This is a genomic window from Vibrio sp. R10-SG-ISO4 (assembly GCF_059834135.1).
Genome location: NZ_JCBDHJ010000002.1, coordinates 1 through 57,671, shown reverse-complemented (window position 1 = coordinate 57,671; position 57,671 = coordinate 1). Strand labels below are relative to the sequence as shown.

At 49.6% G+C, this 57,671-nt stretch carries 49 protein-coding genes, 1 tRNA gene, 3 rRNA genes and 1 other RNA gene (1 of these 54 running past the window's edge); 19 read left to right on the top strand and 35 right to left on the bottom strand.

The window, feature by feature from the left end:
• On the bottom strand, positions 1–19 hold the 5' end (the start) of the coding sequence (locus AC6R03_RS01245) for a CYTH and CHAD domain-containing protein (RefSeq protein ID WP_500631804.1). Its footprint begins 1,499 nt before the window's first position; only the first 19 of its 1,518 coding nucleotides appear in the window; the start codon lies at positions 17–19; its stop codon lies beyond the left edge, outside the window.
• 207 nt (positions 20–226) lie between these two features.
• Here AC6R03_RS01245 and AC6R03_RS01240 point away from each other — a divergent pair, with 207 nt between their 5' ends.
• The 3 genes from AC6R03_RS01240 (at position 227) to AC6R03_RS01230 (ending at position 3,097) form a co-directional block, all read left to right on the top strand.
• Positions 227–907 carry a TIGR00153 family protein gene (locus AC6R03_RS01240; protein ID WP_334554222.1) on the top strand — a complete coding sequence of 227 codons (681 nt, stop codon included), beginning with the start codon at positions 227–229 and terminating at the stop codon, positions 905–907.
• A 127-nt stretch (positions 908–1,034) separates the two neighbouring features.
• Positions 1,035–2,294: an inorganic phosphate transporter gene (locus AC6R03_RS01235; RefSeq protein WP_500626469.1), complete on the top strand. Its 1,260-nt coding sequence runs from the start codon at positions 1,035–1,037 to the stop codon at positions 2,292–2,294.
• Between the two features lie 191 nt (positions 2,295–2,485).
• Entirely contained in the window at positions 2,486–3,097 is a 612-nt protein-coding gene (locus AC6R03_RS01230; protein ID WP_334554218.1) for a TIGR04211 family SH3 domain-containing protein, read from the top strand.
• An 84-nt stretch (positions 3,098–3,181) separates the two neighbouring features.
• Here AC6R03_RS01230 and AC6R03_RS01225 read toward each other — a convergent pair whose 3' ends face one another.
• Entirely contained in the window at positions 3,182–3,949 is a 768-nt protein-coding gene (locus AC6R03_RS01225; protein WP_500631805.1) for a general secretion pathway protein GspB, read from the bottom strand.
• Positions 3,949–5,604, bottom strand: a complete 1,656-nt coding sequence (locus tag AC6R03_RS01220; protein ID WP_500631806.1) for an ExeA family protein — start codon at positions 5,602–5,604, stop codon at positions 3,949–3,951. The genes AC6R03_RS01225 and AC6R03_RS01220 overlap by 1 nt, the downstream gene beginning before the upstream one ends.
• Positions 5,605–5,720: 116 nt before the next feature.
• Here AC6R03_RS01220 and AC6R03_RS01215 point away from each other — a divergent pair, with 116 nt between their 5' ends.
• The gene (locus tag AC6R03_RS01215) at positions 5,721–6,968 is read left to right on the top strand and encodes a multifunctional CCA addition/repair protein (protein WP_500631807.1); all 1,248 of its coding nucleotides are present in this window, start codon (positions 5,721–5,723) and stop codon (positions 6,966–6,968) included.
• Positions 6,969–7,050: 82 nt separating this feature from the next.
• Here the strand turns inward: AC6R03_RS01215 and AC6R03_RS01210 are convergent, their stop codons facing one another.
• The 6 genes from AC6R03_RS01210 to rlmD all read right to left on the bottom strand — a co-directional run bounded on the left by AC6R03_RS01210 (position 7,051) and on the right by rlmD (position 16,512).
• Complete coding sequence (locus AC6R03_RS01210; RefSeq protein ID WP_500631808.1) at positions 7,051–8,424, bottom strand: L-cystine transporter; 1,374 nt, start codon at positions 8,422–8,424, stop codon at positions 7,051–7,053.
• A gap of 390 nt (positions 8,425–8,814) precedes the next feature.
• Positions 8,815–10,116, bottom strand: a complete 1,302-nt coding sequence (eno, locus tag AC6R03_RS01205) for a phosphopyruvate hydratase (RefSeq protein ID WP_334554209.1) — start codon at positions 10,114–10,116, stop codon at positions 8,815–8,817.
• Positions 10,117–10,198: 82 nt separating this feature from the next.
• Positions 10,199–11,839 carry a CTP synthase gene (gene pyrG, locus AC6R03_RS01200; protein WP_334554207.1) on the bottom strand — a complete coding sequence of 547 codons (1,641 nt, stop codon included), beginning with the start codon at positions 11,837–11,839 and terminating at the stop codon, positions 10,199–10,201.
• A gap of 172 nt (positions 11,840–12,011) precedes the next feature.
• Positions 12,012–12,821: a nucleoside triphosphate pyrophosphohydrolase gene (gene mazG, locus AC6R03_RS01195; RefSeq protein ID WP_500631809.1), complete on the bottom strand. Its 810-nt coding sequence runs from the start codon at positions 12,819–12,821 to the stop codon at positions 12,012–12,014.
• Between the two features lie 101 nt (positions 12,822–12,922).
• A complete protein-coding gene (gene relA / locus AC6R03_RS01190) occupies positions 12,923–15,142 on the bottom strand; it encodes a GTP diphosphokinase (RefSeq protein WP_500628645.1) in 2,220 nt (739 codons plus the stop codon).
• Positions 15,143–15,192: 50 nt separating this feature from the next.
• Complete coding sequence (gene rlmD / locus AC6R03_RS01185) at positions 15,193–16,512, bottom strand: 23S rRNA (uracil(1939)-C(5))-methyltransferase RlmD (protein WP_500631810.1); 1,320 nt, start codon at positions 16,510–16,512, stop codon at positions 15,193–15,195.
• Positions 16,513–16,687: 175 nt separating this feature from the next.
• Here rlmD and barA point away from each other — a divergent pair, with 175 nt between their 5' ends.
• The gene (gene barA / locus AC6R03_RS01180; protein ID WP_500631811.1) at positions 16,688–19,480 is read left to right on the top strand and encodes a two-component sensor histidine kinase BarA; all 2,793 of its coding nucleotides are present in this window, start codon (positions 16,688–16,690) and stop codon (positions 19,478–19,480) included.
• Positions 19,481–19,494: 14 nt separating this feature from the next.
• On the opposite strand, the gene acpS is transcribed toward barA, so the two are convergent.
• From acpS to rpoE, 11 genes are all read right to left on the bottom strand, one after another.
• Positions 19,495–19,878 (bottom strand): holo-ACP synthase, encoded by a 384-nt coding sequence (gene acpS / locus AC6R03_RS01175; RefSeq protein WP_500626462.1) that lies wholly within the window; start codon positions 19,876–19,878, stop codon positions 19,495–19,497.
• Positions 19,879–19,883: 5 nt separating this feature from the next.
• The gene (pdxJ, locus tag AC6R03_RS01170; protein ID WP_334554195.1) at positions 19,884–20,615 is read right to left on the bottom strand and encodes a pyridoxine 5'-phosphate synthase; all 732 of its coding nucleotides are present in this window, start codon (positions 20,613–20,615) and stop codon (positions 19,884–19,886) included.
• The gene (gene recO / locus AC6R03_RS01165) at positions 20,615–21,337 is read right to left on the bottom strand and encodes a DNA repair protein RecO (protein WP_500631812.1); all 723 of its coding nucleotides are present in this window, start codon (positions 21,335–21,337) and stop codon (positions 20,615–20,617) included. Before recO ends, pdxJ begins: the two co-directional genes overlap by 1 nt.
• Positions 21,338–21,428: 91 nt before the next feature.
• Positions 21,429–22,403, bottom strand: a complete 975-nt coding sequence (gene era, locus AC6R03_RS01160; protein WP_500631813.1) for a GTPase Era — start codon at positions 22,401–22,403, stop codon at positions 21,429–21,431.
• The gene (gene rnc, locus AC6R03_RS01155) at positions 22,396–23,073 is read right to left on the bottom strand and encodes a ribonuclease III (RefSeq protein ID WP_334554189.1); all 678 of its coding nucleotides are present in this window, start codon (positions 23,071–23,073) and stop codon (positions 22,396–22,398) included. Before rnc ends, era begins: the two co-directional genes overlap by 8 nt.
• A 30-nt stretch (positions 23,074–23,103) precedes the next feature.
• Complete coding sequence (gene lepB, locus AC6R03_RS01150; RefSeq protein WP_500626461.1) at positions 23,104–24,000, bottom strand: signal peptidase I; 897 nt, start codon at positions 23,998–24,000, stop codon at positions 23,104–23,106.
• A 123-nt stretch (positions 24,001–24,123) separates the two neighbouring features.
• Positions 24,124–25,917, bottom strand: a complete 1,794-nt coding sequence (gene lepA, locus AC6R03_RS01145; RefSeq protein WP_487901378.1) for a translation elongation factor 4 — start codon at positions 25,915–25,917, stop codon at positions 24,124–24,126.
• Positions 25,918–26,084: 167 nt separating this feature from the next.
• Positions 26,085–26,555 carry a SoxR reducing system RseC family protein gene (locus tag AC6R03_RS01140; protein WP_487901379.1) on the bottom strand — a complete coding sequence of 157 codons (471 nt, stop codon included), beginning with the start codon at positions 26,553–26,555 and terminating at the stop codon, positions 26,085–26,087.
• Positions 26,552–27,514, bottom strand: a complete 963-nt coding sequence (gene rseB, locus AC6R03_RS01135; RefSeq protein WP_500631814.1) for a sigma-E factor regulatory protein RseB — start codon at positions 27,512–27,514, stop codon at positions 26,552–26,554. The genes AC6R03_RS01140 and rseB overlap by 4 nt, the downstream gene beginning before the upstream one ends.
• Entirely contained in the window at positions 27,511–28,140 is a 630-nt protein-coding gene (locus AC6R03_RS01130; RefSeq protein WP_487901381.1) for an RseA family anti-sigma factor, read from the bottom strand. The genes rseB and AC6R03_RS01130 overlap by 4 nt, the downstream gene beginning before the upstream one ends.
• Before the next feature lie 52 nt (positions 28,141–28,192).
• Positions 28,193–28,774: an RNA polymerase sigma factor RpoE gene (gene rpoE / locus AC6R03_RS01125; protein ID WP_334554176.1), complete on the bottom strand. Its 582-nt coding sequence runs from the start codon at positions 28,772–28,774 to the stop codon at positions 28,193–28,195.
• 361 nt (positions 28,775–29,135) lie between these two features.
• Between rpoE and nadB the strand changes: the two genes are divergently transcribed.
• Positions 29,136–30,764 (top strand): L-aspartate oxidase, encoded by a 1,629-nt coding sequence (nadB, locus tag AC6R03_RS01120; RefSeq protein WP_334554174.1) that lies wholly within the window; start codon positions 29,136–29,138, stop codon positions 30,762–30,764.
• A 2-nt stretch (positions 30,765–30,766) separates the two neighbouring features.
• Here nadB and AC6R03_RS01115 read toward each other — a convergent pair whose 3' ends face one another.
• Together AC6R03_RS01115 and AC6R03_RS01110 are read right to left on the bottom strand one after the other, a co-directional pair.
• Positions 30,767–31,171 carry a protein YgfX gene (locus AC6R03_RS01115; RefSeq protein ID WP_500633019.1) on the bottom strand — a complete coding sequence of 135 codons (405 nt, stop codon included), beginning with the start codon at positions 31,169–31,171 and terminating at the stop codon, positions 30,767–30,769.
• A gap of 13 nt (positions 31,172–31,184) precedes the next feature.
• Positions 31,185–31,445 carry an FAD assembly factor SdhE gene (locus AC6R03_RS01110; protein WP_334554172.1) on the bottom strand — a complete coding sequence of 87 codons (261 nt, stop codon included), beginning with the start codon at positions 31,443–31,445 and terminating at the stop codon, positions 31,185–31,187.
• Between the two features lie 180 nt (positions 31,446–31,625).
• Here AC6R03_RS01110 and ygfZ point away from each other — a divergent pair, with 180 nt between their 5' ends.
• The 3 genes from ygfZ (at position 31,626) to AC6R03_RS01095 (ending at position 33,865) form a co-directional block, all read left to right on the top strand.
• A complete protein-coding gene (gene ygfZ, locus AC6R03_RS01105) occupies positions 31,626–32,591 on the top strand; it encodes a tRNA-modifying protein YgfZ (RefSeq protein ID WP_500631816.1) in 966 nt (321 codons plus the stop codon).
• The gene (locus AC6R03_RS01100) at positions 32,578–33,060 is read left to right on the top strand and encodes an aminoacyl-tRNA deacylase (protein ID WP_500631817.1); all 483 of its coding nucleotides are present in this window, start codon (positions 32,578–32,580) and stop codon (positions 33,058–33,060) included. The genes ygfZ and AC6R03_RS01100 overlap by 14 nt, the downstream gene beginning before the upstream one ends.
• A gap of 598 nt (positions 33,061–33,658) precedes the next feature.
• Positions 33,659–33,865 carry a DUF1107 domain-containing protein gene (locus AC6R03_RS01095; RefSeq protein WP_334554167.1) on the top strand — a complete coding sequence of 69 codons (207 nt, stop codon included), beginning with the start codon at positions 33,659–33,661 and terminating at the stop codon, positions 33,863–33,865.
• A gap of 167 nt (positions 33,866–34,032) precedes the next feature.
• On the opposite strand, the gene AC6R03_RS01090 is transcribed toward AC6R03_RS01095, so the two are convergent.
• Genes AC6R03_RS01090 through AC6R03_RS01080 form a run of 3 tightly spaced genes read right to left on the bottom strand, consistent with a single transcriptional unit; the run spans position 34,033 to position 37,072 of the window.
• Positions 34,033–35,259, bottom strand: a complete 1,227-nt coding sequence (locus AC6R03_RS01090; protein WP_500631818.1) for an FAD-dependent 2-octaprenylphenol hydroxylase — start codon at positions 35,257–35,259, stop codon at positions 34,033–34,035.
• A 35-nt stretch (positions 35,260–35,294) separates the two neighbouring features.
• Positions 35,295–36,473: a 2-octaprenyl-6-methoxyphenyl hydroxylase gene (gene ubiH, locus AC6R03_RS01085; protein WP_500631819.1), complete on the bottom strand. Its 1,179-nt coding sequence runs from the start codon at positions 36,471–36,473 to the stop codon at positions 35,295–35,297.
• 20 nt (positions 36,474–36,493) lie between these two features.
• Positions 36,494–37,072, bottom strand: a complete 579-nt coding sequence (locus AC6R03_RS01080) for a YecA/YgfB family protein (RefSeq protein WP_487901387.1) — start codon at positions 37,070–37,072, stop codon at positions 36,494–36,496.
• Positions 37,073–37,309: 237 nt separating this feature from the next.
• Here AC6R03_RS01080 and AC6R03_RS01075 point away from each other — a divergent pair, with 237 nt between their 5' ends.
• The 5 genes from AC6R03_RS01075 to serA all read left to right on the top strand — a co-directional run bounded on the left by AC6R03_RS01075 (position 37,310) and on the right by serA (position 40,632).
• Complete coding sequence (locus AC6R03_RS01075) at positions 37,310–37,615, top strand: cell division protein ZapA (protein ID WP_334554159.1); 306 nt, start codon at positions 37,310–37,312, stop codon at positions 37,613–37,615.
• A 7-nt stretch (positions 37,616–37,622) separates the two neighbouring features.
• A non-coding RNA gene (ssrS, locus tag AC6R03_RS01070) (6S RNA) lies at positions 37,623–37,804 on the top strand.
• A 49-nt stretch (positions 37,805–37,853) separates the two neighbouring features.
• Positions 37,854–38,441, top strand: a complete 588-nt coding sequence (locus AC6R03_RS01065; RefSeq protein WP_500631820.1) for a 5-formyltetrahydrofolate cyclo-ligase — start codon at positions 37,854–37,856, stop codon at positions 38,439–38,441.
• A gap of 64 nt (positions 38,442–38,505) precedes the next feature.
• Positions 38,506–39,162 carry a ribose-5-phosphate isomerase RpiA gene (gene rpiA / locus AC6R03_RS01060; protein WP_500631821.1) on the top strand — a complete coding sequence of 219 codons (657 nt, stop codon included), beginning with the start codon at positions 38,506–38,508 and terminating at the stop codon, positions 39,160–39,162.
• Positions 39,163–39,402: 240 nt separating this feature from the next.
• Complete coding sequence (serA, locus tag AC6R03_RS01055; RefSeq protein WP_487901390.1) at positions 39,403–40,632, top strand: phosphoglycerate dehydrogenase; 1,230 nt, start codon at positions 39,403–39,405, stop codon at positions 40,630–40,632.
• Positions 40,633–40,705: 73 nt separating this feature from the next.
• On the opposite strand, the gene ilvN is transcribed toward serA, so the two are convergent.
• The 6 genes from ilvN to AC6R03_RS01025 all read right to left on the bottom strand — a co-directional run bounded on the left by ilvN (position 40,706) and on the right by AC6R03_RS01025 (position 48,283).
• A complete protein-coding gene (gene ilvN, locus AC6R03_RS01050) occupies positions 40,706–41,200 on the bottom strand; it encodes an acetolactate synthase small subunit (protein ID WP_334554152.1) in 495 nt (164 codons plus the stop codon).
• 2 nt (positions 41,201–41,202) lie between these two features.
• Positions 41,203–42,927, bottom strand: a complete 1,725-nt coding sequence (locus AC6R03_RS01045; RefSeq protein ID WP_500631822.1) for an acetolactate synthase 3 large subunit — start codon at positions 42,925–42,927, stop codon at positions 41,203–41,205.
• A gap of 436 nt (positions 42,928–43,363) precedes the next feature.
• Positions 43,364–45,172 (bottom strand): AMP-dependent synthetase/ligase, encoded by a 1,809-nt coding sequence (locus tag AC6R03_RS01040; RefSeq protein WP_500631823.1) that lies wholly within the window; start codon positions 45,170–45,172, stop codon positions 43,364–43,366.
• Positions 45,173–45,338: 166 nt separating this feature from the next.
• Positions 45,339–46,298, bottom strand: coding sequence for a transcriptional regulator LeuO (gene leuO / locus AC6R03_RS01035; protein ID WP_500626336.1), 960 nt, complete (start codon positions 46,296–46,298; stop codon positions 45,339–45,341).
• Positions 46,299–46,705: 407 nt separating this feature from the next.
• A complete protein-coding gene (locus tag AC6R03_RS01030; protein WP_500631824.1) occupies positions 46,706–47,752 on the bottom strand; it encodes an MJ1255/VC2487 family glycosyltransferase in 1,047 nt (348 codons plus the stop codon).
• A gap of 3 nt (positions 47,753–47,755) precedes the next feature.
• Complete coding sequence (locus AC6R03_RS01025; protein ID WP_487901394.1) at positions 47,756–48,283, bottom strand: phosphatase PAP2 family protein; 528 nt, start codon at positions 48,281–48,283, stop codon at positions 47,756–47,758.
• Positions 48,284–48,727: 444 nt separating this feature from the next.
• Here AC6R03_RS01025 and leuA point away from each other — a divergent pair, with 444 nt between their 5' ends.
• The 5 genes from leuA to AC6R03_RS01000 all read left to right on the top strand — a co-directional run bounded on the left by leuA (position 48,728) and on the right by AC6R03_RS01000 (position 54,452).
• Entirely contained in the window at positions 48,728–50,275 is a 1,548-nt protein-coding gene (gene leuA, locus AC6R03_RS01020; RefSeq protein WP_500626334.1) for a 2-isopropylmalate synthase, read from the top strand.
• Positions 50,276–50,330: 55 nt separating this feature from the next.
• Positions 50,331–51,422 (top strand): 3-isopropylmalate dehydrogenase, encoded by a 1,092-nt coding sequence (gene leuB, locus AC6R03_RS01015; protein ID WP_500631825.1) that lies wholly within the window; start codon positions 50,331–50,333, stop codon positions 51,420–51,422.
• Between the two features lie 97 nt (positions 51,423–51,519).
• Positions 51,520–52,920 (top strand): 3-isopropylmalate dehydratase large subunit, encoded by a 1,401-nt coding sequence (gene leuC, locus AC6R03_RS01010; RefSeq protein ID WP_487901397.1) that lies wholly within the window; start codon positions 51,520–51,522, stop codon positions 52,918–52,920.
• An 11-nt stretch (positions 52,921–52,931) separates the two neighbouring features.
• Complete coding sequence (gene leuD, locus AC6R03_RS01005; protein ID WP_500631826.1) at positions 52,932–53,534, top strand: 3-isopropylmalate dehydratase small subunit; 603 nt, start codon at positions 52,932–52,934, stop codon at positions 53,532–53,534.
• A gap of 132 nt (positions 53,535–53,666) precedes the next feature.
• A complete protein-coding gene (locus tag AC6R03_RS01000) occupies positions 53,667–54,452 on the top strand; it encodes a DUF547 domain-containing protein (protein ID WP_500631827.1) in 786 nt (261 codons plus the stop codon).
• A 184-nt stretch (positions 54,453–54,636) separates the two neighbouring features.
• Here AC6R03_RS01000 and rrf (AC6R03_RS00995) read toward each other — a convergent pair.
• The 4 genes from rrf (AC6R03_RS00995) to AC6R03_RS00980 form a co-directional block, all read right to left on the bottom strand.
• Positions 54,637–54,752, bottom strand: a 5S ribosomal RNA gene (gene rrf / locus AC6R03_RS00995).
• 43 nt (positions 54,753–54,795) lie between these two features.
• Positions 54,796–54,871: transfer RNA gene (locus AC6R03_RS00990), tRNA-Thr, on the bottom strand.
• A gap of 133 nt (positions 54,872–55,004) precedes the next feature.
• A 5S ribosomal RNA gene (rrf, locus tag AC6R03_RS00985) occupies positions 55,005–55,120 on the bottom strand.
• 162 nt (positions 55,121–55,282) lie between these two features.
• Positions 55,283–57,671 (bottom strand): 23S ribosomal RNA (locus AC6R03_RS00980); the annotation flags it as partial.

Genomic DNA, 57,671 nt, shown 5'->3' with positions numbered 1-57,671 from the left:
GTTCTATCTCGGTTTCCATAGTGTTACCTTTTAACGCAGATAGCCAAAGGATATTGCCTATTTTCTTACTCGGCAAGAGAGAAATATCGCCCCATTGATGATCTAAAACAGTTTAAATGCACACTTTAATGGGTTAACATGCGCGCCTTTATAGCCATCGCTCAACATTTCACCATTCTTATTGGTGTCTGTTTTTTCTAGGTTATATTAATTGGGTTGAATGACCATGCCAGTAAATACAATTATGGGGTTATTTGCAAAGTCCCCTATCAAACCTTTGCAGCGCCACGTTGTGTGTGTGAACGAATGTTGCTCGCACCTAGTGAACTTCTTTGAAGTCAGTTCAAAGGGTGACTGGGAGAAAGCCGCAGAAATCCGTGCACAAATTTCTCACCTAGAGAAAGAAGCCGACGTACTAAAGCGCGAGATCCGTCTCAAACTTCCTCGTGGTTTGTTTTTGCCAGTCGACCGCAGCGACATGCTAGAGCTGCTGACTCAACAAGACAAACTGGCCAACCTAGCCAAAGATATTGCTGGTCGTGTCTACGGCCGACAACTGACTATTCCTGAGCCTCTTCAAGAAAACTTCATTGCTTACGTGAAGCGTTGTCTCGACGCCGCAAACCAAGCGCAAGAAGTCATCAATGAGCTCGATGAGTTATTGGAAACTGGATTTAAAGGTCGCGAAGTGACTCTCGTGGCTGAAATGATCCATCAACTGGATGTGATTGAGGACGACACAGACGCGATGCAAATCCAACTTCGCCAACAACTGATGGCGATCGAAAGCGATTTGAATCCGATTGATGTGATGTTCCTTTACAAGATTCTTGAATGGGTCGGTGGTATTGCAGATCAAGCTCAGCGTGTTGGTGCGCGTCTTGAACTCATGCTGTCTCGCTCATAAACATAAGTTAACCAAATAACGAAGAGCATTTTATAAGCACACCCCAGTAAGCGAGCTACACTGAATTCGCTGTGGGGTTTTGTCGTGTCCAATTTGCTCCGCTTGTTATCAACAACTAGGTATTACGATGGATATCCTTGCGAATTACGGCACTGTCCTGATTATTATTGCAGCAGCCTTCGGCTTTTTAATGGCGATTGGTATCGGCGCGAATGACGTCGCAAACGCCATGGGTACCTCGGTAGGTTCAAAAGCACTCACCGTAAAACAAGCGATCATTATCGCGATGATCTTTGAATTTGCCGGTGCCTATTTAGCCGGCGGTGAAGTGACAGATACGATCCGCAAAGGCGTGATCGAAACTTCTCTGTTTGCCAATCAACCTGACGTTCTTGTCTACGGCATGATGTCTGCGTTATTAGCAGCGGGTACATGGTTGCTGCTAGCCTCTTATATGGGTTGGCCAGTATCGACAACTCACTCTATTATCGGCGCCATCATCGGTTTTGCTTGTGTCTCTGTTGGCACAGAAGCAGTGGACTGGGGCAGTGTGAAAGGCATTGTCGGCAGTTGGATCGTTACCCCTGTCATCTCTGGTTTCTTTGCTTACGTTATTTTCGTCAGTGCTCAGCGCCTGATTTTCGATACTGAAAAACCGCTGATCAACGCCAAACGTTTTGTGCCTGTCTACATGTTCATCACCACCATGGTGATTGCGCTTGTGACCATTAAGAAAGGCCTAAAGCACGTCGGTCTTCACCTATCGAACAGCGAAGCGTGGATGTGGTCAGCTGGCTTCTCAGGGCTGGTCATGATTGGTGGTTACCTCTATATCCAGAAGAAATTTGCGAGCCGCGAAGATGACCACGGATTTGCCGGCGTTGAAGGCATCTTCAGTGTCCTGATGGTCATTACTGCGTGTGCGATGGCGTTTGCGCACGGCTCGAACGACGTCGCCAACGCGATTGGTCCACTGTCGGCGGTCGTCTCTACCGTCGAGCACATGGGTGAAATCACTGGCAAGAGCACCATTGCTTGGTGGATTCTTCCGCTAGGTGGCTTTGGTATTGTGGTCGGTCTTGCGACATTGGGTCACAAAGTGATGGCAACGGTAGGTACCGGCATTACCGAATTGACGCCAAGCCGCGGCTTCGCTGCGCAGCTCGCAACGGCATGTACTGTGGTATTAGCATCGGGTACTGGTCTGCCTATTTCGACCACTCAAACACTGGTCGGCGCGGTACTGGGTGTCGGCTTTGCTCGCGGCATCGCAGCATTGAACCTAGGCGTGGTACGTAACATCGTTGCGTCTTGGATTGTGACACTCCCAGCCGGTGCACTGCTGGCCGTGGTGTTCTACTACGCGATTCAAGCAATGTTTGTCTAAGTCATCTGTCAGCTAAGTCATCTGTCAGTACTGTGTTAGTGGATTCTTACTTCTGTTAATACACTGTCATTATTGACTCAATACCGCAGAAAGGGAGGCTCAGCCTCCCTTCTTTGTTGCGAAGCCCCTAGAAAATTCTTACTATTTGCCCTAGTAAAAATTAGACACAAAAAACTGTTAAAGGATTTACCGTGAAAAAATGGGTTTACCTGCTTTTGGCATCGATTGTGGCGGCCCCTGCCGCGTTTGCTCAAGACCGCTACATCTCTGATCAATTGTTTACTTACATGCACTCAGGACCAAGTAATCAATTTCGTATTATTGGCAGTGTCGATGCGGGCGAAAAAGTGACGTTTATCGAGTCCAATAAAGATTCCGGTTACAGTCACATCCAAGACTCGAAAGGACGCCGAGGATGGGTCGAAAGCCGTTTCGTGACCTCACAAGAGAGCGTGACACTGCGCTTACCTCGCGTAGAAAAAGAGCTGGCAGAAGTGAAAGAGAAGCTTGCCAACGCGCGCGCAAACTCTGATCAAGAAAAAGCGGGCTTGGTCGATTCTCTTGAAACACGCAACCGCCAAATCGCCGACCTAGAAAGCGGATACAGTGAGATGAGTCAGCAACTGACGGCTTCTCAAGAAGAGGTACGCAAGCTAAGAGCACAGCTTGACACCCAAAAAGACGACTTGCTGCTCAAGTACTTTATGTACGGCGGTGGCGTGGCTGGCATTGGCTTGCTGTTGGGTTTGATTCTGCCGCACATTATCCCGCGCAGAAAGCGTTCACCATCGGGCTGGGCGTAATCCCCTACCCCCCTAACCAAGATAACGAAAAGGTCGCCAATGCGACCTTTTCTTTTCCCTCTGTTTTTTACACTAGCCCTAGGGCTACCCTTGCCAATCATACAAGGCTGGGATTTCAATCCTCTCACCCGAGAAACTCACCATACAGTGCTGCGGTTCAATTGAAACCAGTTGAACCCCGGTTGCGATCCAGTCTCCCTCTTGATACTCGACACCATTGACCTTAACCCAGCGTTTATCTTGCTTGCTTGAATAGACATGAGTTTGGAAATTGAGCGCGGGTAACTGCCCCGTCCACTTGAGACCTTGCTGCGCGAGTTGACTGACATTCGACGTCGGAGTGGGTGTTGACGACGGTTTGAGGGCACTTTGCACGCGAAGGGCTAACTCGGGCGATAACTGAGAGAGATCTAAGTCATCGATGAAAGGTTGAGGCGAAGCCTGTACTTTAGATTGGCGATATACCGGCTGTGTATACATCAGTTGGCTATCCTCGGCCTCATTGCTACGAGAGTAGCTCGGCACTGCTTGTTCATCATAAAGGGTGAGTTCATGCGTCATGGCTAACGCCTGCTCGTCTCGCCAAGGGGTAACGCTGAACTCGACAGGGCGCTCAATGACACTAGGCGACGCCGTTTGCTTGAGGAGCCAGTCGGCTTCCACTTGACGGTAGTGACGCTCAACACCCAACCCTACTCCTAGCGAGGCAGGCAGCAATATCAGCAAGCTGATGATCATCATACTTGGGCGCGTTGCAACGCTCTCTATCGGCGAGTTGTTGACATCATCAGGTGCAGATGCCGCTTGATAGCGATGCTGGGACGCCTTCAAAGCTCTCATCATTTGTGACATCAGCGGTTCTCCTGCGCATCCGCGCTGTGACTAGCCATGACCATCCGGGTATCCAACCTCGGGGACTCATGCAGACTCATCTGCTCAATTTTACGCAGCGTTTTCGAGCCAGCAATCCCATCAACCGTGAGCCCCTGCCAACGTTGGAACAATCTCACTTTTTGCTCTAGCGCCTCATCAAAGCGTGCACTTTGTGTTGAAGGCTGAGCAAGGATTGAGGAGAGATGAGCGTCGAGCGCGGCAATGGCCTTCCCTTCCATGCCAGGCTTGAGCGTGCCTCCCCAATAGCGCCGCCAAATATGTCGATACTCGCCATTCCAACGCCTCTCAAGTTCGGCGCTGGGCAAGGTGTACAACTGCCCGTCAAGCAACAGCGTTGCGTGATCTGAATCGAGTTGATACAACACCACATAACGTGGGGAGTCTGCCTCCCCCAACGTGAGCAGCACTGGGCGATTGGCTTGCACCAAAGTGGCTAAATCCCCTTGAGTCAGTTGGCATTGAAACACGCTTTGCTCATTCTCCAAACAGAGCTTATCCAACACGGACGCCTGGTAGCCCCAGACGCGATACAAGTTCGCCAAACCTTGCTCAAGATTGATAGCGGAGTCGAGTGCCGTTTTCAGCTTATCTGGCAGCACGTGGTTGATCGTCGGTTCACGGTGCTGGATAGGGTGACTGCGGGCGACTTGCTGCATAATCAGATCATCAGCCCAAAGCGCCGCACTTTGATAACCCACAACACTCAACGCGATACCTATTGCAGCCGCAAACCAATAAGGTGCACCTGATGCTCTTGTCGAATGACGAGGGCGAGTGACTTGAAACGAAGGCTGGAAGCTCATCACCTCATCACAGGCACGCTGCACACTGTCATGGCTAGGCTTTAGCTCACCGCTCGAGTAGGCATGACGCAGCGCCGCGTCACACACCAAGTTGATCAACCTTGGGATCCCTTGCGTTTGTGTGGCGATCCACTTGAGCGAGCGCGAAGAGAAAAGATCAGGATCGCCGCCGGCGAGTGTCAGCCGATGACGAACATAGTTCGCGGTTTCGGCACCGTCTAGAGGGAGCAAATGGTAGCGGCCCGTGATCCTTTGCGCCAACTGACGCAAGATCGGCATTTGCAATTTTTGCTGTAACTCAGGCTGACCAATTAATAACACTTTCAATAGCTTGTGCTGCTCGGTTTCAAGGTTGGTCAATAGGCGCAGCTGCTCAAGCACTTGCGCACTGAGGTGCTGAGCTTCATCAATCACCAACAAGGTTTGTCGACCTTGCGCGTAACTCTCAATTAAAAACTGGTGGATGGCCTGACTCAATTGCTTCAGTGAGGCGTCATGAGAATAGGCAATGGAGAACTCATCACAGATGGCTTCTAGCAACTCTGATTCGGAAAAGGTTGGGTTGAGTATAAAACCGGCTTGCAGGCGTCCTTGATCGACGATCGCATCCAAATCATCCAACATCGCCTTGGCTACTGTGGTTTTGCCCGTCCCCACTTCTCCGGTTAACATGGCAAAACCGCCCCCTTCCCCTAAACCAGAGGTAAGGCGAAAGATCGCTTCCTTGTGACGCTGGCTGAGATAGAGAAAACGAGAGCTAGGCACAATCGAGAAAGGGAGCTCATGAAAAGCAAAATGGTGTTTGTACATGCATCTCGTCTCTGGGTGGGTGGCGACTATTTGTTGCTGGGCATTTGTTGATAAGAAAAGTACCATTGCACACCCAATTAGCCAACGGCTATGTTTTAAAATGAGAAGGAGTGGCCATGAAACGATACCTTGTCGGTGGCGCGGTACGCGATCACCTGCTCAATATTGACGTTTACGATCAGGATTGGGTGATCGTTGGGGCCACACCCGATGATCTTATCGCGCAAGGCTACACCCCCGTGGGTAAAGAGTTCCCTGTCTTTCTGCACCCCAAGACGAAGCAAGAGTACGCGCTTGCGCGTACAGAGCGGAAAACCGGTGCGGGCTACACTGGCTTTGATTGCTACTTCGCACCGGATGTCACGCTCGAAGAGGATTTACGCCGCCGCGATTTGACCATTAACGCCATCGCGCAAGACAGTGAGGGACAGCTGATTGATCCCTACGGTGGTCTAAACGACATCGAACTGCGCCAACTTCGTCATGTCTCAGAGGCGTTTGTGGAAGATCCGCTGCGCGTGTTAAGAGTTGCTCGATTCGCAGCAAAACTCCATCATTTAGGCTTTGAGGTTGCTCAAGAGACGCTCGGTTTGATGCGCTCCATTGCCGAGTCGGGAGAACTGTCTCAACTTACCCCTGAGCGAATCTGGCTGGAGTGGCAAAAGTCGCTCACCACAGAGAACCCGCACATTTTTCTTTCCGTACTGCGCGAATGCGGTGCGCTCGCAGTCGTGCTGCCCGAACTAGACGCTCTATTTGGCGTACCGCAACCAGAGCAATGGCACCCAGAAATCGATACTGGTATCCACACGCTAATGGTCGCTGAGCGTGCGGCGCGCTTGTCGCCTTCTGCAAGCGTGCGTTTTGCCGCTCAAGTGCATGACCTCGGCAAAGGGGTCACGCCAAAAAATGAGTGGCCGAGTCATAAACTGCACTGTCATACCGGACTCAAGTTGATTAGAGATCTATGTGAGCGGGTAAAGATTCCCAATGAATACCGCGACTTGGCGTTGCTCGTCTGCCAATACCACTCCAATATTCATCGCGCCGCTGAGCTCAAGCCGGCAACGCTACTCAAAGTGCTCGATACCTTTGACGTCTGGCGAAAGCCTGAACGATTAGACGATATCCTGCTCTGCTGCATGGCAGATAGCCAGGGAAGAAAAGGCTTTGAGACCGCACCCTATCCACAAAAACTATGGTTCGAACAAGCCTACCAAGCGGCGCTGAGCGTTGAAGTCAAAGACATCATTGCCGCTGGTTATCAAGGTGCAGAGATTCGCCAAGCGCTCAATCAACGCCGCGTCGAAGCGATTGCCCAAAGCAAAGCGAAGCGTCTCTCTAGTGACCAAAACGAAGAGTAGATGCTTAAAAGAAAAATCGTCACCGAAACGAAAAAAGCCTAAGCAACAAGGCTTAGGCTTTCCACTCTACACAGAGTAACGGTTATGCGCTTTGCTCATTGAGTTCCCGCTCATCCGCTTTCTGTTTTAACAAGCGACTGGTAATCGTACCGGCTGTCATCGCGCCTGAGACATTGAGCGCTGTACGTGCCATATCAATCAACGGCTCAATCGAGATCAATAGTGCAGCAATTGTTACCGGCAGCCCCATCGCAGGCAACACAATCAGTGCAGCAAAGGTCGCGCCGCCACCTACACCAGCAATACCGAATGAGCTAATAGTAATGATCGCCACCAACGACAGGATAAAGTTGATGTCCATTGGGTTGATACCAACCGTCGGCGCGACCATCACAGCCAACATCGCCGGATAGATACCCGCACAACCATTTTGACCAATAGTGGCACCAAATGAGGCGGATAAGTTGGCAATCGCAGGCGGCACTTTTAATTTGCTGATTTGCGCTTCAACGTTCAATGGAATGGTCGCTGCCGAGCTGCGTGACGTGAAAGCAAAGGTCAATACTGGCCAGATCTTAGTGAAGTACTCTTTCGGGCTCACGCCAACAAAAGAGACCAACACACCATGCACAAGGAACATCAACGCAATCGCAAAGTAAGAGGCGATGATAAAGCCCAGCAGATTAAGAATATCACTCGCACTTGAGGTCGCGACCACTTTGGCCATCAAAGCGGCAATACCGTAAGGCGTCAGAGCCATGATCATTTTCACTAGGCGCATGACAATGGATTGCACAGCTTCAACAAAGGTACGAATCGGCGCCGCCAGTTCGGTTTTTTCCAACATCACCTTACGCGCGGCAACGCCAGAAAGGATACCGAAGATCACCACGGCGATAATCGAGGTCGAACGCGCACCCGTCAGATCAGCAAAGGGGTTGGTTGGAATAAAGCTGACTAACATCTGGGGAATCGTCAGGTCACTGACACGATCCATTCGACCTTCTAAGGCAGACAGACGCGCCGCTTCACGCGAACCTTCTGTTAAGCCTTCCGCAGAAAGACCAAAGCCTTGCGTCACTGCAATACCAATCAAAGCAGAAATCGCGGTGGTAAACAGCAGCACGCCAATGGTTAAGCCACTAATTTTGCCAAGGGAGGCCGAGTTCTCAAGCTTCACTACCGCCGCAAACATTGAGACCAGTACCAAAGGCATGATGACCATTTGCAGCAAACCAACATAACCGCGGCCAACCACATTGATCCAGTCTAGGCTCGCACCAATCGCTAGGCTACCTTCACCGTAAATCAGCTGTAACGCTAAACCAAATCCACTACCTAGCACCAATCCAATCAGCACTTGTCTTGATAGTGTTGCGCCTTTTCTTTGCTGAAGATTCAAGAAGAAAAGAAGCGCTGCAAATACCACTAAATTTGCAATCACTGCGACACTCATGATGTTTCCTTTTTAACCAACGTTGTTATTTGAATAATGTAAGACAAATACGGTAACGGTTTGTTGGCAAAATAGAAAATACTCAATTTCCATTATCTAGATACTTTAGTTATAGAACTGAGTGCATAATGAGCAATGATGTAAACAGGTCGTAAATATCATTGATATTGTGGATAGAAAAACAAAAACGCTCCACCGAAGGGAGCGTTTCCAAAAAGCGTTAAAGCTAAGCCTTAATCAATAAAGAATTAAGCTTGACCTTTTACTTCTTTAAGACCGCTTCCTTGAAATATGGAGGTGCACGCTCACCGAGCGTTTCCAAAAAAAAACGCTCCACCGAAGTGGAGCGTTTCTAAAGAGCTTTAAAGCTAGACCTTATTCAATAAAGAATTAAGCTTGGCCTTTTACTTCTTTAAGACCGTTGAAAGGTGCACGCTCACCTAGCGCTTCCTCGATACGGATTAGCTGGTTGTACTTAGCAACACGGTCAGAACGGCTCATAGAACCCGTCTTGATTTGACCTGCAGCAGTACCTACCGCTAGATCAGCGATAGTTGCATCTTCAGTTTCGCCGCTGCGGTGAGAGATTACAGCTGTGTAACCTGCGTCTTTAGCCATCTTGATTGCAGCTAGAGTCTCAGTTAGAGAACCGATTTGGTTGAACTTGATAAGGATAGAGTTAGCTACGCCTTTCTCGATACCTTCAGCAAGGATCTTAGTGTTAGTAACGAATAGATCGTCACCTACTAGTTGAAGCTTGTCACCTAGTAGTTCAGTTTGGTGCTTGAAGCCAGTCCAGTCAGACTCGTCTAGACCATCTTCGATAGAAACGATTGGGAACTTGCTTGCTAGCTCAGCTAGGTAGTGGTTGAACTCTTCAGAAGTGAAGGTTTTACCTTCGCCTTTCATGTTGTAGATGCCAGCTTCTTTGTCGAAGAACTCAGATGCAGCACAGTCCATAGCTAGAGTTACGTCTTTACCTAGTTCGTAACCTGCCGCTGCAACCGCTTCTGCGATCACTTCTAGCGCTTCAGCGTTAGACTTAAGGTTTGGAGCGAAACCACCTTCGTCACCCACTGCAGTGCTGTAGCCTTTAGACTTAAGAACTTTAGCTAGGTTGTGGAATACTTCAGCACCGATACGTAGACCTTCTTTTAGAGTCTTAGCGCCAACTGGTTGGATCATGAACTCTTGGATGTCAACGTTGTTGTCTGCGTGCTCACCACCGTTGATGATGTTCATCATTGGTAGAGGCATAGAGAACTGACCAGCAGTACCGTTTAGCTCAGCGATGTGCTCGTATAGAGGCATGCCTTTCGCTGCTGCAGCAGCTTTAGCGTTCGCTAGAGAAACCGCTAGGATTGCGTTTGCACCGAACTTAGATTTGTTCTCAGTGCCGTCTAGCTCGATCATGATTGCGTCGATAGCCGCTTGGTCTTTCGCGTCTTTACCTGTTAGAGCAGTTGCGATTTCGCCGTTTACTGCTTCAACAGCTTTAAGAACACCTTTACCTAGGAAACGTGCTTTGTCACCGTCACGTAGCTCAAGAGCTTCGCGAGAACCAGTAGATGCGCCAGATGGAGCAGCAGCCATACCTACGAAACCGCCTTCTAGGTGTACTTCAGCTTCTACAGTTGGGTTACCACGTGAGTCGATGATTTCACGACCTAGAACTTTAACGATCTTAGACATTAATGTTTCCTCTCGTTCAAATATAAATGTCAAATTTAAAAGGCAGCAGCACAACCTTCGCCGCCGCCCGTATCCTTTTTACTTACTTCTCAAACTCGCCGCGTGAGTGCTGACCAGCGGCTTTCACGAAACCTGCGAATAATGGGTGACCATCACGAGGCGTCGATGTGAATTCTGGGTGGAACTGAGCCGCAACGAACCATGGGTGCGCTGGGTTTTCAATCATTTCCACCAGCTTCTTGTCTGCAGAAAGACCAGAGACCTTCAAGCCCGCTTTTTCAATTTGTGGTCGAAGGACGTTGTTCACTTCGTAACGGTGACGGTGACGTTCATGAATCGTCGCGCTACCGTATAGCTCGCGAGCCTTAGTTCCTTTCTCTAAGTGACATAGCTGAGAGCCAAGACGCATAGTACCACCAAGATCCGACGTTTCGGTACGTTCTTCAACTTTACCTTCACCGTCGACCCACTCAGTGATCAAGCCTACCACAGGGTATTTCGTCTCTTTATTAAATTCTGTTGAATGCGCGCCTTCCATGCCCGCAACGTTACGAGCGTATTCAATCAACGCGACTTGCATACCAAGACAGATACCAAGGTAAGGGACATTGTTTTCACGCGCGTATTGCGCTGCGCGAATCTTACCTTCGATACCACGGTCACCAAAACCGCCCGGTACTAGAATAGCGTCAAGACCGGCAAGCACTTCAACTCCTTTAGTCTCAACATCTTGTGAATCTACGTATTTAATGGTGACGTTCAAGCGGTTTTTCAAGCCAGCATGCTTAAGCGCTTCGTTGACTGATTTGTACGCGTCCGGCAGTTCGATGTATTTACCGATCATACCGATGGTCACTTCGCCCGTTGGGTTCGCTTCTTCATAGATAACCTGCTCCCATTCAGACAGGTCTGCTTCTGGAGCGTCGATACCAAAACGTGCACACACAAGATCATCAAGACCTTGCGATTTGATCAGTTGAGGGATCTTGTAGATCGAATCCACATCCTTCATCGAAATCACCGCTTTCTCAGGAACGTTACAGAAAAGGGCAATTTTCTTACGCTCGTTCGCTGGGATCATGCGATCGCTACGACAAACCAGAATATCAGGTTGGATACCGATAGAGAGCAGCTCTTTCACTGAGTGCTGAGTCGGCTTGGTTTTCACTTCACCCGCCGCAGCAAGGTAAGGGACTAGCGTCAAGTGCATGAACATCGCACGTTCACGGCCGAGTTCAACAGCAAGCTGACGAATCGCTTCCATAAACGGCAATGACTCGATGTCACCGACCGTACCACCAACTTCAACGATAGCCACATCGTGCCCTTCAGAACCGGCAATAACACGGTCTTTGATGGCGTTAGTGATGTGAGGGATAACTTGAATGGTGGCACCTAGGTAGTCACCACGACGCTCTTTGCGAAGCACGTCTGCGTAAACACGACCGGCAGTAAAGTTATTGCGCTTAGTCATCTTGGTGCGAATGAAACGCTCATAGTGACCAAGATCTAGGTCGGTCTCTGCGCCATCTTCCGTGACGAACACTTCACCGTGCTGAGTTGGGCTCATGGTGCCCGGGTCAACGTTGATGTAAGGGTCAAGCTTCATCATGGTCACTTTAAGACCACGAGCTTCTAGAATAGCGGCTAGAGATGCAGCTGCAATACCTTTACCTAGAGAGGATACAACCCCGCCAGTAACAAAAATGTAATTTGTCGTCATGTTTAACCTGAAATTGGTTGAATGAGGGAAATGGAATTCTTCTGGACGGGACGAAAATATACCAGAAGACCCTAACCGCCACAACGTGAAATCTATCACACTGTGATTTTTTCTTTTTTGCTTCAAATCAAATTCACACGACGGCTGACTGTACTCAGACGAATTCGCGTGATTACTCTGAGCGAGTATTTTTTTCCGCCGCTTTTACTTCATCCCACAGAGCATCAAGCGCCTCTAAGGGTAACTGTTCTAGCGTCTTATTCTGCGCCGCAACGCGTGATTCTACGCCTTTAAAGCGACGCACAAACTTAAGATTCGCCTTACTCAATGCCGATTCTGGGTCATGACCGAGGTGACGAGCAAGATTCACCACCGCAAACAGCAAATCACCGAGCTCCATCTCGACCTTGTCATCTTGCACCGAGACTTGGACCGCTTCCGCGACGACTTCATCGACCTCCTCGCGTACTTTATCCACCACGGGTCCTAAAGTGTCCCAATCAAAACCCACTTTGGCGCACTTTTTCTGAATTTTTGTAGCACGAGAAAGCGCCGGTAGAGAAGCTGGTATTGAGTCTAGGATACTTTGTTCATTTTTGCCTAGTTGCGCTTTCTCTTTGGCTTTTTCCGCCTCCCAATTGGCGTTAATTTCCTCGTCGCTGGCAAACTCCGCTTGACCAAAGACATGCGGGTGACGGCGCGTGAGTTTTTCATTCACTGTGTCGACCACCTCAGAAAAATCAAACAATTGCTGCTCTTTAGCCAGTTGACTGTAGAAAATCACCTGGAACAACAGATCGCCAAGCTCTTCTTTTAGATTGGTCCAATCGCGGTTGTGAATCGCATCCACCACTTCATAGGTTTCTTCAATGGTGTGCGGCACTATGGTGTCGAAAGACTGCTTTAAATCCCATGGGCAGCCGTGTTCTGGATCACGCAGCTTGGCCATGATTTGCTCTAATTGTTCAATTGGATGACTCATGCCTCTCCCTCACAAAATGAAAAGGTGAGCAGCATAACCACTCACCTTCGAACTGTTGGTCGCGCTTAACGCGCATTGTCAATAATTGCTACGGATTCCGGTTAGCCCAAACGTTTAACGCTCATCACGTCTCGGATCTGTTCCACACGTTTGATCACCCGTGATAACACCTCGATGTTGTTCACTTCAAGATCAAAATCCATGATCGATAACTGTTTACGGTAGTCGACGCGATTCTTCATGCTGGTCACTTTGATTTTCTCATTAGCAAACAGCGTAGTGATGTCTTTTAACAGCCCACCGCGCTCCATCGCCTCAACACGGACGGTGAGAATGTAGGAGCCCACAAAACCGCTGCCCCAAACGGTATCAATAATACGTTCTGGTGCATGGTGCCTTAACTCATCAAGCTGCTCACAATCGGCGCGATGTACTGAAATGCCACGGCCCTGGGTGATATAACCGCAGATTTCATCGCCCGGGATTGGCTGACAGCATCGAGCGAGGTGAGTCATCAAGTTGTCGACCCCTTCGACCACAACCGCATCCTTCTTAGGGCGGCTCTGAGCCGGCGCTTTGTGCTCTGCTTCTTGGAGCTTTTCTAGTGCTTGCTTGTCTTCTTCTTCAGCGGTGGGCTTGTTCACCAACGCATTGATATGATTAATGATCTGGTTAATCCGCAAATCACCACTGCCCACCCCAACAAACAGTTCATCGGTCGAGTTAACGTTGAAGCGCTTCAGCGAGTAACGCTCGGCGTCTTTTAACGTCGCACCAATTTTCGCCAGTTCCACCTCGAGAATCTCGCGCCCCGCCTCGAGGTTTTTCTCACGAGACTGCTTGCGGAACCAAGCATTGATCTTCGCGCGTGCTCGCCCTGAGGTCACAAACCCCATCGACGGGTTTAACCAGTCGCGCGATGGGTTGGGCTCTTTAGCGGTAATGATCTCCACTTGATCGCCCATCGACAATTTATGGGTAAAAGGTACGATACGGCCCGCTACTTTGGCACCAATACAGCGATGCCCCACTTCTGAGTGAATGTGGTAAGCAAAATCGAGCGGAGTCGCGCCCATCGGTAAGTCGACGACATCGCCACGCGGAGTAAAGGCATAGACGCGGTCATCAAACACTTGGCTGCGCACTTCATCCAACATCTCACCCGAGTCGGACATCTCCTCTTGCCAATCAAGCAGTTTGCGTAGCCAGGTAATTTTCTCATCGTACCCACTGCGACCAGCGCCGCCCTCTTTGTATTTCCAGTGCGCGGCCACGCCAAGTTCAGAATCTTCGTGCATCTGCTTGGTGCGGATCTGAATCTCGATGGTCTTGCCTTCTGGGCCGAGAATTACGGTGTGAATGGATTGGTAGCCATTCGGTTTTGGGTTTGCGACATAGTCATCAAACTCACTGGGCAGGTGTTTGTATTTGGTGTGCACCATCCCCAGTGCGGCGTAACAGTCTTGCAGTTTATCGGCGATGATGCGCACTGCGCGCACGTCAAACAGCTCATCGAACGCCAAATTTTTCTTCTGCATTTTGCGCCAGATGCTATAGATGTGCTTGGGACGCCCGCTCACTTCCGCGTTGATGCCCGCCTCTTTCATTTCATCGGAGAGATCATCGACAAAATCTTTGATGTACTGCTCACGGACAATGCGTCGCTCAGAGAGCTGCTTCGCAATCTGTTTGTAGGTTTCCGGTTGCTGGTAACGAAAGGCGTAGTCTTCAATTTCCCACTTCAACTGACCGATACCCAAACGGTTGGCCAGTGGTGCGTAGATATTCGCACACTCTTTCGCTGCAGCGCGGCGCACTTCATCGGGCGCTTTCTTTACTTCAATGAGGTTGCAGATTCGCTCAGCTAACTTAATGATTACGCAGCGAAAGTCATCAACCATCGCCAGTAGCATTCGGCGGACATTGTCCACCTGCGCCGATGCAGCGCTGCCTTCCATGGTGATGTTGAGCTGGCCAAGTGCCGCCATCTCTTCTACGCCATCAATCAGTTTGATGGTTTCTTTGCCAAAGTCTTCTTCAAAGGCATCACGCGCGTAGGCACCAGCCGAGACGAGCGGAAACAGCAGCGCCGCCACTAAGGTGGCTTTGTCCATCGACAGCGTGATTAAAATTTCGATCATTTCACGGCCACGCCATAGCAGCAGTGGGCCTTGTTCATTACCCTCAAGTACCTTTTCACACTGGCGGTACACTTCTTTTAAGCGCTGGGCAATTTTTGCGTCCTGATTCAGGCTCGCAATCCATTTTTCTAGCTCAAACTGTTCGTCTTGATTTAAGTGTGCGCTTCTTACCGCAACCATCTCTATCGTCCTAGTTTTTTTATTTTTTTAACCTCGCCCAACGGGCGGGTCTAATCCTTAACAAATAACGCCATTGATTCTAAATGGCTGGTATGGGGGAACATATCCAACATCGCGAGTTTTTCTAATTGGTAGCCCTGCTCGAGAAGGCTTTGCGAATCCCTTGCTAGGGTAGCAGGATTGCAAGAAACATAAACGACACGAGTCGCACCCAAGGCAGAAAGTTGTTCTACGATACCACTCGCGCCCGCTCGTGCTGGGTCGAGCAACACTTTATCGAACTTTTCGCCCGCCCAGGCGTTATTTGCGATGGGCAGCTCCAAATTCGCTTGGAAAAACTCGACATTGGAGAGTTGATTAAGCGCCGCATTGTTCGCCGCTTTCTCAACCATCGCCTCCACACCTTCAACACCAACCACATGCGCAACCTGCTTAGCGATTGGCAAGCTAAAGTTGCCTAGACCGCAAAACAGATCCAACACACGATCGCTGTCGCTCAACGTTAGCCACGCCATTGCCTGTTGGACCATTTGCGCGTTGACCTTCTGATTGACCTGAATAAAGTTATTTGGTTCAAACGCAATAGTCACGCCTGCTTCTTGGTAGACCCCTGCCTCGCCCTTCACCAACTTCAACTGATGACTTTCCGGCATCAGGTAAAGCGTGATGTGGTGAGTGGTCGCAAAGGCGATCAACGCCGCCTCTTCACTCTCGGCCAGCGGCTTGAGATGTCTTACAACCAGAATATTGACGTTGTCTCCCTTCACCAACTCCACATGGCCAAGGTGCTCTGGCTGACTGAACTCCGACAACAAGGCATACAGCGGCGCCATTAACGCGCTCAGCTCTGGCGTCAATACTGGGCAATCGGTCAGTGTGATGATCTCTTGGCTCTGTTTTTTACGAAAACCAAACTGTAACTGACGCTGCTTTTTATCCCACTTGATACTGATGCGCGCGCGGCGGCGATAGCCTTGCTCATCCCCAGAAATCAGCGCTGAGAGCGCTGCATCCTGTCCGCTGAATTTGCGCATCAACTGCGCCAAGGTGCGCGATTTATGCGCTTGTTGATCGGCGTTAGAGAGGTGCTGCATGTTACAGCCGCCACACATGTCATAATGCGGGCAAAATGGCGCAATACGCTCTGGGCTAGGCGTGAGAACTTTGATCAATTTGGCACGCGCGTACTTGGCTTTGCTTTCCGTCAGTTGAATCAATACCTCTTCTTTAGGCAGAGCGCCTTCAATAAAAATCGGCTTTTTATTTTGGTATGCCATGCCCGCACCGTGGTGATCGAGTTTCTCGACCAGAACAGATTGATGCTTAGTATTGAGTTGAGTTTTCTTTTTAGGTTGGAAGAAACGCGCCATGTGCCGTGCCTATTTCGCAGTCAACAGACTGTATTTGCTCTAATTACAGTGTCGATTCCCGCTTTTACAGCAGAATCATTGTGTGAGCCGACCGAGTTGATTATGCTTAAACCTTCGGCGGCTTCTATTTATGGAAGTTATTTTCCCATATCCACACCACGATGTTTAGACAATAATGACCAGATATGGCTTACGCGCCCGCGTTATTTCTCTTACTCTCGCCCCCACATTGATCATCGGGCTTCTACTGACCGCCTTCTTTTCCTTTAATCGCTATCACGATTTGGAAACTCAGGTCATCAATTCAGGTTTAAATATCGTTGAGCCTTTGGCGATTGCCAGTGAAGATGGGCTTCGCAACAACAGCCGCGAAGCCGTCAGGCGTATCATCAGCTTTGCGCATCGTAAGAACTCGAAATTTGTCCGCAGTATTGCCGTGTTTGATTACAAGCACGATCTGTTCGTGACCTCGAACTTTCACCCAAACTTCGAGTCGCTGACCTTTCCAAAACAAGAGCCCATCCCGCTGCTACTCACCTCTGATTTGCGCGACAACACCTTAATTCTTCGCGCGCCCGTTATCTCTGAGGCGGGCTTAACCGCCACACTCGAAGGGCAAAGTACCACACCAGCACTCGGCTATGTCTCGATTGAGCTCGATCTCTCTTCGCTGCGCTTGCAGCAGTATCAAGAGATTTTTGCCGCTGCGTTAGTGTTGCTCGTCGGACTCGGCCTATCCGCCGTCTTCGCCTACCGCTTGATGTACGACGTGACCCGTCCGATCTCTCACATGAAAAACATGGTGGATCGCATTCGTCGTGGGCATTTGGATGTGCGTATCGAAGGCAAAATGCACGGCGAGCTCGACTCGTTGAAAAACGGCATCAACGCAATGGCGGTCTCGCTGTCGGAATACCATGTGGAAATGCAGCACAGCATCGACCAAGCCACTTCCGATCTGCGCGAAACCCTTGAGCAGCTTGAGATCCAAAACGTCGAGCTCGATATTGCGAAAAAACGCGCTCAAGAAGCGGCGCGAGTGAAATCCGAGTTTCTGGCAAACATGTCACACGAGTTAAGAACGCCGCTAAATGGTGTGATCGGTTTTACTCGCCAGATGTTGAAAACCAAACTCACCAACAGCCAAACCGATTACTTGCAGACCATCGAGCGTTCCGCCAACAACTTGCTCAACATCATCAATGACATCCTCGATTTCTCGAAACTTGAAGCGGGTAAGCTGGCGCTGGAGAATATTCCTTTTGAGTTCCAAGAGTCGCTGGAAGAGGTGGTCAGCCTACAAGCCACCAGCGCCCATGAGAAAGGGCTAGAGTTGACGCTCAAAGTGGATCCGAAAATTCCGGCGGGTCTCGCTGGCGATCCGCTGCGCATCCAACAAGTGTTGACCAACCTGGTGGGCAACTCCATCAAGTTTACTGAGCGTGGCAACATCGATATCAGCGTCGAACTTCGCTCACAGCGCGATGACGTGGTCGAGTTGCAATTTATGGTGCGTGATACGGGAATCGGTATCTCAGAGCGTCAACAAGCGCAGCTTTTCCAAGCCTTTAGTCAAGCAGACGCCAGCATCTCGCGCCGCTATGGTGGCACCGGGCTTGGGCTAGTCATCACGCAGAAACTCGTCAGTCAAATGGGCGGTGAAATCAGCCTAACCAGTCGCTTGCACCAAGGCTCTACCTTCTGGTTTACCCTGAGGTTGCATGTCACCGATATGCCGGTGAGCGATCTCATCGAAGCGCAAACCCTAGCGCAGCGCCAGTTGCTGCTAATCGAACCTAATATGCAAGCGGCCTCGATCGTACAAAACATGTTGACTCGCGAGGGCTTGTCGGTCACTTACCGCTCGTCGATGCCTGAAGAAGCCGCCAGCTATGATTACGTACTGCTCAATCTGGCTCCGAGCCAAGATAACACCGTTAGCGAAGTGGAAAGCTTGGTGGAACGCGCCATGGCCTACGCGCCGCACGTTGTCCTCGGCATGCCAAGTACCGCCCTTGCTTTGTCTGATCACTTGATTCAAAAGTATCAAGTTCACTGCATCACCAAACCATTGTCACGCCGTAAGCTTCTACAGACGTTAGCCGCGAACCAAGAGGCGCTACCTATACTGGAGCCCAATACGCCTGTCAGCACCGATAAATTGCCACTGACGGTGATGGCGGTGGATGATAATCCCGCGAACTTGAAACTCATCACCGCCCTACTCAAAGAGCGCGTTGAGCGAGTGATCACCTGTAGCAATGGCGAAGACGCCGTCGTGCAGGCGGAACATCAGCATTTTGATATGATCCTTATGGACATTCAAATGCCGAAAATGGATGGGGTTACCGCCTCCAAAGCGATTAAAAAACTGCCGCTCAATGAGCAGACTCCGGTGATCGCTGTCACCGCTCATGCCATGCTAGGCGAGCGCGACCGCCTACTCAAAGCCGGCATGGATGACTACCTCACCAAACCAATAGAAGAGCATGTATTGCAGCAGGTGTTGATGCACTGGAACCCCAATGCCACTGTGCAAGAGTTGGAAAAGCTCGATCTTTCAGTCCACACAACACCGGATGTGCAGAGCACACCGTCCACGAGTGATAGCCAAATCGTCATTGACTGGCCCGCCGCGCTGAAGCAATCCGCCAACAAAGCCTCGCTTGCCAAAGAGATGTTGCAAATGCTGGTCGACTACATTCCCGAGGTCAATTCGGTTGTCGAACAGGCGCTCACGGGGGATGGGGATGAAGAAGGTCGAGAGAATCTGATTCATCATGTCCACAAACTGCATGGCAGCAGTTCATATTGCGGTGTACCACGTCTTAAGTCGATTTGCGCGACACTAGAGAAAGCGCTGCGCTCAGACGCGAGTATTGAAGAGGTGGAGCCGGAGCTGTTTGAGTTGCAAGATGAGATGGAAAAAGTGACCGAGGCGTCGGCCCACTACCTAGCACTTAATTAGGTCTCGGCCTGACATCAGGCCGATTCGTAAATCACCGTCGCCATCGCATAGTGGCGCTCATCAGAGATCGACAGGTGGACATGCGCCACCTGCTTTTGATTCGCCAATGCTAAAGCTTTATTGGCCAGCGTTAGGACAGGCGCACCGAGTTCGTCATTGCTGATGGTAAAGTCTTGAAAGGTCACGCCGAGCGCGATTCCCGTTCCCAATGCTTTTGACGCGGCTTCTTTCGCAGCGAAGCGTTTGGCGAGAAAACGCGCCTTCTGTTTAATGGCATGAAACGTATCGAGCTCAGGCGGCGTTAAGATTCGCTGGGCAAACGCATCACCACTGCGAGCGAGGGCTTTTTCCACTCGCTCGATTTCCGCAATGTCTGTGCCTAATCCTACGATCGCCATAGTGACTACTTTCTAGCTTCGACCATAATGGCCTTCATGTCAGCCACGGCTTTTGCCAAACCGTCAAAGGCCGCGCGGCCGATAATAGAGTGACCGATGTTCAACTCGTACATTTCTGGAATGGCCGCAATCGGAGCCACGTTGTGATAGGTGAGACCATGCCCGGCATTCACGGTAATGCCGAGATCGGCGGCGTAGCTGGCGCCTGCGGCGATCTTTTTCAGTTCGTCTTGTTGGTCTGCATCATTGGTTGCATCGGCATAGTGGCCGGTGTGCAGTTCAATGTAGGGTGCACCACACGCTTTTGCGGCGTCGATTTGCTGGCGATCGGCATCAATGAACAGAGAGACTTTAATGCCGGCGTCGGTGAGTTTTTGGGTCGCCGCTTTGATTTTCTCAAGTTGCCCCACCACATCCAGACCACCTTCTGTGGTCAGCTCTTCGCGTTTCTCTGGCACCAAGCAGACATACTCTGGCTGGGTTTGCAGCGCAATCTCGACCATTTCATCGGTAACGGCCATTTCCAGATTCATTCGCGTTTGAATCGTTTCACGTAAGATACGAACATCACGATCGTTGATGTGACGGCGATCTTCGCGTAGGTGGATGGTGATCCCATCTGCACCGGCGCGCTCAGCCACTTCTGCGGCATGGACAGGGTCTGGGTATTTTGTCCCGCGTGCGTTACGTAGAGTTGCGATGTGATCGATGTTCACGCCAAGGTAGATTGAGCTCATTATTCCATACTCCGTGCTCTGGGAACCCTTGCGATGAAAAGTTCCCTGCTTTTTAAAGGTTTGCCGCCAAGATACGGCTTTAAGGCCAGTCGTGTAAAGCGTTTTGCCGCTTTGAGTTGTTCTTTTGTGGTGAAGCGACGCTCGCTGATCGCGATCAGTTCATTGCCTAAAAACGTCAGGTTGTCGTTTCTCACTGAGGCAATGAATCCTTTCTGCTCGCGATAGCGATAGGTCATCTCCGGTGAGACTGGCTCGCCACTGCCCGCACAGTGTAAAAAATCCACGCCATACCCCATCGCCGACAGCAGCGCCAACTCAAAGCGGCGCAAGGCAGGCTCTGGATTCTCGCTTTGCGCCAACTCCGTCAACGCCTGCAGGTAGTCATGAAACAGGGCGGGCATCGCCACTTCGGCCATTAACACTCGGCCAATCAACTCATTGACGTACATAGCAGAATAGAGATGAATACCAAAGAGAGGGAGACCTAAACTGACCGGCTCGGCTTGGCGCAGTGTTTTCATTGAACCTTTGCCTGACCATTTCAATAGCAGTGGTGTGAAGGGTTGCAGCGCCCCTTTGAGGTTAGAACGTTTGCTGCGCGCGCCTTTTGCCATCAAGGTGATGCGGCCATACTCTTCACTGAATACGTCAAGAATCAGGCTCGATTCACTGTAGGGTCGGCGATGAAGTACAAAGCAGCGTTGTAAACCTTCTGATGACATAGCCTTTGATCACAACAGACACGAGGTTGCGATCCTTCGTCAACCCTGTGAGGAGAGTGCTCTCTTAGCGAAGCGCTAAGAGAGCCAACGGTTAAAGATCGTCGATGTAACCGAGAGAGCGTAGGGCACGCTCGTCATCCGCCCAACCCGATTTCACTTTGACCCACGTTTCTAAGTAGACCTTACGGCCAAACAGTTCTTCCATATCAAGGCGCGCTTCGCGACCAATCGTCTTGATTTTCTCGCCGCCTTTGCCGATGACCATTTTTTTCTGGCCACTGCGCTCCACCAAGATCAGTGCGTTGATGTGGAAACCGTCGGTGTCTGGATTGTAATCGAAACGCTCGATTTCCACCGTCACCGAATAAGGCAACTCTTCGCCAGTAAAGCGCATCAACTTTTCACGCACAATTTCAGACGCCATAAAGCGCTGAGAGCGGTCAGTCACATACTCTTCAGGGAAGTGATGGGCCGCTTTAGGTAAGTGTTCACGGACATGCTTGCGCAGCACATCAATGTTTTTACCGTGTTTGGCCGAAATCGGTACCACATCGACGAATTCCATCTTCTTCGACAGATCCATCATGTGCAGCATCACTTCGTTGCGGTCTTGAACGTTGTCGACTTTGTTGACACAAAGCACAACAGGGAAGTTCGACTTCTGCAACTTGGTGAGCACCATCTCATCGTCTTTGGTCCAGTGGGTGCCATCAACGAGGAAAAACACCAGATTGACATCACTCAATGAAGAGTTGGCCGCGCGGTTCATCAAACGGTTGATGGCGCGTTTCTCTTCAATGTGTAGCCCTGGGGTATCGACATAAATCGCTTGGTAATCCCCTTCTGTGTCCACACCCATGATACGGTGGCGCGTGGTCTGAGGTTTACGTGAAGTTATCGAAATTTTTTGACCTAGAATGCGATTCAGCAGTGTCGATTTGCCAACATTCGGTCGGCCAACAATGGCAATAAAACCACAGTGTTGGCTCTCTGGCGACGCGGTTTCACCACTTGATGAAAAGAACGCATCGATATCAAATTCGTTGTTGTCGGTTGAGTCAGTCATTGTTAAGTTGCTCTAGCGCTAATTCCGCAGCCGCTTGTTCTGCCTTGCGGCGGCTGGTGCCTTTGCCAATGACAGGATCTCCGATGCCTGCCACTTCACACGAAACCGTAAATTGCTGGTTGTGTGCTTCACCTTTAATAGTAGTCACTGTATAGACAGGAAGCGGTTTTCTTCGCCCTTGCAGAAATTCTTGCAAACGCGTCTTGGGATCTTTTTGCGATACCCCCGGCTTAATGGCATCCAAACGACTCTGGTACCAGCTGAGTATAATTCTACGGACCACTTCAATATCGCTATCCAAGTATATCGCCCCAATGATCGCCTCTACGGCATCGGCAAGAATGGAATCACGACGGAAACCGCCACTTTTTAACTCACCTGGACCTAATTTTAAGTGATCTCCGAGTTCGAATTCTCGACCCAGTTCCGCTAGCGTATTGCCACGCACTAAGGTCGCACGCATACGGCTCATGTCCCCTTCGTTCACTTTAGGGAAGCGGTGATAAAGATCGTCAGCAATGACAAAACTTAAAATTGAATCGCCCAGAAACTCAAGACGCTCATTGTGTTTTCCATTTGCGCTGCGGTGTGTCAGCGCAAGTTGGAGTAACTCGGCATCGTTGAACGGATAGCCGAGTCTGTTTTCTAGATTAGTGATTGGAGAATTCATGCTCTCTCGATAGTTTGTGCTTTAAACAAGCTAGTTAATGCCACCAATGCGGTTAAAACGCACACCAGTTGGAATCCAAGTCGGCAAGACACTGTCTGCACCACGATCAAACTCAAAACTGATCCAAATTGCAACGGCCTTGCCAACGAGGTTGGCCTCTGGAACAAAGCCCCAGTAGCGGCTGTCAGCACTGTTGTCACGGTTATCACCCATGACAAAATAGTGCCCTTGCGGTACGACCCACTCGTTCACACCACTGCGTGGCTGATACGCCGACACGCGATCACGACGAAGAGGGTTAACCAAAATTTGATGCTCCACTTCACCCAACTCTTCATTCAGTTGGATAAGTGGTACGCCGTCTTGAATAAACGGACTCTCTACCACATTCGATAATCCCACTTGGCGGCAAGTGCTCTCACCTTGTGGCTGAATGCAGATCTCTTTTTTGCTGCTGTAACGCACGGTATCACCCGGAAGGCCGACCACGCGTTTGATGTAATCGATGCTCGGTTGTGGTGGATACTTAAAGACGACCGTATCACCGCGCTCCGGTTTGCCTGTTTCCACCAGTTGTGTACGCCAAACGGGATCTTTGAGTCCATAAGCGTATTTCTCAACCAGGATAAAGTCGCCGACTAATAGCGTTGGCATCATGGAGCCTGATGGAATCTGAAACGGCTCATAAATGAACGAGCGCAGCACCAACACAATCGCAATCACGGGGAAGATGGAGACACTGTTCTCGATCCACCAAGGCTGCTTTTTCACTTTGGCTAACGTCGCGTCATCCAAACCTGTGGTTTGTGCTTCGATATCCATCACTTGGCGTTGACGCTGCTTAGCAAAAACCAGCTTCTCCAGTAGCCAAACAATACCTGTCACCAAAGTGACGATGACTAGGATGAGTGAAAATGTGTTCGCCATTGACTTCCCTTATCTCAAAAATACGAAAGTGAAAGGGTAACCCCTTTCACTCAAAACGTTGGCGCCAAAGCAAGTCAACATCGCCGACCCACTAGCGCGCTCAATCTTTACCGGTGGGCAAACTTAATCTTTGCCTACGTGCAGAATAGCAAGGAACGCTTCTTGTGGCAGCTCGACGTTACCGATCTGCTTCATACGCTTCTTACCCTCTTTTTGCTTCTTCAGTAGTTTCTTCTTACGACTCACGTCACCACCGTAACACTTAGCGATAACGTTTTTACGCAACTGCTTCACCGTAGAACGAGCGATGATGTGGTTACCGATCGCCGCTTGAATCGCAATATCAAACATCTGACGTGGAATGAACTCTTTCATTTTTTCCACCAGCTGACGGCCGCGAGTTTGCGATTGATCTTTGTGCGTGATTAGCGCCAGCGCGTCGACTTTATCACCGTTGAGCAGTACATCCACACGTACCATGTTAGACGCTTCAAAGCGTTGGAAGTTGTAATCCAGAGAAGCGTAACCACGTGAGGTAGACTTCAAGCGGTCGAAGAAATCAAGCACCACCTCTGCCATCGGGATATCGTAAGTCACCGCCACTTGGTTGCCGTGGTACACCATATCCACTTGAACGCCGCGCTTTTCAACACACAAGGTAATCACGTTACCTAAGTAATCAGAAGGCACCAAAATATTACAACGTGCAATTGGCTCACGAATCTCTTCGATATCGTTGATCGCCGGCAGTTTTGCTGGGCTATCCACATAGATCAGCGTGTCGTCGGTCTTTTCCACTTCGTACACTACGGTTGGCGCAGTGGTGATAAGATCAAGATCGTATTCACGCTCTAGACGCTCTTGAATGATCTCCATGTGCAGCATGCCAAGGAAACCACAACGGAAGCCAAAGCCCAGTGCCGCCGAGTTTTCTGGCTCGTAGAACAAAGAGGCATCGTTCAAACTCAGTTTACCTAGCGCGTCACGGAAGTTTTCGTAATCGTCTGAGGAGACAGGGAAGAGACCCGCATACACCTGAGGTTTGACTTTCTTAAAGCCCGGTAGTGGTTTTTCACTGCCGTTTTTCGCCAACGTCAGCGTATCACCAACAGGCGCGCCCAAGATGTCTTTGATACCACACACAACCCAACCGACTTCGCCAGTGCGAAGAATGTCGGTATCGATTTGTTTTGGCGTGAAAATACCTAAACGATCCACCCCCCAAGTTTGACCTGTGCTCATCACTTTGATCTTGTCGTTCTTTTTCAATTGACCGTTCTTGATGCGCACCAAAGAGACGACACCTAAGTAGTTGTCAAACCAAGAGTCGATGATCAACGCTTGCAGAGGTGCATCGGGATCGCCTTCTGGCGCTGGAATCGCAGCAACGATGTTTTCCAGCACATCTTCGACACCTAGACCCGTCTTCGCTGAGCAGCGAGTAGCCTCCATAGCATCAATCCCGACGATCTCTTCGATCTCTTCGGCAACGCGCTCAGGATCAGCGGCAGGCAAGTCAATCTTGTTCAGAATAGGCACGACTTCCAGATCCATTTCGATCGCGGTGTAGCAGTTCGCTAGGGTTTGTGCTTCAACGCCTTGACCGGCATCCACCACCAACAGCGCACCTTCACAAGCCGCCAAAGAACGCGACACCTCGTAGGCAAAGTCAACGTGCCCTGGAGTGTCGATAAAGTTGAGCTGATAAGTTTCACCGTCTTTAGCGGTGTAGTTCAGTGTCACACTCTGCGATTTGATGGTGATACCACGCTCACGCTCCAGATCCATTGAGTCGAGAACCTGAGCGGCCATTTCACGGTCGCTTAAACCACCACAAACTTGGATTAAACGGTCTGATAGGGTCGACTTACCGTGGTCGATATGGGCAATGATCGAAAAGTTACGAATGTGCTTCATGATTTGGTGTGACTAAACTCTTTCAAATAGGGACGAAATACCAATCGAAATAACCCTCTGCTGAGCAGTTCAGTTCAGAGAGTTATCCAGATTGGTATGAGAAAGCCGTCATATGACGGCATTTCAAACAAGTTGGCAGATTCTACCCAATTTCTAAGCGCTACGCACTAGCTAATTGGCTCACCCAGAATCCGTATCAAAGTGACTTGTTGCGACGACTGTCGCTCAAGATGAGAGGCGAACGTCTTGGCAAAGAGGATACCCGCTGCCGTTGCCAGTGCGGAGCACAAAATGACGACGCCCTCGCCAAGGTCAAACCAAGGCGCGATGAGAGCGGAGCCAAGCCAAGCCCCCAGGATCAAACCAAACAATGGTAGCAGATAGACTAGCGCGGCCGACTGCAACACCCGTTTCTCAGGCAGGCCAATTTCCACCACCTGTCCTTCACGTACCGCTTGCTTGGTCTCTAAGTGCCAGTAGAGTGATTTATTGCCAACCGCTTTCGACACAATCCCTGTGCCGCAGCTTTTTTGCGACGAGCAACTGCTGCAACTGGTCTGCTGCTCACAGCTCAGCTCCACGTGAAATCCGCCATGGTGCGCCTTGACCGAGGAGACGGTCGCCAGTGCCGTCATCATTGGTTGTGCCTTGAAGCATCAATCGTGACGGACTGAGCGATGCGTTTTGCCGTCGCAGGAGGAATATCGCCAATCACAGAGATTTCCGCTGAACCACTAACAAAGCTGTGCAACGTTCTTCGACCTTGACGAACAAGTTGCCCTTTTAGTGACAAGTTGTCACTGTCGGAGACATAAATCGAGAAACTGAACAGACCGTCGCTGTACATTTGACTCTCCACCATGCGCTCAGTGTTCGCCATACGATAACGGTTGAGCTCTTTGGGCTCAAAGCCGTTTGGAATCCAGTCTGCATGCCAATTAGGATTGTCTAAACTGCCTTTGGGCAGTGAGAGGACCTCTGGCAATTTCACCTCATTCAAACCACTTAAAATCGTGCCGATATGGTCGTTGACGCTATAGGAAATGGTGCGATATTGCTCTAACACTTCGCCATCACGATCCACCAGATCCGCTCTTAGAGGCAAATGCGTTTTCTCATCGACCCACAGCACGTAGGAGTAACGCAATCCGTCTTTGGGTACCACACGCAGCACTTGGCACGCCGTACCAGCCTCGCGAGCTCGGCCCACTTGGACGAAGTCGTAGAATTGGCTTAATTCATCAACGTCGGCATTAAGCAAAGGGATGGTGGGGGCGACAATTTCACCCGACTCAATCGTAAACGGTTCGACACCAGGCTCAATGTAGCTGACTTCATTGCCACGGCGAATCACTTCACGGATAGGCCCACTGAGATAGACAAGGTGGGCAAGTTGTTGGTCGTCCGCTCGCGCGTGACGGTACAGCAAAGGCTCAATACTGTTTTTCTTGATCAGGATGTAAGAAAGCTCGTAATTGAGGTGCTGGCTGGCATCGTTCATTTGATCCAACAACGCCTTCGCAGCGTCATCGGCTGCAAAGGCGATTGGTGTATTCAAACTGAACAGTGCCAGCGCACTGATCAGGATTTTTCTCATTCAACTACCATTTCTGGGTGGTCATTCATCTGCTCTGTTTTACTGTTCAGACGCAACTGAAGTTCATAATCTTGCAACATAGCGTTTATGCGACGGCGTTGCTCTTGCACATCGACTTGACTCGCCGTACTGGATTGCGGCTCAACCGACGAACGCGTCAAGCTGACCGGCTCTGCACTGCCCGCAAACGGAATGGTTTGCAAAACAGGTAACTGGTCTGATTCTGGCGCAGCGGCGTCAGACCCACCGTATTGCTGAACGCCTAAAATAACGGCCAGCGATACGCAAGCCGCGACCGCGACTTGGCCAAACTGATTGAGCCATGCAGGCAACTGACGACGGGCTTGAGCAGGCGTCGGCTGCGACTCTACCGCAGTCTCGTTGATCTCTCGCACTGACGTATCTTGCAGAGTCGAATGCGCAGGCTCAGACTCCAAAGCCAAAGCGACGCTGTCTGCGATATTCCATTCAGGCTTTTGCGGCGCATCGCCACGCATGACATCACCAATGAGATGGTAATGCTTCCAAGCTTGTTGGCTGGACGCATCTTGCTCGAGCTCTGCAATCAGACCTTTGTCCACCAACTCTCCATCCATGAGCGCTGAAAGTTTCTCTTTGTCAGCCATTATCATTCACCATTAATCCTATCTATCAGGCATTAGGGTTGTCATTTACCTATCATTGACGTTGCATTAGCGGTTGGATTTTCTTCTCCACCGCCTCTCGAGCACGGAATATTCTCGAACGTACGGTTCCTACTGGGCAATCCATAACCGCAGCAATCTCTTCATAGCTCAAGCCATCTAGCTCACGCAACGTCATCGCGGTTTTTAAATCATCAGGCAGTGCTTCAATCGCACTGAAAACAACGTGTTTCAATTCATTGGACAACGTTAAATTCTCAGGGTTCGATATTTCTTTCAGCGCACTACCGTTTTCGTAATATTCAGCTTCTTCAGTATCCACATCTTGCGCGGGTGGTCTGCGACCTTGGGCAACAATATGGTTTTTCGCAGTATTAACGGCTATTCGATACAACCAAGTGTAAAACGCGCTCTCGCCTCGAAAACTTGGGATGGCTCGATACGCCTTAATAAATGCTTCTTGTGCTACATCCGGGACATCCCCTGGGTTATTGATGTAGCGGGAGATAAGGTTACAGACTTTGTTTTGATAGCGAATCACCAACAGGTTGAACGCTTGCTTATCTCCATTCTGAACTCGCTCAATTAATACTTGATCGGTCAGCTGCTCGTTCATTCGAGCGGGTACTCCTATTGTTATCGACTCTTATCCTCTCAGATATGAGCATTAATTATGCAAAATGTAGTATTGACACCACTGCTTACTTGAGCACTATTGTGACCTAGTAATAAAAATAAAGTTCAAAACAAATTTCACTATTTTTTGAGAAGTGATGCCCTTGCCACGAAGACGATTTGATTGTGCGCAGTGCCAAGGGGAAAAGCAATGTAATTTACGAAGAATTGCACCACTGGCGGTGCTATGATAGCAAGCCAGAGCAAGCTTTTATTGCAATTCATGGCTACCCGTACGCGACAGCTGACCGTGGAGGATGGATTTTGTCGGGTACAAATTAACTCGGGAACGTAACAGTTTTATGAACACAAACCGTGAACATCAATGTGATGTGTTAGTGGTGGGCAGCGGCGCTGCGGGTCTTTCATTGGCGCTTAGAGTGGCGGAGCATGGCAAGGTCATTGTATTGAGCAAAGGACCGCGTAGTGAAGGCGCGACTTACTATGCACAAGGAGGCATTGCCGCCGTTTTCGACGAATCAGACAGTATTGAATCCCATGTCCAAGACACCCTCATCGCTGGTGCAGGATTGTGCGAAGAGGAAAGCGTCAAATTTATCGCCGAAAATGCAAAAAAATGCGTACAGTGGTTGATTGATGGTGGTGTACCCTTCGACAAAGAAGATGACGACGGCAATGGCGAATCGCCTCGCTACCATCTCACGCGAGAAGGCGGCCACAGCCACCGACGTATTTTGCACGCTGCCGATGCGACGGGCATGGCAATGCAAACGTCGCTGCAAGACAACGCTCACAACCACCCAAACATCACGGTGCTCGAACGCCATAACGCGCTCGACCTCATTACAGAAGATAAAATAGGCGGTGATAAAGACAAAGTCATCGGCGCCTATATTTGGAACCGTAACCAAGAACACGTCGAAACCGTGCGCGCAAAGTTTGTGGTGTTAGCCACCGGCGGCGCCTCTAAAGTCTACCAATACACCTCAAACCCTGACGTCTCATCCGGTGACGGTATCGCAATGGCGTGGCGTGCAGGCTGCCGAGTGGCGAACTTAGAGTTCAACCAATTCCACCCAACCTGTCTCTATCATCCAGAGGCGCGAAACTTCTTGCTCACTGAAGCACTGCGTGGTGAAGGTGCGTACTTGCGCCGCCCCGATGGTTCCCGCTTTATGCCCGATTTCGATGAGCGAGAAGAGCTGGCCCCTCGAGATGTGGTGGCTCGCGCTATCGACTTCGAGATGAAACGCCTAGGTGCCGATTGCATGTATCTCGACATTAGCCACAAACCGGCAGACTTTATCGAAAAGCATTTCCCAACCATCAATATGCGTTTGCTCGATCTTGGCATTGATATGACCAAAGAGCCGATTCCTGTCGTTCCGGCTGCTCACTACACTTGTGGTGGCGTGATGGTCGACTTCAATGGTCAAACCGATTTGGCGCAGCTTTATGCGATCGGTGAAGTGAGTTACACCGGCTTGCATGGTGCCAACCGCATGGCCTCGAACTCTCTGCTCGAGTGTGTGGTGTATGCATGGTCTGCCTCACAAGACATCATTGAGAAACTGCCATCGGCGACACTGGCCTCGAACTTACCGGCTTGGGATGAAAGCCAAGTCAGCTGCTCAGACGAAGAGGTGGTGATCCAACATAACTGGCATGAACTGCGCCTGTTCATGTGGGATTACATGGGCATTGTCCGTACCGACAAACGCTTAGAGCGCGCCATGCGCCGTATCCAACTGCTTCAGCAAGAGACACATGAGTACTACAGCAACTTTAAAGTCTCGAATAACCTGTTGGAATTGCGAAATCTACTCCAAGTGGCTGAGTTAATGGTGCGCTGTGCCATGCAACGTAAAGAGAGTCGCGGCTTGCATTACACCCTCGACTACCCTGAACTGGCCAAAGACAGCGGCCCGACCATTCTCGTGCCAGATAGACGTCAGTCGATCAAAAATTAACACTAGGGAGCGCGCTGCTCCCTTTTTGTTTGCTGCAACTTGGTTTGACGCAACGCCACCAGCAAATGTCGATAGTGCTCATCGGGCAGGCTGTCTCGCCACAACAACACACGCTTACCGTCACTACGCGTCAAACACAGCGCCCACGCAGACAAAGCGGTGGAGACCGCTTTGATCCCAAACTGTCGACCTTGGTAGTGATAGCAAAAATAAGCATCAAATGTGATAGCCCCCTTTAGAGACTCCTGGAGCATCCCGTCTGAGTTGGCCCATCGAAACAGAGGCAACAACACAATAGGCGTCACAACTAAAGGTAAGGCGCTTGTGATGAGCAGACAGCAAGTCAACATCGATACAATGACGTTGACTTGAGCGGCCATAAAAGAAGGATGAGCGTAAACGCTCATGGATGAAGGGGAGTTAACGTACCTTACTGAGGTTATGGGCGACAATTTTGTCCACCATTGCTGCATGACCTAAGTTTTCACTGCGACCATGTCCCATTATCCAGGTAAACAAGTCTGGATCATCACACTCCAGCAGTGACACAAAATCACGCTGTTCGTTTTCTTGTAGGCTATCAAAGCACTCTTCGAAAAACGGCATGATGACCACATCCAGCTCCAACATTCCTCGGCGACATCCCCATTTGATACGCGCTTTCTCTTCCGCGGTGTACATTCTATTTATTCCTCACCTTGTCGGTTGTTTTCGCCGAGTGTAACAAGCAAAGCACTTTGCAACTACTAACTCAGTCACAGTCCGAACGCTTGCTGTTGAAGACAAAGGTTGTTTCAGGGCGCAGAGGGGCATTATGATAGCCCAATTAAGTCACCTTCATTACTCATTAGGTAGTCAACTATGGACTGGAACACGACATTTTCGCCACTCCCACTCTCTTCGCAAGACGCTCTTCCTTCGCTTGCCATAGCCCCACTGGAGTCTTGGGCGCTGATTCAGGCAACCGGCCAAGACAGTAAGTCTTACCTGCAAGGGCAGTTGACCTGTGACGTCGTGACTCTGGCGCAAGATGAAGTTCGCCTCGGCGCCCATTGCGATGCGAAAGGTAAGGTATGGAGTGCGTTTCATCTCTTTCATCACCAACAAGGTTATGGGATGTTTCAGCCTAAGGCTTTAGTTGAGAAAGAGATCGCCGAGCTAAAAAAATACGCCATTTTTTCCAAAGTGGAATTCAGTGAAAGTCCGCTAACACTCCTCGGCGTGATGGGCAGTGCAGCCGATGCATTTATTGATACTTTGACTCAAGAGCGCGGTGATGTGCGTTCGCTACGCGAAGGCAGCGCGGTACGTATCGGTCAGCAGCGCTGGGTTGTGATCACCAATGAAGAGACGGTATTTCAAATCGTCGATGCCTTTGAAGGGCAAAAGAGCGATGAGTCACTGTGGCGCCTGTACGACATTCAGTCAGCCAGCCCTAGCCTTACTCAAACACAGCAAAATGAGCACATTCCTCAAGCGCTGAACCTTCAAGCGCTCGGCGGGATTAGTTTCACAAAAGGCTGCTACACCGGACAAGAAACCGTAGCACGAGCGAAATACCGTGGCATCAACAAGCGAGCCCTGTTTATTTTAAAAGGCCAGTGCGATGCAGTGCTGGAAGAAAACGCGGAACTTGAGCGTGCGGTCGGTGACAACTGGCGCAGTGCGGGCCATGTATTGGCGAGCTACCAATACACCGATGGCGTGTGCCTCGCGTTAGCGGTGCTGCCAAATAATCTAGATGCAGATACGCCCTTTCGTTTCAAGCACCTTGAGCACTCTCGTCTGACGTTTGCACCGTTGCCATACTCACTTGACGAGGCGTAAGCGTATCCGTACTCAAGTCACGCAATTTCTAGAGCAGCAGCAGGTGCCCTATCGCTTGCTGCCTCACGAGAGCGAAGCGATCACAATTGAAGAGGCAGCACGGCAACGTGGCGTGCGCCCAGCCCAAATGGTTAAGTCTATTTTGCTGCGTGATATGAGCGATCGCTACGCCTTGGCGTGTGCCCCTGGGCACTGCCGCGTTGACCCGAAAAAAGTGAGAGCGCAGCTCAATTGGCGCCGCATGACTTGCGTTCCGATAGACGAAGTCCCCACTATCACCGGCTACCCTATCGGAGCTGTTGTGCCTTTACTACTCGCTCAAGAAATGCCGATCCTGTTCGATGCTCACATTCTTAATGAACCCATTGTCACCATTAGTAGTGGTTCTCCCTTTGCGGGTATCGCTCTTCAGTGCGACGACCTGCTTAAGCTTTGCCAACCCTTGGTATCAGATATCATTCATACATGATACACAGCTCTCACTTTCAGAAATTGTGTGATAAAGATCGCAATTAGCAATCACTAATTAAAAATTTTTATTCATTTTTAAAGCATATATAGTCACCAGAAATAAAATACAGTATCCTGCTCGCGTTGGTTTAAGAATCGAGCGAATTAAGATGTATTGCTTGGCACTGCGATTTTATTCACCTAGTGTAAAGCGCGTAGTGTAATCCTTCTCCAACAAAAAAGTGAATCCACTGATTGTTTCAGGACATCCACTTTTTGTGTAATGCATCTGTGACTATTCGCCCGCCTTGTGCGGGCATTTTTTCTGGCAATTAACAATTTTCTAACACCTTCCTATTAGTTTGGGCTATTCTTATTTCTGTCATATTGCTCTGGCTTAATTGCCGGCGTTGAGAAACCCCAAACCGAACAGTATCGATAGAACATAAATGAGGTAACAATCACACCAATTTGGATATTTATCCGTAAATTTGCCTACAGCAACACAAATATCCAAATAGAAAGACTTTAACTGCATATTCCCCCATAACAATCACACATTCTAATTGGGGAATTTAGTATGATTCGCAGTGCTTGCTAAAGAAAAGGAACAACGTATGAGACTGTTTAAGCGCTATACACCAAGTATGATTGCTAAACACGTGAGTCGGCTATTTAAGGGAAGAATCTACATCTACGGAGTCGGAGGTTTTGAGTTTGATAATGGCAAGCTCATCCTACCCGCAAAAGCAGAAAGCAAACACTTCAAAGCGGTGAAGGAAGTGAATCAAGAAATTATGAAGCTCCGTTGCGCGTACGCTTGAGCGTTACCATACCGCCAATGAGCGCGGGTGGAACACTCAAAGAGATAAAGTAAAAGGGTTGGTCAGTGACCAACCCTTTATTCTTTTCGCGGCTATGGTTTACGACTAAGGTTTTTGTGGATAAGAGTATCCCGCCTATAGGCGCTTGATAAACGCGCGGAGTGAGCTTAATCGGGTTGGAGTGTTCGAGCCCGTTTGGCCAACTCAGGGAGATTGCCTTTAAGCCCAAGGGCGCGCTTCATCACTTCATCTTTTGCGCCCGGTAGTTGCCCCAACAAAGACATACCAATCCCTCGCACCAGTTTCTTCGCAGGGTTATCGCCGGCAAACAGATCTTTAAATCCTTGCATGGCGGCAATCATTTTCGCCGCTTCCGCTTTACGCCAGCGTTCATAAGCACGCAAATTGCGCTTGCGGCCAATATCTTCACCGCATTGCCAAATCTCGACGATCTCTTGCGCTAGGCTAGCCGCATCCAGCAAGCCCAAGTTCACGCCTTGACCGGCTAATGGGTGAATGGTGTGCGCGGCATCGCCCACTAAGGCGATACGCTCAGCAACAAAGTCTCGTGCGTAACGCATTTTAAGAGGAAAGGCGAAGCGTTCACCTTGCACTTCACATAGCCCTAGCCGCCCGTCAAACTCAACCATCAACTGCTTGTTGAATTCGGTGTCACTCATCTCGACTAAGCGCTGAGCTCGGTTCGGATCGGTGGACCAGACAATCGAGCTCATCTTACTATCATTAAGCGGAAGAAACGCAAGCGGCCCTTGCGCAGTAAAAATCTGCCGAGCGACTCTTTGATGCTCATCTTCTGTGACGACATTCGCCACCACCGCACTATGGCCATAGTCCCAATGGGTCAATGGAATATCTTGCTGCTGTCGAACCCAAGAGTTCGCGCCATCTGCGCCAACCACCAACTTGGCCGTCAATGCTTGACCATCATCCAGCGTCAGCCACGCTTCGCTTTCACCGACCGCAAGGGTTTGACACTTGGCCGGCATAAACATTGATACATTGGCTTGCTGCGTCACTTTCTCAAGCAACGCGAGCTGTATGACTCGGTTTTCAACAATATGGCCGAGATCGGGCTGGGCGAGCTGCGTGGCATCAAACTCGATACGTGCAAAGCTGTCTTGCTCCCACACTTCCATCGCTTGATAAGGCGCTGCACGTCTTGAAATAATGCCATCCCAAGCGCCAATATTGCGCAATAGAATTTCACTTGAACGACTGAGCGCAGAGACGCGAACGTCCGGCAATGCTCCTAGCTCAGGCTCGGGTTGCTGACTTTCAATCACGGCAATCCTCAAATCGGTCTCTTTGAGCGCTGCGGCCAACGCTAGACCAACCATTCCGCCACCAACGATAGCAATATCAACACTTTGCATGAACTGTCCTTTCTTTTCTACGATGTGATGGCCGGTTAACGTGCCACCAAACCCAATGTGCGTTGTAAAAGTGGCTTTTTCACTGGCGGCGCCCACTCCATTGCCACCAGTCCGACGTTTCGACCAATTCGCATGGCTAAGTAATCGTTCGAGAAGGTATGAACCAGACCGGCGGTCAACGCAATGGTCTGCTCACGATCCGTTTCTCGACGCTGGCGATATTTGGACAAAAGATCATAGTGCCCAGGATCGTTTGGTGCGCCCGCGATCAGCTCAGCTAGCGTCGCCACATCTCGGATACCTAGGTTAAACCCTTGCCCTGCGATAGGGTGCAAGGTTTGCGCTGCGTTGCCCACCACCGCGATACGATGAGCGATCGTTTGTCGACGAGTACGCAAAATCAGTGGATAACTGGCGCGTTGGCCAGCCTGTTGCAACTGGCCAAGTCGCCAACCAAACGCCGTTTGTAGCTGAGCTAAAAAAGCGCTGTCAGAGAGGGAAAGCAACTCGCTAGCGCGATCAGGTTTGACGCACCACACCAAAGACAACCGCTCTTGCGACATAGGTAACAGCGCCAAAGGGCCGGTTTCAGTGAAGCGTTCAAATGCCTGTCCATGATGTGGCTGCTGAGCACGAATATTGGCAATGATTGCCACTTGATCAAAGTCATGCTCATCGAGCGTCAGCCCCACTTGATCGCAGCTCGATGATAACGCACCGTCTGCCGAAACCAGCAATCGACTTCGAATGTGCTCGCCACTAGACTGGATAATCTCAACGTGCTGAGCACTTCTCTCAAGTTGTAGCACAGAATCTGGGCAGTAGAGCGTAATCGCGGGGCGCTCACTGACCAGTTGGTGATAAATACGCCCAACATCGGCCAATTCGACAACGTACCCCAACGCTTGATCACCAATCTCTTCTCTGCTGATCGACGTCATGCCTGCATGGCCGCGATCAGAGACATGGATATGATTGATGCTCGTTGCCACTGGCGCGATGGCTGCCCACAGCCCCCACTGCTTCAACTGCTTCGCACTGCCATAAGAGAGCGCGATCGAACGCGAATCAAAGCCAGGGTGTCGACTGTGATCGGACTCGAAAGACTCCACAACCGCAATCGACAACTCACCATGACACAGAGTATCCAGCGCGAGAGCCAGCGTCATTCCCGCCATGGCTCCCCCTGATATCACCACATCATACTGCTTCATCCTGATTCCTTACTGACGAATTAATGGATCGTAGGTGCGCGCTCGGGCGTACTCGGTTTTTGACCGAACTCGGCATGAATCGTCAGTACGCACGCTTTGATGTGCTCGATCACTTGCAGAAGTAGATCGGCCTGCTCTTGCAGATCATCGTCTTCGTCGATCCCCAATTTCGAGATCTCCTCAAGATCCGCAAGGGCTTCTTTGCACTCTTGAGACGCTTTTTTCAAATTGGTGCCTACCAAGCCAAGCCCAGAGATAAAATGGTTTACCCAATCGGCCACACCATCAGCCACATCAAACAACGAGGCACTGGCCTCCTCATCGGGCAATAGCAAGGCCATCTCTAAGCTGGCGCTGGTCATATCTGCAACCGTCACATCCAACGTCTTTTGCGCGTGCGCTAACGCACTGGTTGGCCATCCCATGCCTTCGTTGGTGTAGTCAAACAGCATCGGCTGCCAGCTTTTATCAGTCAGACTCAAACCACCGCTGAGCATGCCCGTCAATAAGCCGTGTAGCTCCGAAGGGTTCACAGCCAGTCCGGCACTTTGCAGTTCGCTTGCGAGAGAGAGGTAATCTGGTAGGGATTTATTGCTCATAGAAATGACCCAAATTTTACAGGAATAGGACTAATCCTAACACTTACCACACCTTGCGAAAACGCACGAATCGACAATAGTGAATAGCTTTTACGCAAATTGTCCATTTCGTGTCTTTTTACACCCGAGTCGGTCGTGAAAAGCTTGAATCTTATCTAGGCTTTTCCTATAGTTTCCTCCTCGGTGACATTGCGTAGGGCGCTGAATTGTCATCTTAATCGGAATATTTGAATTGATATGAGTAATCAAGCGGTAGATGTCGAAATTTTAGGAAAGCTGACGAGAGTGAATTGCCCTGCGGGACAAGAAGACTCACTACGTCGAGCTGCAAAGCGCCTTGATGAAAGCCTAAAAGAGATGACCGCAAAAACTAAAATGACCAATGAAGTGCAATTGCTGACCTTCGTCGCGCTGAACTTCTGTCATGAACTCGAAACCCGTGATACTGTGGAAGAGCAACAGAATCACATGTGTGAGCGCATGGAATTGCTCACCGCATCGATTGACGATGCATTGAATAAAGTAAAGCCAGGACAGCAATAATCAAGAATTTACCCTGGAGTGTGCGTGAGGGGATTAGTCCCTGAGCCGATAAGCAATACCCAAGGGTCGGTACTTGATAGCTATTGAGCAAGCTCGGCATGCACCGAGAAGCCTACGGTTATCATTGCTGATCCGCCTTGAACCAGCTGGTTCAAGGGTCAACATCTCCAACGGCACTCTGGGGTATCCTCCTTGCGCAACATGCGTTGGATTTACCCTTTGATAGGGGTAACGCAGCATGTCTGAGTCTCGACAACAATTTCGTCAAACCATCCGCCAAAAACGACAGCAACTTGACAGTGATGTGCAGCACCTCGCCGCGCTTGATCTCGTGCATCAGTTTTCATCACTTCCAGAGCTCACCTCTGCCGAGCACATCGCACTTTATCTCTCAACGGACGGCGAAATTGACACCATGCCGTTAATCGAATGGCTATGGCAACAAGGTAAAAAAACCTATCTCCCTGTGCTGCATCCTTTTTCCAAAGGCCACCTGCTGTTTTTGCACTATCACGCCAACACGCCGTTAGTGGAAAACCGCTTCTACATTCCAGAGCCCAAGCTTGACCAAACTCAAGTCATCCCGGTAGAAAAACTGGATTTAATCTGCACACCTTTGGTCGGTTTTGACTCACGTGGCCAACGCCTTGGCATGGGCGGCGGCTACTACGATCGTACCTTAGCCAAATGGTTTGCCTGCTCGCAAGGCGCAAAGCCAATTGGCTTAGCCCATGATTGCCAACACGTTGATGTCCTACCTGCTGAGCAATGGGACGTGCCACTTCCAAAAATAGTGACCCCAAGCCGGATATGGGATTGGGAATAGACGTCATTTGCGGCTATAATCGCGCGCAATTCACTGATATTTACACCGCATTTAGGAGATGGGCATGACTCAAGATGAAATGAAAAAAGAAGCCGGCTGGGCTGCACTACAATATGTCGAAAAAGGCAGTATTGTCGGTGTGGGTACGGGCTCCACTGTAAATCACTTCATCGATGCATTGGGCACTTTGAAAGACGACATCAAAGGTGCCGTATCCAGCTCTGAAGCTTCCACCGAGAAACTCAAAGGACTCGGTATCGAAGTGTTTGATTGCAATGACGTGACCAAACTGGATGTTTACGTCGATGGCGCGGATGAGATCAACCCAGCACGTGAAATGATCAAAGGTGGCGGCGCGGCACTGACTCGTGAAAAGATCGTCGCGGCGATTTCCGACAAGTTCATCTGTATTGTCGACAACACCAAAGCCGTTGACGTTCTTGGTCAATTCCCATTGCCTGTTGAAGTCATCCCTATGGCTCGCGCTTACGTTGCACGTGAGCTGGTTAAACTTGGTGGTGAGCCTGTCTACCGTGAAGGTGTTCTGACCGACAATGGCAACATCATTCTCGACGTTCACAATATGAAGATTGTTGAACCTAAAAAGACCGAAGATCAGATCAATGCCATCGCAGGCGTCGTGACCGTTGGCCTATTCGCTCATCGCGGCGCGGATGTCGTGATCACCGGGACACCAAACGGAGCCCAAATCGAGGCATAAAACGACTTAATTTAGTTATTTCCTTACAAACGGCGCCTTTAGGTGCCGTTTTTCTTTTTAGCCCGATAAAAATTATTCCTTATTCCGTAATTTTCTTACCCAAGCTGTATTTTTTTTGTTAACTTAGTGAGCAGAAGACGCACAAGGAAAACGTTTGCGTCACACTAAGTGTCGAAAAAACGTTGTCATTTAACATGTGCGCCAGTTAAGCCCCAATTTCCCATTATAAGGATGAACATAATGGCCAAAGTTTCACTGGAAAAAGACAAAATTAAGATTCTACTCCTAGAAGGCCTTCACCCATCGTCGGTCGAAGTTTTGCAAGCCGCTGGCTACTCCAACATTGAGTACCATAAAGGTTCCCTTGCAGAAGATGAGCTTCTAGAAGCCGTTAAAGATGCCCACTTTATTGGTATTCGCTCGCGCACCAATCTTTCCAAGGAAGTGATTGATGCTGCAGAAAAGTTAGTCGCGATTGGCTGTTTTTGTATTGGTACCAACCAAGTGGATCTTAATGCGGCGTCCGTTCGCGGTATTCCAGTGTTTAACGCCCCATTCTCAAACACGCGCAGTGTGGCAGAGTTGGTGCTAGGTCAAGTTCTCCTACTCCTTCGCGGTATCCCTGAAAAGAATGCCCTTGCCCACCGTGGCATTTGGAAGAAGAGTGCCGATCACTCTTACGAAGCACGCGGTAAACGCCTTGGCATCATTGGTTACGGTCACATCGGTACCCAGCTTGGCATCATCGCTGAAAACTTGGGTATGCGCGTCTACTACTACGACATTGAAAACAAACTCTCTCTTGGCAACGCGACACAAGTCCACACCATGAGTGAGCTTCTCAATAAGTGTGATGTCATCTCTCTGCACGTACCAGAAACGCCAGAAACCAAAAACATGATGGGCGCTGAAGAGTTTGCTCGCATGAAGCCAGGCTCAATCTTCATCAACGCCGCTCGTGGTACCGTGGTGGATATTGAAGCGCTGTGCCATGCAATGGAATCAGGCCACCTAGCTGGCGCGGCGATTGATGTGTTCCCGGTGGAACCAAAGACCAATGCGGACCCATTTGAATCGCCATTACAGAAGTTTGATAACGTTATCCTCACTCCTCATGTCGGCGGTTCGACACAAGAAGCGCAAGAGAACATCGGCGTAGAAGTCGCGGGTAAATTAGCGAAATACTCAGACAACGGGTCAACCCTATCGAGTGTTAACTTCCCAGAGGTGTCGTTGCCTGAACACCGTGACTGCTCGCGTTTGCTGCACATTCACAAAAACCGTCCTGGCATCCTGACGCAAATTAACACCATCTTCGCAGAAGACGGCATCAACATCGCGGCTCAGTATCTGCAAACCAGCGCAGAGATCGGCTACGTGGTGATTGACGTTGAAACGGGCCGCTCTGAAGAGGCGCTTGAGAAGCTAAAAAGCATTGAAGGCACCATTCGCGCGCGAATCCTGCACTAATGGTTCGTTGAGCAGCAATAAAAAACCACCGCGAGGTGGTTTTTTATTGGGATAAACTTAATTAAAGATGGGTTTATGGCTTGAGCGTTCGCTCTCCGCGAGCAATGCCTACCACGCCACTTCGCGCCACTTCAATCACGTCCGTCACTTCAGAAATCGCTTGAATGAAGGCATCCAGTTTGTCGCTGGTCCCGGCCAACTGAACGGTGTATTGCGAAGAGGTCACATCGACAATTTGGCCGCGGAAAATATCCGCCGTGCGCTTCACTTCAGCGCGAGCAAAGCCACTGGCTTTGACTTTCACCATCATCAGTTCGCGTTCGATATGCTCAAACTCGGTGACTTCTTGCACTTTCAGCACGTCAATCAGCTTGTGCAGTTGCTTTTGAATCTGTTCAAGCTGCATGTTATCTGAAATGGTCGTAATGTTGAGGCGTGATAAGGTCTCATCGTCTGTCGGTGATACCGTCAATGACTCAATGTTGTAGCCACGCTGAGAGAATAGCCCCACCACGCGAGACAAGGCGCCCGGCTGGTTTTCCAGTAGTAGTGAAATAATATGTCGCATAATTAGGTTCTCTCCGTTTTGCTCAACCACATTTTGTCCATACCCTCGCCTTTGATCTGCATTGGGTAAACGTGCTCTGTTTCATCGACATTGATATCCACAAACACCAAACGATCTTTCATATCCAAAGCTTGCTTTAGGCCCGCTTCCAGCTGATCGGGGGTTTCGATACGGATACCCACATGCCCATACGCCTGTGCAATGGCTGCAAAGTCAGGAACAGAACTCATGTAGGAGTTGGAGTGTCGCCCTTGGTAGATAATGTCTTGCCACTGTTTGACCATGCCCAAGAAACGGTTGTTGAGGTTAATGATCTTCACCGGAATATCATACTGCATCGCCGTAGAGAGCTCTTGGATGTTCATCTGAATACTGCCATCGCCCGTCACGACAACCACTTCTTCATTCGGCTTAGCAAATTTCACTCCCATACCCGCAGGAAGGCCAAAGCCCATCGTGCCTAGACCACCAGAATTGATCCAGCGGCGAGGTTTATTAAACGGATAGTAGAGCGCGGCAAACATCTGGTGCTGACCAACATCAGAAGCCACATAAGCGTCGCCATTCGTCAGCTTGTGCAGTGTCTCGATAACTTGCTGAGGCTTAATCCGCTCTGGAGAGGTTTCATACGCTAAGCAAGCGCGATCGCGCCATGCTTGAATGTCGTCCCACCAGCGAGTCAATGCTTGTTGATCGTTGGATGCTTGTTGATCTTCTAGCAGATCAACCATAGCTTGCAGTACTTTGTCCGCAGAGCCGACGATCGGCAGATCCGCTTTGACGTTTTTAGAGATGGATGAGGGATCAATGTCGACATGCATAACTTTCGCATCGGGACAATATTTCTCTAGATTGTTGGTGGTGCGATCATCAAAGCGAACCCCAACACCAAAGATCAGATCGGCGTTATGCATCGCCATGTTTGCTTCATACAGACCATGCATCCCGAGCATACCGAGCGCATTTTTGTGTGTGCCGGGAAAAGCCCCTAGCCCCATCAGTGTGCTAACAACCGGCAAATTCAGCGCTTCTGCCAATTTGAGCAGAGGTTTATCTGCTTCGGCGATCACCGCGCCACCACCGACATAAAGAACCGGCTTTTTCGCGTCGAGCAGCGCTTTCAGCGCCTTTTTGATCTGCCCTTTGTGCCCGCTGGTTGTCGGCTTATAAGAGCGCATTGAGATGGATGAAGGATACTCGTAAGGCAGCTTCACCAGAGGATTCATCACATCCTTAGGCAAATCAATCACCACAGGACCTGGTCGTCCGGTAGTGGCAATATAAAAGGCTTTTTTGACCGTTTCAGGAATATCTTCCGCTTTTTTCACCAAAAAGCTGTGTTTTACCACAGGACGAGAGACACCAACAATGTCACACTCTTGGAACGCATCGTTGCCAATCAGGTTATTGGGCACGTTGCCAGAAATGACGATCATCGGGATAGAATCCATGTACGCCGTCGCGATCCCCGTAATGGTATTGGTCGCACCGGGTCCAGAACAGACAAGCACCACACCTGGATTGCCCGTTGCTCTTGCATAGCCGTCGGCCATGTGGGTAGCGGCTTGTTCGTGACGCACGAGAACGTGCTTGATTTGGTCGGTTTTGGCGTGCAGCGCATCATAGATATCAAGAACGGAACCACCTGGGTATCCAAAAATCTGTTCAACGCCTTCTTCGATCAGAGATTGCACCACCATCTCTGCTCCGGACAACATTGCTGCCATATTTTTCTCCTTACCAGTACCTCAATCAATAAGGTCAATCAATTGAGCTGGTTTTACATAGTCTAGGGCTTATTCGTAGCCTAATCGAAATACATACACTTTTTCGGCTATGTCCTGCTCTGTCGTAACAAAAAGCAAGGTAACGCAACAAATGTAACGTTTAATTAGCACCAGGTCTAATGCGATTTACCTCGCAAAATTGACAAGATGCTACTAAACAAGGAAACAGGGCCTTAAATACTCACCAAGTGGCACCAAAGCAATACAAGGCATTAAAGTAATGGAAAATTTTAGTCATATATATTGTTTCATCACTTCTTATCACCCTAATCTCATTGGCTAAAGCTGATGAGTAAAGCGCAAAAAAAATCCCTCAATGACTCATGTATGCCATTGAGGGATTTTTCATCAATCGAAAAATTATCCTAGCGCGGAACTACTTGCGTTCCGGCTTATCACTGTACATTTCTTCGATTTCGTCCTGATATTTATCATTAATCACTTTTCTTCGCAGTTTTTGAGTTGGCGTTAGCTCGCCATCGTCCATTGAGAAGGCTTTAGGCAATAGTTTGAACTTTTTCACTTGCTCAAAGTTGGCCAACTCTTTTTGCAGATCTTTGACTCGCTTTTCCAGCATTTCGACCACTTGGTGGTGTTTTATCAGCTCGACCCTGTCGTGATACTTAATGTTCAACTCTTTGGCGTACTCTTCCAAGCTGTCAAAACAAGGCACAATCAGAGCGGAGACAAATTTGCGCGTATCGGCAATCACCGCCACCTGCTCAATGAAGTGATCTTTGCCGATCGCCCCTTCAACCACTTGAGGCGCAATGTATTTACCGCCGGAGGTTTTCATCAGCTCTTTGATACGGTCGGTAATAAAGAGATGGCCATCCTCATCAATATGCCCCGCGTCTCCTGTCTTCAAGAAGCCTTGCTCGTCAAAACTCTTCGCTGTCTCTTCAGGCATTTTGTAATAGCCACGCATAACCATAGGGCCACGAACGAGAATCTCGTTGTTCTCTCCGATTTTCACTTGCGCACCGGGCATAGTGACACCAATAGAGTCAGGGTTAAAACCGGTATCGCTCCAGCATGACACTGTCGCGGTGGTTTCCGTCATACCGTAGCCTAACTTGACGTTAATGCCTAAGGCATGGAAAAAACGGCCAATGGTTTCATCAAGCTTTGCGCCGCCACAAGGCATAAAATTGATGCGACCACCCAATAAAGCACGCAACTTCGACAAAACCAACTTATCCGCAAGCGCATGTGACTTTTTCAGTAGAAAAGAAGGCTTTCGTCCCTCTTGATGACACGCCGACACCTTAGCGCCCATATTCACCGCCCAAGTGAACAGCACTTTGCGAATCAGTGGGGCTTTAGACACTTTTTCATGAATGGCCGAGAAGATTTTCTCGTAAAATCTTGGCACCGCACACATCACAGTAGGGCGCACTTCGCCTAAGGCATCACGCACTTGCATGGTGTCTTGCAGATAGCAATTGGTCGCGCCTTTGTAGAGCACGTAGTAAGTCCACGCCCGCTCGAACACGTGAGACAACGGTAAGAAACAGAGCGACACATCCTCTTGAGAGAGGCTCAGACGTTTGTCATGCCCTTCGAGTTGCGCGGCAATGTTAGCGTAATCGAGCATCACGCCTTTTGGCTGACCTGTGGTACCTGAGGTGTAAATCAGTGTGAGCAGATCATCGGCGTTTGCTTGGCTTAAACGCGCGTCAAGCTCCGCTTGGTGCGCTTGGCTGCCGCTGGCAATAAACCCTTTCCAGCTCATCGCGTTCGGCGCATCCCCTAATTCGATGTCATCGGACATAGCGACAATCAACTCAAGCTGCGGGCACAGTGTCGTGATCTCTAACGCCGCATCAAACTGGGCTTGCTCGCCAACAAACAGTACTTTCACATCTGCGTTTTCTACGATGTATGCGGACTGGGCGGCGGTGTTGGTCGGATAAATAGGAACAGTCACGATACGGGCTTGCAGCGCACCGATATCAGCGATGGTCCATTGCGGCATGTTGTTGGAAAAAATGCCGACTTTATCTTGTATTCTCAATCCTTGAGCCAATAGTGCAAGCGACACGGCGTCCACTTGCTGACCGAACTGCTTCCAACTGATGTCTTGCCAAGCACCGTTCACTTTGTGCTTGAGCGCGGCGCGCTCGGCGCCTTGTGCAATTCTGTCTCGAATTCGTTGTACGATATGAAAATCTAAATTGGCCATCACTTCTACCTTTAGCTTACACCTGTAAGCCTTATTTCAGCGCACAAGTGTACATTTCAAGTTTGAAAAGGCAACTGACACTCATCAAACTTCTGCCGCTAAATAGTAAAAAACCTCGGGAGGCCAGAGCCACCCAAGGTTTTTTAATACAAGAAAAGTGTGTCAATTAGTTTAAAGCGACCACTTCACCGCACACCATCATCAGTTGATCACGCAACCAGATGTGGCCTTTGTCTTTTTCACTCGACTCGTGCCAGCTGAGGTAGCCACTGATACTGGCGTTCTCAAACGGGAACTCAAGTACTTGTAGCTGCTCTTTGTTGGCGGCATTTTCAACCATCCAACGCGGTGCGATAGTCACGAGCTCTGACTGACCGACCACGTACAGCACGTTACTCAAGCTCGTACCTTCATAGTACGCTTGTAAGTCTAGATCACGATAAGCTTGCTCAGAGAAGCTACGTTGACCATGGATTTTAGACAGTTTTGCGTGACGCTCACGCAGCAAGTCATCTGCGCTCACGCTGCCGTTAATGCGCGAGTGTGCTTTTGATGCGACGACAACCAATTCGTCTTGGAAGATTTCTGTGCTTGAGAAACCTTGCTCATCAAAACGGGCGTAATCAATCACAAAATCAATTTCTTGATAACGCATGCGCTCAGCCAATTGACGGTCAAATTCCGCATCGAGGTGCAGTTGAACATTCGGTGCCAACTCGTGAATCGTTGCCATGATTTTTGGTGCAAAACGCATGTCACAAGGGCTGCAAATACCAAGCTTGAAAAGACGTGTTGACGTTTCAGGAGAAAACACAGAACTTGGCAGCTCGTTACGGATCAGTTGCAACGCTTGGCGCACAGGGCCAAACAGTTGGCGAGCGCGTTGAGTCGGCTGGATACCGCGACCTTGACGCATAAAGAGTTCGTCATTAAACATCACTTTTAGGCGTGCGACAGCGTTGCTCACTGCAGGTTGAGACATGCCCAAGTTATGCGCAGCGCGTGTGATGTTTTGCTCTTGCATCACTGCATCAAACACGGTTAATAGGTTGAGATCCACTCCACGTAACGTACTTTCCATACGGTAGCTAGACATAGCGCTAACCGATTCTTTCTTGTCATTCATTTGGCAAGCCTCATTAAAATTCGTCAAATTCATTCAATATTTTTGATGCGAATAGGTGGGGAACAGAAAGCCGTGGCACGGGATGGCACTCGTATTTCTAAGTCAGATATTTCCTAACGCATTACTACTATCAACGAATCAAACTGCGCTTATCAACTAGATTGATATTTAATCAGTATTTTTTATCATACAAATCAGAAAGAACTTACAAATCAACATGTTAATCCACATATAAAAATAACTAAAACGCTGTTTTTTATAGAAATATACAAATATTTTATATACCTAGCGCATTTCCATATCGCGCCGCTATTATGGAGGGAATCAATAGTTACTCTCGCAGATACAAAAACAGCATCAATAACTGATGCTGTTTTTGTCGAATCAACGTAGCGCCTATCTCAACGCTAGGAGGGGGTAACATAACTTGGAAAATCCACTCGCTCCCATAGTTCACCGGTCAACGCCAACTGATCATCCCAACGCCCTTTTTCAATCCACGCCACAATTGCCTGTGCGACATCGGGGTAATTCACACTCTCTGCTCCAGGCTCATCGAGCCAACGACGAACAATCGAGGCATCCAACATCTCCATCGACGACGCCAACCCGAGATCCTCTAATGTTGCCACATTGCTCAGTTGCTCAAACTGCCCACTCAAGGGCTTGAGTAGCAGCTTCTTACCCAACGTCAACGCTTCTGATGGCAGCTCAAAACCACCATTGGCAATCACCCCACCGCAGCGATTGAGATGGTGATGAAAAGAGGAGACGCTGAGTGGCATAAACTCGATATTGTCGATAAGTTCAGGTTCGATGATTTCTGGGTGATAACAGATAAAGCGATGGTTAACAAAGCGAAGCAACAACTCCGAAATGTCGGCGGTGCTTTCAAACGGCAAATAAACCAAAATAAACGCTTCTTCTGCCACTTCTTCTCTGTGCGTATGCACAATTGGTGGCAAAATGGGTTGATCAAAATGATACCAATGCAACCCGATGTGATAATTGGCTGGGGCAAAATGCTCGATGACTTGTCTATCAAACCAACTCGCGCCACGTAAAGGGACAGGGTAGCGAAAGGCGTTTTGGTGGCTGATGCTAATCGATGGGATGTTTTGTTGCCGTGCGGCCCAAGCAGACACAGGCTCGAAATCATTGAGGACGAGATCGTACTGAGATAAGTCGAGCTGTTTGACTTCTCGCCAAAAGTGCCAGGGGTTATTGCTCAAGGCGGTTTTTAGGTAATCCACCTGACCTTTATTGGTCACAAATGAAAAGCCTTGCCGAGTTTGATAGTCGCCAAACTCCTCCATAGAGAAGTACTTAGACTTTTCTCGCCCAGAAAAGAGAAACTGCACCTCCAACCCGCTCTTTTTTAAACACTGTGCCATTGCTCTTGCACGAGCGATATGACCATTACCAGTGCCTTGAACGCCATACAGTATTTTCACTCATTAACCTCCAATCAGGGTGAGGGCAGCTTGAGCACACATCATGCCCAAGACGGCGCCTAACAACACATCAGTGAGAAAATGGACACCCAACAAGATACGAGATAAGGCGATGAAACAGGCCCAGACTAACGCGATGACCGCTAAGCCTGGATAAAAGTGTCCGATCAAGGTGGCCATTAAGAACGCCGCTGCCGTATGCCCAGAGGGTAAACTGTAGCGATCGGATGGCGTAATAAAAGAGGGCACCAGATCTGACAACTCCTGCGGACGGCGGCGCTTAAATAGGTTTTTCAACGTCCAGTAAATCGGAAGCTCGATAAGAAACGCCGTTAAACCAACAAGCAGAAACCAAGCCCCAGTATCGCCACCCCAGCCCCACGCTAGAGCGCCAAATAACACATAGAGGTGCCCATCACCTGTGTGAGAAACGGCTTTGCTCAAGCGAGACACAGGCCAAGAAAACTTGTGCTGCAAGCAAAACAATGAGAACGCCAAATCTAACTTTGCGATAGGTTCGATAGTACGCATGACCGACTCCTTTCCATGACGGTATTGATGACAAATTAAGCGTTTTTGGTGACAGGTTCGTGAACGTTTCACTGTAGTTGCGTGACATCAACATTCAGTAGAGAACGCAAAACTTTGCGTCTGTTGAAAATAAAGAAAACAAGAAAGAGGAGAAAACTTGCACTTTAGGGTTGACCTATGCGGTTGAGTACGGTACTAATTTGTTAACTTAATTTTGTGGATATATAACGACCTTTAAGGACACGTTAATCATGTATATGCGTTTTTCTCTCCTGCTGAGCCTCCTCCTTATCGTGACCAAATCGCGCGGGTAGGCTGTGGACGAAAAACCACCACACAGATTCAAAAAGCCCGCATCAATATGCGGGCTTTTTTTTACTATAACGAAACCGGAAGTCATCGATTCACTCACTCAAATGTGTAGAAATCACTAAGGAAGCAAACATGAACGATCAAGTCATTATTTTCGACACCACATTGCGTGATGGCGAACAAGCGTTGTCAGCAAGTTTGACAGTTAAAGAGAAACTGCAGATTGCCTACGCGCTTGAAAGACTCGGCGTTGATGTTATTGAAGCAGGCTTCCCTGTATCGTCTCCGGGTGATTTTGAATCCGTCCAAGCGATTGCTCGCAATATCAAAAATAGCCGAATCTGTGCGCTTTCTCGTGCAGTGGCAAAAGACATCGATGCGGCGGCTGAAGCATTAAAAGTCGCAGACCAATTCCGTATCCATACCTTCATTTCAACCTCTACAGTGCACGTTCAAGACAAGCTTCGCCGCAGCTACGACGATGTAGTCGAAATGGGTGTCAAAGCGGTTAAACATGCGCGTAACTATACCGATGATGTCGAATTCTCGTGTGAAGACGCTGGCCGTACTCCAATTGACAACCTATGTCGTATGGTCGAAGCGGCGATCGATGCAGGTGCCAGTACGATCAATATCCCTGATACCGTAGGCTACACGGTGCCCAACGAGTTTGGCGGCATTATTCAAACTCTATTCAACCGCGTGCCAAACATCGATAAAGCGATTATCTCTGTTCACTGTCACGATGACCTTGGTATGTCTGTTGCCAACTCAATTGCAGCGGTTCAAGCAGGTGCACGTCAAATTGAAGGCACCATTAATGGCATCGGAGAGCGAGCGGGCAACTGCTCTCTCGAAGAGATCGCGATGATCATCAAAACTCGTCAAGAACTGCTTGGCGTTCACACTGGCCTTAAACACGACGAAATCCATCGCACCAGTAAACTCGTCAGCCAATTGTGCAATATGCCGATTCAATCCAACAAAGCGATCGTCGGCGCCAACGCGTTTAGCCACTCTTCCGGCATTCACCAAGATGGCATGCTGAAGAATAAGAACACTTACGAAATCATGACGCCAGAGTCGATTGGATTGAAAAACCAAGCGTTGAACCTAACCAGTCGCAGTGGACGTGCCGCGGTGAAGAGTCATATGGACTCGATGGGCTACAAGAGCGAAGAGTACAACCTAGATGCGTTGTACGAAGATTTCTTGAAGCTGGCTGACCGCAAGGGGCAAGTGTTTGACTACGATTTGGAAGCCTTGATGCACTTCTCTAACTTGCGCGAAGAAGATGACTACTACAAGTTGAACTATCTCAGCGTGCAATCTGGTAGCGTAATGGCCACCACCAGTATCAAGTTGCAGTGCGGTGATGAAGAGCGCTGCGAAGCAGCCGTCGGCAATGGCCCGGTGGATGCCTTGTACCAGTGTATCTATCGCGTCACTGGGTATGATATTGTGCTGGATAAGTTTGACTTAACCGCCAAAGGTGAAGGGGAAGATGGTTTGGGCCAAGCGGATATTATCGCCAACTACAAAGGCCGAAAATATCACGGTACCGGTGTTTCAACGGACATTGTCGAAGCCTCAGGCCAAGCCCTTCTTCACGTGATCAACAGCATTCACCGTGCAAACCAAATTGCTGAAATCAAACAGAAAAAAATCGCAACCGTATAAGACGCCTGAGACTCCGGTCTCTAGGCTTCACGATAATTAAAATTAAAGGATTAACATGACAGACAAAACGTACAACATTGCCGTTCTCCCTGGTGACGGCATCGGCCCAGAAGTAATGGCGCAAGCCAATAAAGTACTGGATGCGATTGAGAGTAAGCACGGAATCCGCTTTGAGCGTGAACAGCATGATGTGGGTGGCATCGCCATCGACAACCACGGTACGCCACTCCCAGAGAGCACGGTGAAGGCGTGTGAAGAGTCCGATGCCGTTCTATTTGGCTCAGTAGGTGGTCCGAAATGGGAACATCTACCGCCGAACGATCAACCTGAACGTGGTGCGTTACTGCCGCTACGTAAACATTTCCAACTCTTTTGCAACCTGCGCCCAGCTCAAATCCATTCTGGACTGGAAGCCTTCTCACCACTCCGCGCAGACATCTCTGAGCGTGGCTTTGATATCGTCGTCGTGCGTGAGCTGACTGGCGGCATCTACTTCGGTCAACCGAAAGGACGTGAAGGTGAAGGCGCCAACGAGAAAGCGTTTGATACCGAAGTCTACCACCGCTTTGAAATCGAGCGTATTGCGCGTATTGCGTTTGAGTCTGCACAGCTGCGCCGCAAGAAAGTGTGCTCAGTTGATAAAGCGAACGTACTGCAAAGCTCTATTCTATGGCGAGAAGTGGTGGAACAGATCGCAAAAGAGTACCCAGATGTTGAGCTTTCTCACATGTACATCGATAACGCCACGATGCAGCTTATCAAAGATCCGGCTCAGTTTGATGTCATGCTGTGCTCGAATATTTTCGGCGACATCATCTCGGATGAGTGTGCGATGATCACCGGCTCAATGGGTATGCTCCCTTCTGCCAGTCTCAATGAGAGCAAGTTTGGTCTGTATGAACCCGCTGGCGGTAGTGCCCCGGACATCGCAGGCAAAAACATCGCCAACCCAGTAGCGCAAATTCTGTCAGCAGCGCTCATGCTGCGTTACAGCCTAGGCGAAGAAGCCGCAGCGCAAGATATTGAACATGCCGTGTCAAAAGCGCTAGCCGCTGGCGAGCTTACCGCAGACCTTGCTGGTAACAACCCCGCTCTGACGACCTCAGAGATGGGCGACAAAATCGCTGGATACATTTTAAACTCGTAATCGACAGACCAAACACAACAGACTATAAGTCGTCATGACACCGCCAATCGCCGCTTGGCATTGGCGGGTTTATCGACAAGGACGACGAGGAAGAGCAATGGGTAAAACATTATACGAAAAGGTGTATGACGCACATATCGCCGTCGAAGCCGAGGGTGAAAACCCTATCCTTTATATTGATCGTCACTTAGTGCATGAAGTGACCTCACCACAAGCGTTTGATGGCTTGCGTGAGAAAGGACGCACCGTGCGTCAAGTCAGCAAGACCTTCGCAACCATGGATCACAACGTCTCGACCACCACCAAAGACATCAATGCATCCGGTGAAATGGCGCGAATCCAGATGGAAACGCTGTCCAAAAACTGTGAAGAATTTGGCGTCACACTGTATGACATCAACCACAAATACCAAGGCATTGTCCACGTAATGGGCCCTGAGCTCGGTATTACGCTTCCGGGTATGACCATCGTATGTGGTGACTCACATACCGCAACGCACGGCGCCTTTGGTTCCTTGGCATTCGGTATCGGCACCTCAGAAGTTGAGCATGTGCTTGCCACTCAAACCTTGAAGCAAGCGCGCGCCAAAACAATGAAGATTGAAGTCAAAGGCAAGGTCGCCCCAGGCATCACAGCAAAAGACATCGTGCTTGCCATCATAGGGAAGACCACTGCCGCAGGCGGCACGGGTTACGTAGTCGAGTTCTGTGGTGAAGCGATCCGAGATCTGTCGATGGAAGGTCGTATGACGGTGTGTAACATGGCAATTGAATTAGGCGCTAAAGCAGGCCTGATTGCACCCGATCAAACCACTTTCGATTACATCAAAGGTCGTAAATTTGCGCCTACGGGTGCCAACTGGGACGCTGCCGTAGAGTATTGGCAAACCCTGAAAACCGACGATGACGCCAAGTTTGACGCAGTCGTTACGCTAAATGGTGCAGACATCAAACCACAAGTCACTTGGGGGACAAACCCAGGACAAGTGATCGCCGTCGATAGTCCAATCCCTACGCCCGAGAGCTTTCAAGATCCTATCGAGAAAGCCTCTGCTGAGAAAGCCCTTGCCTACATGGGACTAGAAGCTGGCAAAGCGCTGTCTGACTACTCCGTTGATAAAGTATTCGTTGGTTCTTGTACCAACTCTCGTATCGAGGATATGCGCGCCGCTGCCGCAGTGGCGAAAGGACGCAAAGTGGCGGCTCATGTGCAAGCGTTGATCGTACCGGGTTCCGAGCAAGTGAAAGCGCAAGCCGAAGCTGAAGGGCTCGATGTCATCTTCAAAGAAGCTGGCTTTGAATGGCGCTTACCTGGTTGCTCTATGTGTCTTGCCATGAACAATGACCGCTTAGGGCCAGGAGAGCGTTGCGCCTCCACATCAAACCGAAATTTTGAAGGTCGACAAGGCCGTGGGGGTCGTACCCATCTAGTCAGCCCTGCCATGGCCGCGGCTGCCGCCATTGCTGGCCACTTTGTTGATATTCGTGAGTTAAACTAAGGAGACACCACATGTCAGGATTTAAACAACATACCGGCTTGGTCGTGCCTCTCGATGCAGCGAATGTCGACACTGATGCAATCATTCCTAAGCAGTTCCTACAAAAGGTTTCGCGCTTAGGGTTTGGCAAGCACCTCTTTCATGATTGGCGATTTCTAGATGATGCCGGCGAACAGCCTAACCCGGACTTCGTCCTCAACGCTCCGCGTTATAAAGGGGCCTCAATCCTGCTCGCACGCGAGAACTTTGGTTGTGGTTCATCACGTGAACATGCTCCTTGGGCGTTAGCCGACTACGGTATCAAAGCCATGATCGCGACGAGCTTTGCCGATATTTTTTACGGCAACTCGATCAACAACCAAATGGTCCCTGTGCGCTTAGCAGAACAAGAAGTCGACGAGATTTTTCAATTTGTTGAGGCCACTGAAGGCGCGGAAGTGGAAGTGGACTTAGAAGCGATGAAAGTGCGTGCTAACGGCAAAGAGTACAGTTTTGAGATCGATGAGTTCCGTCGTCATTGCTTGCTCAATGGACTCGACAACATCGGTTTGACCTTACAACACGAAGAGAAGATCGCCGCTTTTGAGGCGAATATCCCCGAGTTCTTGCGTTAATCTCGCACTTACCATAAAGCTGGCAACCTGCCAGCTTTTTTTTTGACCACTCTGAAGATGAAATATATCAGCCACTCGGCGGGTCTCAATCATTATGTACGATTTGTCAGATCAGATTTGTAAAGGTATAAGATGAAAACATCGCTCGCTGCACTTCTCCTGCTCGCCCCTATCTCCGCGTTGGCTGCACCCAAATCAAAACTTTGGGCATATTGGAACACAAGCAACCCGGAACACGCAGAGTCAATCTCTCATCAAGCATGGCAAGAGCTCCTTGATAAATATCTGGTTGTGCAAGGCGAAGACCATCTGTTGCGTTATGGCGCGTTTGAGCCTCAAGATACACTCAAACTCAATCGATATATCGAGTCATTGGAGACGATCGACCCTCGTCAATTACGCCAGAACCAGCAATATGCCTATTGGGTAAACCTGTACAATGCCGTCACCGTTAAACTCATCATCGACCACTACCCCGTATCATCCATAACGAAACTCGGTGGGCTATTTAGCTTTGGCCCTTGGGATCAAGATGTCCTGACGATCAATGGCCAAGAGGTCACTCTCAACGATATCGAGCACCGCATTTTACGCCCAATCTGGCAGGATCCTCGTACTCACTACGCCGTCAATTGCGCCAGTCTTGGCTGTCCAAACTTGCAGGCGTCTGCGTTCACCGCAGAGAATACTGAAGCGCTGCTAGAACAAGCCGCAGAGGCATTTATCAATAGTTATAAAGGAGCAGAGATACAAGGTGAGACACTCACTCTCTCCTCAATTTATGATTGGTTTGCCGCAGACTTTGGCGACAAAGAAGCGCTGTTTGATCACCTAACCCACTACCGCCCGGAACTGGCCGAGTTTTCAGGCAAAATACGCTACGATTACGATTGGCAACTGAACGAACGAAAAGAGTAGTCGAGAACAACAAGAGTAAAAACGAGAAACGCCCAGCTGATTAGCTGGGCGGTTGAGTGTTCAAGCCTGGCGGTGTCCTACTCTCACATGGGCGGTGCGGCGATCCGCAAACCACACTCTACGTTTTTAAGAGAATTACAACGAGAAACGCCCAGCTGAATTAGCTGGGCGTTTGAGTATTTAAGCCTGGCGATGTCCTACTCTCACATGGGGAAGCCCCACACTACCATCGGCGCTAATTCGTTTCACTTCTGAGTTCGGCATGGAATCAGGTGGGTCCAAATCGCTATGGTCGCCAAGCAAATTTTGTTGTCTACTCACCATGATGAGTGAGACGAATAACTGGTGCTGATACCCAGACTCGAACTGGGGACCTCATCCTTACCAAGGATGCGCTCTACCACCTGAGCTATATCAGCACACAAAATCTTGTGTCGGTGGACTAAAAAAACCCGTCTAACAACGGGCTCTCTTTATTTTTAGATACCTTGTTCTAAAAATCAGAGGTCTTACCTTTGTCTTCACTTTATATAAAAAGTGAAAATAAATAGGGCCTGGCGATGTCCTACTCTCACATGGGGAAGCCCCACACTACCATCGGCGCTAATTCGTTTCACTTCTGAGTTCGGCATGGAATCAGGTGGGTCCAAATCGCTATGGTCGCCAAGCAAATTTTGTTTAAGTTTCTAGAAGCTAGTGCCTAGTTCCTAGAACTTAATAATTCGGAAAGCTGTGTTTATCGTTTCTAGCTACTAGGAACTAGACACTCGTCTCTTTATCACACATTCAATGTTCTTACATCGAGTCCATCAAAACCCTTTGGGTGTTGTATGGTTAAGCCTCACGGGCAATTAGTACAGGTTAGCTCAACGCCTCACAGCGCTTACACACCCTGCCTATCAACGTTCTAGTCTCGAACAACCCTTAAGGGCACTTAAAGTGCCAGGGAAGACTCATCTCAGGGCTCGCTTCCCGCTTAGATGCTTTCAGCGGTTATCGATTCCGAACTTAGCTACCGGGCAATGCGTCTGGCGACACAACCCGAACACCAGAGGTTCGTCCACTCCGGTCCTCTCGTACTAGGAGCAGCCCCCTTCAATCTTCCAACGCCCACGGCAGATAGGGACCGAACTGTCTCACGACGTTCTAAACCCAGCTCGCGTACCACTTTAAATGGCGAACAGCCATACCCTTGGGACCGACTTCAGCCCCAGGATGTGATGAGCCGACATCGAGGTGCCAAACACCGCCGTCGATATGAACTCTTGGGCGGTATCAGCCTGTTATCCCCGGAGTACCTTTTATCCGTTGAGCGATGGCCCTTCCATTCAGAACCACCGGATCACTATGACCTGCTTTCGCACCTGCTCGAATTGTCATTCTCGCAGTCAAGCGGGCTTATGCCATTGCACTAACCTCACGATGTCCAACCGTGATTAGCCCACCTTCGTGCTCCTCCGTTACTCTTTGGGAGGAGACCGCCCCAGTCAAACTACCCACCAGGCACTGTCCTCACCCCGGATAACGGGGCTAAGTTAGAACATCAAACATACAAGGGTGGTATTTCAAGGTCGGCTCCACAGATACTGGCGTACCTGCTTCAAAGCCTCCCACCTATCCTACACATGTAGGCTCAATGTTCAGTGCCAAGCTGTAGTAAAGGTTCACGGGGTCTTTCCGTCTAGCCGCGGGTACACTGCATCTTCACAGCGATTTCAATTTCACTGAGTCTCGGGTGGAGACAGCGTGGCCATCATTACGCCATTCGTGCAGGTCGGAACTTACCCGACAAGGAATTTCGCTACCTTAGGACCGTTATAGTTACGGCCGCCGTTTACCGGGGCTTCGATCAAGAGCTTCGACCGAAGTCTAACCCCATCAATTAACCTTCCGGCACCGGGCAGGCGTCACACCGTATACGTCATCTTACGATTTTGCACAGTGCTGTGTTTTTAATAAACAGTTGCAGCCACCTGGTATCTGCGACTCTCAATAGCTCCATCCGCAAGGGACTTCACCGTCAAGAGCGTACCTTCTCCCGAAGTTACGGTACCATTTTGCCTAGTTCCTTCACCCGAGTTCTCTCAAGCGCCTTGGTATTCTCTACCCGACCACCTGTGTCGGTTTGGGGTACGATTCCAACTTATCTGAAGCTTAGAGGCTTTTCCTGGAAGCATGGCATCAATGACTTCACGCCCTTGGGCGCTCGACATCGTGTCTCAGCCTTAAAGAGAGCCGGATTTACCTAACTCTCAAGCCTACGCACTTGAACCTGGACAACCGTCGCCAGGCCCACCTAGCCTTCTCCGTCCCCCCATCGCAATAAGTTGAAGTACGGGAATATTAACCCGTTTCCCATCGACTACGCCTTTCGGCCTCGCCTTAGGGGTCGACTTACCCTGCCCCGATTAACGTTGGACAGGAACCCTTGGTCTTCCGGCGAGGAGGTTTTTCACCCCCTTTATCGTTACTCATGTCAGCATTCGCACTTCTGATACCTCCAGCATGCTTTACAACACACCTTCAACGGCTTACAGAACGCTCCCCTACCCAATACCTAAAAGGTATTGCCGCAGCTTCGGTTTATTACTTAGCCCCGTTACATCTTCCGCGCAGGCCGACTCGACTAGTGAGCTATTACGCTTTCTTTAAATGATGGCTGCTTCTAAGCCAACATCCTAGCTGTCTAAGCCTTCCCACATCGTTTCCCACTTAGTAATAATTTGGGACCTTAGCTGGCGGTCTGGGTTGTTTCCCTCTCCACGACGGACGTTAGCACCCGCCGTGTGTCTCCCGGATAGTACTTACTGGTATTCGGAGTTTGCAAAGGGTTGGTAAGTCGGGATGACCCCCTAGCCTTAACAGTGCTCTACCCCCAGTAGTATTCGTCCGAGGCGCTACCTAAATAGCTTTCGGGGAGAACCAGCTATCTCCAGGTTTGATTGGCCTTTCACCCCTAGCCACAAGTCATCCGCTAATTTTTCAACATTAGTCGGTTCGGTCCTCCAGTTGATGTTACTCAACCTTCAACCTGCCCATGGCTAGATCACCTGGTTTCGGGTCTATATCCAGAGACTGAGCGCCCAGTTAAGACTCGGTTTCCCTACGGCTCCCCTAGATGGTTAACCTTGCCACTGAATATAAGTCGCTGACCCATTATACAAAAGGTACGCAGTCACACCACGAAGGTGCTCCTACTGCTTGTACGTACACGGTTTC

Excerpts from the sequence above, each read along its gene's own strand:
- AC6R03_RS01240 (WP_334554222.1), top strand. The coding sequence starts at position 227 with ATGCCAGTAAATACAATTATGGGGTTATTTGCAAAGTCCCCTATCAAA.
- AC6R03_RS01235 (WP_500626469.1), top strand. The coding sequence starts at position 1,035 with ATGGATATCCTTGCGAATTACGGCACTGTCCTGATTATTATTGCAGCA.
- AC6R03_RS01225 (WP_500631805.1), bottom strand. The coding sequence starts at position 3,949 with ATGTCACAAATGATGAGAGCTTTGAAGGCGTCCCAGCATCGCTATCAA.
- AC6R03_RS01220 (WP_500631806.1), bottom strand. The coding sequence starts at position 5,604 with ATGTACAAACACCATTTTGCTTTTCATGAGCTCCCTTTCTCGATTGTG.
- AC6R03_RS01215 (WP_500631807.1), top strand. The coding sequence starts at position 5,721 with ATGAAACGATACCTTGTCGGTGGCGCGGTACGCGATCACCTGCTCAAT.
- AC6R03_RS01210 (WP_500631808.1), bottom strand. The coding sequence starts at position 8,424 with ATGAGTGTCGCAGTGATTGCAAATTTAGTGGTATTTGCAGCGCTTCTT.
- eno (WP_334554209.1), bottom strand. The coding sequence starts at position 10,116 with ATGTCTAAGATCGTTAAAGTTCTAGGTCGTGAAATCATCGACTCACGT.
- pyrG (WP_334554207.1), bottom strand. The coding sequence starts at position 11,839 with ATGACGACAAATTACATTTTTGTTACTGGCGGGGTTGTATCCTCTCTA.
- mazG (WP_500631809.1), bottom strand. The coding sequence starts at position 12,821 with ATGAGTCATCCAATTGAACAATTAGAGCAAATCATGGCCAAGCTGCGT.
- relA (WP_500628645.1), bottom strand. The coding sequence starts at position 15,142 with ATGGTTGCGGTAAGAAGCGCACACTTAAATCAAGACGAACAGTTTGAG.
- rlmD (WP_500631810.1), bottom strand. The coding sequence starts at position 16,512 with ATGGCGCGTTTCTTCCAACCTAAAAAGAAAACTCAACTCAATACTAAG.
- barA (WP_500631811.1), top strand. The coding sequence starts at position 16,688 with ATGACCAGATATGGCTTACGCGCCCGCGTTATTTCTCTTACTCTCGCC.
- acpS (WP_500626462.1), bottom strand. The coding sequence starts at position 19,878 with ATGGCGATCGTAGGATTAGGCACAGACATTGCGGAAATCGAGCGAGTG.
- pdxJ (WP_334554195.1), bottom strand. The coding sequence starts at position 20,615 with ATGAGCTCAATCTACCTTGGCGTGAACATCGATCACATCGCAACTCTA.
- recO (WP_500631812.1), bottom strand. The coding sequence starts at position 21,337 with ATGTCATCAGAAGGTTTACAACGCTGCTTTGTACTTCATCGCCGACCC.
- era (WP_500631813.1), bottom strand. The coding sequence starts at position 22,403 with ATGACTGACTCAACCGACAACAACGAATTTGATATCGATGCGTTCTTT.
- rnc (WP_334554189.1), bottom strand. The coding sequence starts at position 23,073 with ATGAATTCTCCAATCACTAATCTAGAAAACAGACTCGGCTATCCGTTC.
- lepB (WP_500626461.1), bottom strand. The coding sequence starts at position 24,000 with ATGGCGAACACATTTTCACTCATCCTAGTCATCGTCACTTTGGTGACA.
- lepA (WP_487901378.1), bottom strand. The coding sequence starts at position 25,917 with ATGAAGCACATTCGTAACTTTTCGATCATTGCCCATATCGACCACGGT.
- AC6R03_RS01140 (WP_487901379.1), bottom strand. The coding sequence starts at position 26,555 with ATGATGACGGCACTGGCGACCGTCTCCTCGGTCAAGGCGCACCATGGC.
- rseB (WP_500631814.1), bottom strand. The coding sequence starts at position 27,514 with ATGAGAAAAATCCTGATCAGTGCGCTGGCACTGTTCAGTTTGAATACA.
- AC6R03_RS01130 (WP_487901381.1), bottom strand. The coding sequence starts at position 28,140 with ATGGCTGACAAAGAGAAACTTTCAGCGCTCATGGATGGAGAGTTGGTG.
- rpoE (WP_334554176.1), bottom strand. The coding sequence starts at position 28,774 with ATGAACGAGCAGCTGACCGATCAAGTATTAATTGAGCGAGTTCAGAAT.
- nadB (WP_334554174.1), top strand. The coding sequence starts at position 29,136 with ATGAACACAAACCGTGAACATCAATGTGATGTGTTAGTGGTGGGCAGC.
- AC6R03_RS01115 (WP_500633019.1), bottom strand. The coding sequence starts at position 31,171 with ATGAGCGTTTACGCTCATCCTTCTTTTATGGCCGCTCAAGTCAACGTC.
- AC6R03_RS01110 (WP_334554172.1), bottom strand. The coding sequence starts at position 31,445 with ATGTACACCGCGGAAGAGAAAGCGCGTATCAAATGGGGATGTCGCCGA.
- ygfZ (WP_500631816.1), top strand. The coding sequence starts at position 31,626 with ATGGACTGGAACACGACATTTTCGCCACTCCCACTCTCTTCGCAAGAC.
- AC6R03_RS01095 (WP_334554167.1), top strand. The coding sequence starts at position 33,659 with ATGAGACTGTTTAAGCGCTATACACCAAGTATGATTGCTAAACACGTG.
- AC6R03_RS01090 (WP_500631818.1), bottom strand. The coding sequence starts at position 35,259 with ATGCAAAGTGTTGATATTGCTATCGTTGGTGGCGGAATGGTTGGTCTA.
- ubiH (WP_500631819.1), bottom strand. The coding sequence starts at position 36,473 with ATGAAGCAGTATGATGTGGTGATATCAGGGGGAGCCATGGCGGGAATG.
- AC6R03_RS01080 (WP_487901387.1), bottom strand. The coding sequence starts at position 37,072 with ATGAGCAATAAATCCCTACCAGATTACCTCTCTCTCGCAAGCGAACTG.
- AC6R03_RS01075 (WP_334554159.1), top strand. The coding sequence starts at position 37,310 with ATGAGTAATCAAGCGGTAGATGTCGAAATTTTAGGAAAGCTGACGAGA.
- AC6R03_RS01065 (WP_500631820.1), top strand. The coding sequence starts at position 37,854 with ATGTCTGAGTCTCGACAACAATTTCGTCAAACCATCCGCCAAAAACGA.
- rpiA (WP_500631821.1), top strand. The coding sequence starts at position 38,506 with ATGACTCAAGATGAAATGAAAAAAGAAGCCGGCTGGGCTGCACTACAA.
- serA (WP_487901390.1), top strand. The coding sequence starts at position 39,403 with ATGGCCAAAGTTTCACTGGAAAAAGACAAAATTAAGATTCTACTCCTA.
- ilvN (WP_334554152.1), bottom strand. The coding sequence starts at position 41,200 with ATGCGACATATTATTTCACTACTACTGGAAAACCAGCCGGGCGCCTTG.
- AC6R03_RS01045 (WP_500631822.1), bottom strand. The coding sequence starts at position 42,927 with ATGGCAGCAATGTTGTCCGGAGCAGAGATGGTGGTGCAATCTCTGATC.
- AC6R03_RS01040 (WP_500631823.1), bottom strand. The coding sequence starts at position 45,172 with ATGGCCAATTTAGATTTTCATATCGTACAACGAATTCGAGACAGAATT.
- leuO (WP_500626336.1), bottom strand. The coding sequence starts at position 46,298 with ATGAATGACAAGAAAGAATCGGTTAGCGCTATGTCTAGCTACCGTATG.
- AC6R03_RS01025 (WP_487901394.1), bottom strand. The coding sequence starts at position 48,283 with ATGCGTACTATCGAACCTATCGCAAAGTTAGATTTGGCGTTCTCATTG.
- leuA (WP_500626334.1), top strand. The coding sequence starts at position 48,728 with ATGAACGATCAAGTCATTATTTTCGACACCACATTGCGTGATGGCGAA.
- leuB (WP_500631825.1), top strand. The coding sequence starts at position 50,331 with ATGACAGACAAAACGTACAACATTGCCGTTCTCCCTGGTGACGGCATC.
- leuC (WP_487901397.1), top strand. The coding sequence starts at position 51,520 with ATGGGTAAAACATTATACGAAAAGGTGTATGACGCACATATCGCCGTC.
- leuD (WP_500631826.1), top strand. The coding sequence starts at position 52,932 with ATGTCAGGATTTAAACAACATACCGGCTTGGTCGTGCCTCTCGATGCA.
- AC6R03_RS01000 (WP_500631827.1), top strand. The coding sequence starts at position 53,667 with ATGAAAACATCGCTCGCTGCACTTCTCCTGCTCGCCCCTATCTCCGCG.